The organism is Streptomyces sp. sk2.1, from assembly GCF_008120935.1.
Classification (GTDB): domain Bacteria; phylum Actinomycetota; class Actinomycetes; order Streptomycetales; family Streptomycetaceae; genus Streptomyces.
The window spans coordinates 31800-89470 of record NZ_RDBO01000011.1; the positions used below are offsets into that span (position 1 = coordinate 31800).

A 57671-nucleotide genomic window follows, 5' to 3' on the forward strand; every position below is an offset into this window, starting at 1 on the left:
GAAGCCGTACCTGGCCGCGACCCCCGGCTCACCACGGACACGGTGCGCCTGCCGCTGCCGCCCGCGCTGTCGGCGAGCCTGGGCTGCGACGCGGTGGGGGTCCCGGCCAGGTACGGCTTCCGGCTGATGTCCCATCTGCCGCGCACCGGCTGCGTCTTCGCGGACGCCGATCGCTGGTGGTGGATCGTGCCCTCGGGCTCGGATCTCGATCTGGACTGGCCGCAGCAGGTCGCCTACGCGAAAGGGGCCTACGTTCCCGCCGCGCGCCCCCGGTTGATCCACCAGCCCGACAACCGCACGCCGTACACCCCGCCCATTCCGCTCTTCCTGATGGTGTGTCAAGTGACCGGCGTGGCCCCGTCGTGGGCGCCGTCCGGCGGCGAGCGCGCCATCTCCGCTCCCTGACTTCCCCCATCCACGGCACAGGGGCGGCCGATGCCCCTTCGGCCGCCCCTCCCGCCCGCCGGGCCGCGCACTCCACACGCCCCGTTCACTCACGGAACGTGACGGACTCGACCGCGGACGGCCTCCGCCCCGGCCTGCCGCGGGCCGCTGTGGTACCGGCGCCCGCACGGGCAACGGAGCGATGCCCTCCGCCCGCGATACGACGGTCGCCGTTTTTCGCGCACCGGTCGCGCCGAAAAGCCCCCTTGCCCGAGTGTGGATTTTCGCGCATCCGTTGACCTGCCGGTTTTCCCGTCGGATACCCCGGGCACACCGCGCTGTCAGTGGTCCGTTCTACTGTGGCACCACTGATCGAGGAGCTCGCGGCGATGCGAGTCGAAAGTGACGGAGGGGGCGGAGCTGTGCGTCGCTGGGAATACGTCGAGGGCAGTGCGTCGAAGTTCTGGGAGACCGAGGCCGTGGGCAACGCGGTGACGGTGCGCTACGGCCGGTGCGGCAGCGACGGACGTACGCAGACCAAGGAGTACGCGTCGGCGGAGGCCGCCGCGGCCCAGGTCCTCAAGACGATCGCGGAGAAGGAGAAGAAGGGCTACCGCGAGGTCGGGGCGTCCGCCTCCCGCCCCTCCGCCCCGGGCTCCTCCGATTCCGCTTCCGTTCCCGGTGAGCCTTCCGCGGCCGTCCCCGTTCCCGGTGAGGTTTCCGCGGCCGCCCCGGACGGCACTCCCGCCCCCGGGGAGGGCACGGTGGTGCTCCCCGACGAGGACACCTTCGTACTGCCCGCCAACTGGAGGCGGGTGCTCCACCCGCGGCGCGGCGGGGTGCGCCGGGTGCCGGGCAAGCCGGCCAAGGGCGCCTTCGACACGATCGAGGCCGCGATCTCGGACCACATGGCCTGGATCCAGGAGTTCCTGGACGCACCGGCCTCGGATGCCGGGGTGGCCGACCAGCTGCGGGCGCATCTCGCCGGCAGCCCCGCACCGGTCGGTGCGGCCGCTCTTGCCTCGATCGTCGAGACGTCCGTGCCGAACTCCGTGTGGGCGGACTTCTGGGTCGCGCGGTACGGCCTGCCGTTCGCCGCGCGGACGGCGGTCGAGGCGTTCTCGGTCAGGGGCACCTGGCAGCGGAGCGGCGGCAGGCGCCGCGCGCCCCGGCTGGTCACCTTCCAGGAGCCGCACTACTACTGGGCGCAGGAGCACCGGGCTCCGATCGACCGGGTCCGTGCGCTTCTCGCCGCGGCCGACGAGGACACCTACCGGGCGGCCGTCGAGGCACTGGCCCGGTGCCGGACCGACGTCATGCACCGGACCCTCGTCTCCTACCTCGTGCCGAGCGAGACGGAGTGGGTGGACGAGCTCTGCGCGGACCCCGAGGTGACCGGCAGCAACCACCGCATCCTGCGGGCGTTGGTGTTCAACTCGCTGGGCTCCGCCGAGCAGATGGCCCGGTTCTCCCCCTCCTCGGACTTCATCGACAACGTCGCGTTCATCGCGACGGCCGCCGAGGGCATCGGCCCGGCCATCGCCCCCCATCTCGTCGAGGTTCTCGACCGGTCCGACCGCTACTACTCGGAGAGCGTGAAGCTCGCCGCCGAGTCCCTGGTCGAGCTGCCCACCGACGAGGCGTTCCTCGCCCTGTTGTCCCATGCGGACTCCAAGCAGGTCCGTCCCTCCCTCCTCACGGCCATGAGCCGCTACCCGGTGCGGGCGGTGCGGCTGATGGCCGCGCAGGTCGCCGCCGGTCCGAAGGGCTCCTCCGGCCTGGTGCCGCAGCTGCTCCAGGGACACATCGGCGCCCACCGCGACGTGGTGGCACTGGCACTCGACGGCCTCGCCCCGGAGGTCGTGGAGATCGTCGAGCCGCTGCTCAACCCGGCGGACCTGATCGCCGACGCGCCGGCGGACTCCCTGCCCGCCGCGCTGACGTCGCCGCCCTGGTCCCGGCCCCGCACCAGGCTGAAGGACAAGGTCGTACCGGGGCTGACCGCCGAGGCCGAACCCTCGGTCCGGTGGCTGCCCGAGGAGCGGGCCGCGTGGGCGGCCACCTCCTCCTGGTACACCGCCAGGCCCGGCAACGGCTCCTGGGAGAAGGACACCGCCGCCCTGGAGCACGACCTGGCCCGGGGCAGCCTGCAACCCGCCTGGTTCTTCGTCCACGCCGACGAGGAGCAGGCCGCCCCGCTGCTCGCCACCTGGGACCCGACCGACCTGTGGGGCGGTGAGGACACGCTCAAGCCGGTCGTCGCCCGGTTCGGTCTCGCCGCGCTGCCGCTGCTGCTGCGCGCCGTGCCCCGGCAGCCCGGCTCGCTCGCCCCGCTGCTCCTCCCCTTCGTCGACGTGCAGGTCGCCCGGCACATGGCGAACTGGGCGGTCCGCCTCAAGGCCACCGCGGCCACCGCCCGCGCCTGGTTCGCCCGGCACGGCGGGGCGGCCGCCCCGCTCCTGATGCCGGACGCCGTCGGCAAGACGGGCACCGCACGGCGCGCCGCGGAGCAGGCGCTGCTGCACATCGCCTCGACGCACGGCGACGACGTGGTGCGCGAAGCCGCCCTGGCGTACGGCGAGGAGGCCGCGGCGGCGGTGGAGGACCTGCTGTCGGTCGACCCGCTGGAGCGTGCGCTGCCCGCCAAGATTCCGGTGCTGCCCGGCTGGGCGGAGCCCGCGCTCCTGCCGCAGATCAAGGTCCGTTCCGGTGGTGCGCTGCCGGCGGCGTCGGTGCGGCACGCCGTGATGATGCTGGCGCTGTCGAAGCCCGGCGAGGTGTACCCCGGCGTCGAGGTGCTGGCCAGGACTGCCGAGGCCGCCTCGCTCGCCGAGTTCGTCTGGGCCCTGTTCGAGCAGTGGCGGATGGCGAACCTGCCCGCGAAGGAGTCGTGGGCGCTGCAGGCACTGGGGCTGCTGGGCGACGACGAGACGGTCCGCCGGCTCACCCCGGTGATCCGGGCCTGGCCCGGGGAGTCGGCACATCACCGGGCCGTGGAGGGCCTCGACGTGCTGGCCGCCATCGGCAGCGACGTGGCCCTGCTGCATCTGCACGGCATCGCGCAGCGGGTGAAGTTCAAGGCGCTCAAGGAGCGGGCCGGGGAGAAGATCGCCGAGGTCGCCGAGGGACTGGGGCTGACCGGGGAGCAGCTCTCCGACCGTCTCGTGCCCGACCTCGGGCTGGACGCGGACGGTTCGACGGTCATCGACTACGGGCCCCGTTCGTTCACGGTCGGTTTCGACGAGCAGTTGCGGCCGTACGTGCTGGACGGTGACGGCAAGCGCCGCAAGGACCTGCCGAAGCCGGGTGCCCGTGACGACGCGGAGCTCGCCCCGGCGGAGCGCAAGCGGTTCATGACGCTCAAGAAGGACGTCCGGACGATCGCCTCGGACCAGGTGCGCCGACTGGAGGCCGCGATGGTCGCCGAACGCTCCTGGACGGCCGAGGAGTTCCGGAAGCTGTTCGTCGAGCATCCGCTGCTGTGGCACCTGGTGCGCCGACTGGTGTGGCTGAGCGAGGCGGAGGACGGGGCGCGCACCGCGTTCCGGGTGGCGGAGGACCGCACGTTCGCCGACGCGGAGGACGACGTCTTCGTCCTGGCCGACGACGCGACGGTGCGGCTCGCGCATCCCCTGCACCTGGGCGACGAACTGGCCGCCTGGTCCGAGATGTTCGCCGACTACGAGATCCTTCAGCCCTTCCCGCAGCTCGGGCGGAGCGTGTTCGCCCTGTCCGGGGAGGAGACCGACGCCCATCGGCTCCCCCGGTTCGAGGGGCTCAAGGTGCCGGTCGGGAAGGTGCTCGGGCTGCAGCGGCGCGGCTGGGAGCGCGGGGTGCCGCAGGACGCCGGGGTGGAGCGCTGGATCTCCAAGCGCCTGGGCGACGACTGCTACCTCGTGATCGCACTGGACCCGGGCATCGCGGTCGGCGTGGTCGACATGTTCCCCGACCAGACCCTGGAGACGGTCTGGCTCGACACCCGGCCCGACGATCACTGGAGGCGGGACGGATACCGGCTCCGGTTCACCGGACTGGACGCGGTGACCGTGTCCGAGCTCCTCGGTGACCTGGCCGAACTCACGGAGGGCGTCGCATCATGACCGTACGGGACGAGACGCGTGGGGGCACGCCGGACGACGGCGCGGTCGCGGTGCAGCGGCCCCCGGCCGAGGTGCGGTACGCCGAGGAGCTGGCCGCGCTGCGCGCCGAGGACAACGATCCCCGGCCGCCCGGCTGGGAGTTGAGCCTGCGAGCCGCCCGCCGGTTCATCGTCGGCGACGCCGGTACGGGCATCGGCCGGAAGTTCGTCGGCAACCCCTCGCTGGTGGACCGGGCCCTGGTGACGCTGGCGACGAGCCGCGGGCTGATGCTGGTCGGGGAGCCGGGCACGGCCAAGTCGCTGCTGTCCGAACTGATCGCGGCGGCGGTCAGCGGGGACTCGACGCTGACGGTGCAGGGCGGCGCGGCCACCACCGAGGACCAGATCAAGTACGGGTGGAACTACGCGCTGCTGGTCGCCGAGGGGCCCTCCACCCGATCGCTCGTCCCGGCCCCGATGCTGCGCGGCATGGCGGAGGGCCGTCTGGTGCGGTTCGAGGAGATCACCCGCTGTCCGCTGGAGGTGCAGGACTCGCTGCTGTCGCTGCTCTCCGAGCGGGTGGTGGCCGTCCCCGAGCTGACCGGGCCCGAGGGCATGGTCTTCGCCCGGCAGGGCTTCAACGTCATCGCCACGGCCAACACCCGGGACCGGGGCGTCAACGAGATGAGCGCGGCGCTCAAGCGGCGGTTCAACTTCGAGACGGTGTTCCCGATTCCCGACCTGGACACCGAACTGGCCCTGGTCGAGGCCGAGGTGACGACCCTGCTGCGGCGTTCGGGGGTGGAGCCGCCGCCGGACCGGGACGTGCTGGAGGTGCTGGTCGGCACCTTCCGGGAGCTGCGCGCGGGCACCGGCGGCAAGGACGGGGCCGGCGGTCCGGACCGTCCCACGGCGGTGATGAGCACGGCGGAGGCCGTCTCGGTCGCCCATGCCGTGGGGGTGCGCGGCTGGTTCCTGCGCGGTGAGCCGGGCAGTGCCGCCGATGTGGTGGCCTGCCTGGCGGGCACGGCGGCGAAGGACAGTCCGGAGGACCTGGCCCGGCTGCGCCGCTATCTGGAGCAGCAGGTGTCGCGCCGTCAGGGCCCGCAGTGGAAGGCCCTGTACGACGCGCGCCATCTGCTGGCCGACTGATGTCCGTGGTGTTCCTGGGAGTGCGCCACCACTCCCCCGCCTGTGCGCGGCTCGTCGAGCGGACCGTCGAGGAGCTCCGGCCCGCCCTGGTGCTGGTCGAGGGTCCGGCCGAGATGAACGGCCGGCTGGACGAGCTGCTGCTCGGCCACGAGCTGCCGGTCGCGGTGTTCAGCCATTACCGCGACGAGCAGCGTGCCGCGACGTCCTGGGCCCCGCTGTGCGACTACTCGCCCGAGTGGGTCGCGCTGCGGGCGGGGCGGGCGGCCGGGGCCGAGGTCCGTTTCATCGACCTCCCGGCCTGGCATCCCGCGTTCGCCGAGCGCACCAACCGCTACGCCGACGCGGAGGTCCGCTACGCGGAGGCGACGGAGCGGCTGTGCCGGCATTTCGCGGTGGACTCCTCCGACGCACTCTGGGACCGCCTGTTCGAGGTCGAGCCGTACGACGGCCTCGCCGACCGGCTCGACGCTTACTTCGCGCTGGTCCGGGGCGACGCGGCGGCCGACGCGGGCGACCGCGCCCGCGAGACGTACATGGCGGCGTGGGTCCGGGCCGCGGTCGAGGCGGCCGGGGACCGGCCGGTACTGGTGGTCACCGGCGGCTTCCACCAGCCCGCGCTCCGCGCGCTCACCGGATCCGGCGGGGAGGGGGCCGCGGGGGACGACTGGGAACGGGGCGAGGACGGGTGGCCGCGGGTGCCCGCCCCGCCGGAGGGGGCCATGGCAGGGAGCTTCCTCGTGCCGTACTCCTTCCGGCAGTTGGACGCGTTCGCGGGGTACCAGTCGGGAATGCCGTCGCCGGGCTACTACCAGCGGGTGTGGGACTCGGGCCCCCGGGCCGCCGCGGACGACCTGCTGCGGGTGGTCGTCGAGCGGCTGCGGGCGCGGAAGTTCCCGGTGTCCACCGCAGACCTGATCGCCGCACGGAGCCTGGCGCAGGGGCTCACCACGTTGCGCGGCCACCCGTCCCCGGCGCGGATCGACGTGCTGGACGGGCTCGCGGGGGCCCTGATCACGGACGACCTCGACCAGCCGCTGCCGTGGACGGCGCGCGGCACCCTGTCGACGGGTGTCCACCCCGCGGTCGTCGAGATGCTCGCGGCCTGCGGCGGTGACCGCACCGGCCGCCTCCATCCCGGCACCCCCGCACCGCCGTTGGTGCACGACGTGGCGGCGCGGCTCGCCGCGCTGGCGCTCGACGGCGACGCGGGCACCTCGTACCGGCTGGACCTCACGGACGCCACCGATCTGGAGCGCAGCCGGGCGCTGCACCGGCTGCGCGTGCTGGGGATACCCGGTCACGGCCGGACGTCCGGTCCCGAGCACGGGATCGATCCCGTCTTCACCGAGCGCTGGGAGGCGGGGGCCGCCCCGGGCCGCGAGGCGGCGCTGGTGGAGGCGGGGGCGTATGGCGCGACCCTGGCGGAGGCGGCGGCCGTCGCGCTCGCCGAACGGACGCGGGCCGCCACGACCGGGGCCGACGAACTGGCGAAGACGCTGTTCGACGCCGTGCTGTGCGGAATGGACGGTTTCTCGGAGCAGTTGCTCGGTGAACTGTCCGCCCGGGTCGGCGGATTGCGAACGGTGGAGCCGCTCGGCGGGATACTCGCCACGGCGCTGGGGCTGTGGCGGCACGACCGGGTGTTCGGGACGGCGCACGGTCCGCTGCTCGCCGCCGTGATCGAGGGGGCGACGGTGCGGTTGCTGTGGCTCCTGGAGGGTGCGCGCGGCGCCGCGGGAGTGGACCGGCCCCGGCTGCGGGCCGTGGTCGCGGTGCGGGACACGGTGGTGCACGCGCCGGACCTGCTGCCCGTCACGCGTGCGACGGTGGCCGGAATCGCCCGGCGGATCAGCGAGGATCAGCAGGCGCCGGTCGATCTGCGCGGTGCCTCCTTCGGGCTGTACCGGGCCCTGGCCGAGGAGCCGGACACCGCCGGGGACCCGGCCGACGCGGTCCGTGCGGTGGCGCGGTCCGGCGCGGACGCGCTCGGCGACTGGCTGGCCGGGCTGTTCGCGCTCGCCCGCGACGAGGTGACCGGTGTGGTGGGCGAGGACGGGGCCGGGGGCGGGTCGTTGATCGATGTGCTGGACGGCCTGGTCCTCGCGCTGCCCGACGAGGAGTTCCTGGCCGGGCTGCCCGCGCTGCGGCAGGCCTTCGCGTTCTTCCCGCCCCGCGAACGGGAGCGGATCGCCGGCCGGCTGCTGGAGCGGCGCGGGGTGCGCGGTTCGTCGCGTTCCCTGCTGCGGACCACCGCGGACCCCCTGCTGATCGCCGGGGCCCGGACGCTGGAGGAGTCCGTGTCCCGCCTGCTGGCCCGTTACGACCTGGGAGCCACCCCATGACCACGCACGGACACGCGCCCGAGGAGGGGGGCGGCACGGCCCCCGACGCGGGCCTGGAACGCTGGCGGCTGGTGCTCGGCTCCCCCGCCGAACGGCACACCGGGCCGCTGGGCCCGGGCAACGCCGGCCGGGACGCGGCCCTCGACTGGCTCTACGGCCGCGACCCCGACCTCGCCGGACGGGGGGTGCGCCGTTCCGGTTCCCGGGAAGGCGGTGACGGGCCGTCCGCGGTGACCGCGGTCGACTGGCTCGACGACATCCACCGGCTCTTCCCGAAGGAGACCATCGAACGCCTGGAGCGGGACGCGGTCGAGCGGTACGGCATCCAGGAGATCGTCACCGACCCCGCGGTGCTGGAGCGGGTCGAGCCGAGCGCGACGCTGCTGCGGGCCGTGCTGCGCACCAAGCACCTGATGAACCCCCAGGTGCTGCTACTGGCCCGGCGCATCGTCGAGACGGTGGTGAAACAGCTCCTGGCCAAGCTGCGGCCCGAGGTCCGCCGGGCGTTCCACGGCACCCGTTCGCGCAGGCCCAGCCGGGTGGCCCTGGCCAGGGACTTCGACTTCCGGCAGACCGTGCGGGCCAACCTCGCCCACTACCAGCCGGCCGAGCGCCGTCTGCTCATCGAGCGCGCCCATTTCCACTCCCGTACCCAGCGCCATGTGACGCAGTGGCAGTTGGTCCTGCTGGTCGACCAGTCGGGCTCGATGGCCGGTTCGGTCATCCACTCCGCGGTGACGGCCGCCTGTCTGTGGGGCCTGCCCGGTCTCAAGACGCACCTGGTCGCCTTCGACACCCAGGTGGTGGACCTGACCGCCGATGTGACCGACCCGGTGGAACTGCTGATGCGGGTCCAGCTGGGCGGCGGGACCGACATCGCGCGGGCCGTGGAGTACGGCGCGGGACTGGTGGAGAATCCGCGGCGCACCATCGTCGCGCTGGTCACCGACTTCTACGAGGGCGGCGACGCCTACCGGCTGGTGCGGGCGGTGCGGGGACTGGTGGAGCAGGGCACGACCGTGCTGGGGCTGGCCGCGCTCGACGAGGACGCCAACCCGGACTACGACCGCCAAACGGCCGGGCGGCTCGCCGAGGCCGGGGCACACATCGGGGCGATGACACCGGGCCGCCTCGCCGAGTTCGTCGCCGAGAGGCTGGGCCGATGACCGACACGTCCACCGGTTGTGCCGACGCGCGGGCCGATCTGCTCGCCCTCACCCCGGACACGCTCGCGGCACTGGCCAACCGCGGCCTGGTGAAACGGGCCACGAAGGAGCTGGACGCCGGGACGGTGCCCGGGCTCACGACCGATCCGGACGCCACCGTGCGGGCCCGGTTCGACGACGGCACCACCGCGTCCCTGCCGCCCGCCGCCGGTCTGGACAACGGCGACTGCAGCTGCGCCGCGCCCGGTGTCTGCCGCCATCTCGTCGCCCTGGTGCTGGCCTACCAGCGCCGGGCCGGGTCGCCCGCGGACGGCGGGCCCGCCCCGGCCACCGACTGGTCCCCCGGCGACACCGGCGACGAAGCACTCGCCGAGGCGGTCGGTGCCCGCCCGGCCGCCTCGGCCCGCCGTACCTTCGAGCACGGCTACGGTGCCGTCGTGCACCGCCCGACCCCCGGCCATCCCGAGCCCCGGGTCGAACTCCCCACCTGCACGGTGCGTTTCCCGGTGCCGGGTGAGATCGGGTACGCGCTGACGGACGCGGCCGCCGAACTGCGCGGCGAGATGGTGGCGCTCGCGGTGTGGGCGTTCCGGGCCGCCGACGCGACGGGGACCGCGGAGCGTTCCGTGTCCGTCCAGGTCGGGGGCGGCGGCTCCGCCGCGGCGTCCGCGCCCCTGTCCGCGCTCGACACGGCCGTCGGGCTGGTGGACGAGCTGCTGGCGGAGGGCGTGGCCCATGTCGGACCGGTCCACGGCGGCGCCCTGGTGCGTGCCGGTGCCGGGCTGACCGCCGAATCGATGCACTGGCCCGCGGGGGCGCTCGCCGAGCTGACGGACCAGCTCACCGCGTACGCCGACCGCGGCGCCCACTACCGTCCGGAGTCGGTCGCCGCCCTGATCACCGAGGTGCACGCCCGGCGGCGGGCCGCCGCGCACCCCGGCGTGCTCGGCACCCGCGAGGCCGGGGACACCCCGTTGCGCCGGGTCCGGCTCACCTCGCTCGGCTGCCGTGTCCACGGCACCGGCCGGTCCCTGACCGCCGAGGTGTACTTCGCCCATCCCGGCGCGGGCAACGTCCTCGTGCTGCGCAAGGACTGGACGGCGCCCGAGGGCAAGGAGCTCACCGCCCACGGACTGTCCGCCCGGCGCGTCCTCGCCACTTCGCTCGGTTCGCTGGCCGCCGGGAGCCTGGTCAGCGAGAGCGTCCGACGCACCCCGAGCCGTGCGCTGACCGTCGCGCGGGGCCGGCTCGGCGCGACGACCATCACCCCCGTCGGCACCGCCTGGACCGAGCTGCCCGAGCCGTTGCTCGTGCGGGACCTGGCCGCGCTGACGGCGGGCTGGGAGGGCCGGCCGCCCCGGCTGATCCGGCCGCGGGTGGAGGCGGAGAGCGTCCATGTCGTCGCGCTGTCGGCGGTGGAGAGCGTCGGCTACGACCCGGCCGAGCAGCGTCTCGAGGCCGTCGTGCGCGATGCCTCGGGGTCCCGGGCGCTGGTGGCGTCGGAGTACCGGCCCCAGTGCCCCGGTGCGCTGGACGCCCTGGCCGATGCGCTGGAGAGCGGCGCCACGCACGTGAGCGGTTCGGTGCACCGCTCGGGCGGCGGGGTGCGGATCGATCCGCTCGGGGTGCTCACCCCGGCCGGGGTGGTCGTGCCCGACCTCGCCCCGGGTGACGGCTCCGCGGCCCTGGCGGCGGTGGCGCGGCGGTCCGCCGATCCGCTGGCGGCGGTGCTGGACGAGGCGACGTCCGCCATGTCGGCGGTGGCGCACAGCGGGCTGCGCCATCTGAACGCCCCCGCCCGGTCCCGTATCGACGACTCCGTGACCGCGCTGTCCCGCACCGGCCTGACCCGTGCCGCGACGCTGCTCCGCGCCTTCCTCGACGCTCTGGACGACGGGTCCGCGCCGGGCGAGGAGGGGCTGGCCGCCCGGTGCGGGGCGTGGCTGGAGGCCCAGCTCCACCTCATGGTCAGCGGCGAGCTCCGCTCCGGCCGGGCCTGAGGTCCCGCCGCGTCCGGGCGCGGGCGGCGGCTGCCCCGGCGCCGCATCGCACCCCACGCCGGTGCCGGGGTGCCCGCCCGCCGGACCGCGGTCGGACGGGCCCGGGGGCTGCCGGGGCGGTCCTCAGGGGCGGTTCAGGTAGGCGAGTGCGGGGTGGGCCTCGACGTATCCGTCGACGAGGCGTTCGGCGACGGTCACCGAGTCGACCAGCGGGTGCAGGGCGAAGGCCTTCACGGCGGTCGCGCGCGAACCGCTCTCCGACGCTTCCAGGACCGCGCGTTCGACCGCCTTGACCGCGGTGACCAGGCCGACGGCATGGTACGGAAGCGGGTCGACGGCGACGGGGCGGGCGCCGTTGGCGTCGACCAGGCACGGCACCTCGATGACGGCTTCGGCGTCGAGCGCCTGGAGCGTGGTCCGGTTGGGGACGTTGAGGATGAGCGTGGTCCGTTCGTCGCGGGCGACCGCCCGCATGAGGGCGAGCGCCACCTGTTCGTAGCCGCCGGACTCCAGGTCGCTCCCGTCCCGTTCGCCGACCCCGGCGACCTCCCGGTTCTCCGACATGTACGTGGCCTCGCGTTCGGCGCGCGTGCGGTCCCAGGTGGCCAGGGCGGGGGCCGTCGGGTCCTTCATCCGGGCGTAGAAGCCCTCCTGCTGCTCGCGGAGGAAGGCGCCGCGGGTCTGCTCGGCCTCCTGGTAGGCGCGTACCGCTTCCCGGTTGAAGTAGTAGTAGTGCAGGTACTCGTTGGGGACGGCGCCCAGCGAGCGCAGCCAGTCGGCGCCGAACAGCCGGCCCTCCTCGAAGGAGCCGAGGAGAGCCGGGTCCGCGAGCAGCCGCGGGAGTTCGTCCCGGCCGTCGACGCGCAGTCCGCGGACCCAGCCCAGGTGGTTCAGGCCGACGTAGTCGATCCGGGCCCGGTCCGGGTCGGCGCCGAGCACCCGGGCGATGCGGCGGCCGAGGCCCACCGGGGAGTCGCAGATGCCGATGACCCGGTCCCCGAGGTGGCGGGACATGGCCTCGGTGACCAGACCGGCCGGGTTGGTGAAGTTGATGACCCAGGCGTCGGGGGCGAGCCGTGCGATGCGCCGGGCCAGGTCGACGGCGACGGGCACGGTGCGCAGCCCGTAGGCGATGCCGCCCGCCCCGACCGTCTCCTGACCGAGCACCCCCAGGTCGAGGGCGACGCGTTCGTCGGCCGCCCGGCCTTCGAGGCCGCCCACCCGGATCGCCGAGAAGACGAAGTCGGCGCCGCGCAGTGCCTCGTCGAGATCGGTGGTGGCGTCGACGACGGGCGCGTCGGGGACGTTCTCGGCCTGTTCGGCGAGCACCCGGGCCACCGCGGCGAGCCGGTCGGTATCGGTGTCGTAAAGGGTGACCGCCGATACGCGGCCCTCGGCGTGGTCGGCGAGCAACGCCCCGTACACGAGTGGAACCCGGAATCCGCCGCCGCCCAGAATTGTCAGCTTCACGCTTCCGCATGGTACGGGGGCCGGATCGGACCGGGCACGAACGACTCCGGGTCGCGGAGCCCGCCCGGGGGCGTGGCTCCCGCTTCCGGTCCGACCGCCACGTCCTCCGCCCTTCCCGGCTCGGAGGATCCGTACGAGCGGCATCCGCACAAACCGCGTCGGTACGAGCGGCGTTCGTACCGACGCGGTCCGGCCCGGTGGCCGCGGACCGTGGGTCCGTCGCCACCGGGCCGGATGATGCCGGTGCCGTTCGCGCCTCGTCGGGGCGGACCGGTCAGTCGCCGCTCCACCAGCGGGAGACGACCCGCCACAGCCTGGCCGGTGCGGACCGGTCGCGCTGCTGCGGGATATGGCCCATGGCGGGCTGCGCCCCGGGGGTGCTCCCCGTCCCGTCGACGACCGCCGTCATGGCCGAAGCGCCCGTCCCCGCCCCGGCCCCGGCCACGACGGGCGCTTCGGCCATGACGGCGGTTCCCTGTCGTCCTGCGGCGCACGCGCGGCGAAGTCCGCCGGGAGTTCCACCAGATGCCGGCCCATGATGTTCCCGACCCACTTCAGCTCGCCCTCGTCGACGGCGAGTTCGAGGTCGGGCAGCCGCATCAGCAGGGCGTCGACACCGACGTCGGCGATGGCGCGGCCGATGTCCTGCCCCGGGCATTCGTGCGGGCCGCCGCTGAACGCCAGGTGGGCGCGGTTGCCCGCCATGTCGGCGTTCAGGTCGGGCCGTACGATCGGGTCGGTGTTGGCCGGGGCGATGCCGACGATCAGGGCGTCGCCCGCCTTGATCTGCTTGCCGCCCAGTTCGGTGTCGCCGACCGCCCAGCGGCCGAAGACCGCGGTGAACGGCGGTTCGTCCCACAGCGTCTGCTCGACCGCCTCGGGCACCGTCATGTGACCGCCGCTGAGCCGGGCCCGGAAGCGCGGGTCGGTGAGCACCATCCGCAGGACGTTGGCGATCAGGTTGGCGGTCGCCTCGTAGGAGGCGATGAGGATCAGGCGCAGGTGTTCGCTGACCTCCTGGTCGTTCATCCGCGCGGGGTGCTCGATGAGCCAGGTGGCGAAGTCGTCCGCGGGTTCGCGGCGGCGCCGCTGGACGAGCCGGGTCAGCGCCTCCAGGACGTAGGCGTTGCTCGCGACGGCGGTCGCCGTGCCCCGGGTCATGTCGCGGGCGGCCTGGACCATCCGGTCGTTGTACTCCTCGGGCATGCCGATGATCGCGCACATCACCATCATCGGCAGCCGTTCGGCGAACTGACCGACCAGGTCGACGCGGCCTTCCTGGCAGAAGTCGTTGACCAGTCGGTTGCTGTAGCGGTTGACGTGGCGGCGGACGCCGCGGGTGTCGATGCGGCCCATGCTGTCGGTGACCGCGCCGCGCTGGCGCTCGTGGGTGGCGCCGTCGGCGAAGACGCAGATCGGCTGCCAGGTGAAGATCGGGGCGAGCGGGTGGTCCGGGGCGACACTGCCGTCCTGCAGGGCCCGCCACCGCCGGGAGTCGCGGGAGAACTGCGAGGGGGTACGGGTCATGTGCAGGTTCTCGCTGTGGCCGAGGACCAGCCAGGCGGGCACGTCCCCGTGCAGCAGCACGGGGGCCACGGTGCCGTGTTCGGCGCGCAGTTTCTCGTAGAGCCCGTGGGGGTCCCGCTCGGCCTCCGGGCCGTAGAACCGGCGCAGTCCGCCGGGCCCGATGCCGAGGCCGTGGGCCGGGCACTCGGGGGGCGGAAACGACCCCTGGGCCGCTCCGGACTCGTAGGGAAATGGGGTTGTCACGATCGCTCCAGGGATCAGGATTCCAAGGACCAGACGGGTGGGGATGCGTGAGGGGGGTGGGGAGCGCGGTCAGGCGAGCGGGAGTGCCAGACTGTGCAGGTAGCGCATCAGGGTCATCAGCACATCGCGGCTGGAACCGCGCAGCCGGGCGTCGCAGTCGATCATCGGGACCTCCTCGGGGAGGTCCAGGGCGCTGCGCAGTGCCTCGACGGGGTGCTTCGGGGCGTCGGGGAAGGTGTTGATGGCGACGACGAACGGTACGCCGCGCTCCTCCAGTCGCCCGATGACGTCGAAGCTGACTTCGAGCCGGCGGGTGTCGATGAGGACCACCGCGCCGAGGGCTCCCTCGAACAGTCCGTTCCACAGGAACCAGAAACGTTCCTGGCCGGGTGTTCCGAACAGATAGAGGATCAGCTCCTCGCTGATGGAGATCCGGCCGAAGTCCATGGCGACGGTGGTGGCGGTCTTGCTCTCCACCCCGTAGTTGTCGTCCACGCCGACCCCGGCCTGGGTCATGGTCTCTTCGGTGGTCAGCGGTCGGATCTCGCTGACCGATCCGACCATGGTCGTCTTGCCGACCCCGAACCCGCCGACGACCACGACCTTCACCGCGGCGGTCGCCGTGGTGGGAAGGACGTCCTCGCGCCGGGGGCCGGTGATCGTGTCAGAGTTTCTGAAGTCCATGCATCACCGCTTCGAGGAGGGACCTGTCCGGGAGTGTGGCGCGCACGATGGGTGCGCGCGATTCGATGAGTTCGGCGGCGAGGAGCTCGGTGAGGAGCGACGTGACGACGCTGAAGGGCAGTCCGAGGTACGCGGAGAGCTCCGCGACGGATAACGGTGCCTGACACAGTCGCAGGATCACCGCCTGCTCGGGCTGGACCGTCGGCGTCGGCTGTGCCTTCGCGACGATCATCGTGACCAGGTCGAGAGCCGCTCGCTCGCTGCCGTCGGGATCGCCGGTGATCACGTACAGCCGTTCCGGATCGCTCAGGGCGGGATCGGCTTTTCGGCGCTCTCGTCGGGGAGAACTCATCCGGACAGCCCGTCGTGGCGCGGCGGGCTCGTCAGATGGGCACCGATCCTGACGACCATGTCGCGCATCCGCGATCCGACGAGGCCGGCGTCGACCGTCTCGCCCGCCAGGACCGCGAGGTACGCGCCCGTCCCGGCGGCCATCAGGTAGAAGAAGCCGCCGGTGACCTCGATGACGACCAGGCGCATGAGCCCGTCGCTGTAAGGGATTTCGGAGGCGACGGCGGCGGCCAGGCTCTGCAGTCCGGCACAGGCCGCCGCGAGGCGGTCGGCGACATCGGGGTCGCCGCCGTGCTGGGCGATGCGCAGACCGTCGGCGGAGAGCACCACGATCTGGTGGATGTCCGGTACGTCGTCGGCCAGCTGCTTGAGCATCCAGTCCATGTTTCCCCGCTGCTGGATCACTTCAGGTCTCCCCTGTCCCACGCGTCATCGGAGTCTTCGTCGGTCTTCGGGTCCTGCGGCACGCCGTTGACGGCGTTGGTGAATGCCTCCAGCCAGAGTCCGGGCGGCTGCTCCTTGCCGTTGTCACCGCCCGGTCCGTGGCCGTTGGCATGGCCGTTGCGCCGGGCGGCGGTGGGGTCGACGGGCTGGGCGGGGAGGTTGTGCGAACCGAGGGGCGCGCGGCCGCGGCTGCGGCGTTGCGGGAGTCCTCCGGTGGTCCACTCGGTCACCACGGGGACGTCGTCCTCCATGGCGGCCGCGGGGACGACCGGCCTGGTGACGGGGGCCACCGGTCCGGTGGCGGGGCGCTGGGCCACGGGGGTGCGGGGCTTGCGGCGGGCCGGCACGACGTGCTTCATGGCCTCCTGGTCGATGTCGCTGGTGGGCCTCGACGTGGCGCCGATGCCGTGGGCGATGCCGGGAGCGGGTCCGGTGGTGATCATGGCGCGGGGCACGATGAGCACGGCACGGACGCCGCCGTACGCGGACTGCCGCAGGGAGACCTGGAGGTCGTACATCCGGGCGAGGCGTCCGACGACGGCCATGCCGAGTCGCGGGGACTCGCCGAGGTCGTTCATGTTGGAGCCGGCCTGGGCCCTGGCGAGCATGTTCTCGGCCCGCGAGCGGGCCTCCTCGCTGAGCGAGACGCCGCCGTCCTCGATCTCGATGGCGATGCCGGTCTGCACCTCGACGGCGGTGACGTGCACCCGGGTCTGCGGGGGCGAGTAGCGGGTGGCGTTGTCGAGGAGCTCGGCGCAGGCGTGGATGAGCGGTTCGACGGCCGTGCCGATGATGGCGACCTTGGCGATCGAGTGCAGATCGACGCGGGGGTACTCCAGGATCCGCGACATGGCGCCGCGCAGCACGCTGAACAGCGGTACGGGCTTGGGCCACTGGCGGCTGGGCCGGGCCCCGCCGAGTACCGCGATGGAGTCGGCGAGGCGGCCGATCAGCGCGGTGCCGTGGTCGATGCGGAGCAGGTCGTCGAAGACGTCGGGGTTGCGCCCGTGGTGCTCCTCCATCTCGCGCAGTTCGCTCGCCTGGCGGTGGACGATCGCCTGGACGCGCCGGGCGACGTTGACGAAGGCGCGCTGCGCGGAGTCACGCATGGCTTCTTCGTTGTCGATGATGTTGAGCACCGTGTAGACGAGAGTGCGCTGGGCGTCGGGCAGGTCGCGGTACGCCTCGTCCGCGTCCACGACGTCGCGGAGCACTTCCTCGGGCGAATTCCCCACGCGCAGACGGTGGATGGCGGCCGGCAGGAGCACCTTGCTGATCCGCACGGTCTCGTCGTCGTGGGTGGCGATGCGCCGTTCCAGGTCGGCGAAGCGACGTTCGTACACCGCGCGCTGGGTGCGCAGGTCACGGGCCCTGCGGGCGAGTTGGACGGTGAGCACGGCGACCACGACGGTGGCGATCACGCCGCACCAGACGACTGGTATCCGCGCGGGCTCGGAGACCAGCGCCGCCGCGGCGGCGGTCGCGCCGCCGATCAGGAGCACGGGCAGCAACACGGCGCGAACGACCGGGGTTTCCCGGTCGGTCGGCGGTGATTCAACACGGACCATCTAAAACCTCTGGCGGTTGATTCGGGAGGTACAGGCGCTTGCAGGACAGTCGGGAACAAGCGCTCGAATTCATATCAACTCGACTTCACTGCGCGTGAGCTTAGCCAGATCGAATCAGGGCTTCGGCACATTCACCCAACCCCCTGCGCGAGCGCTCCGGCGGTAATACACTCACGAGTTTTTGCACACACCGCCGTCACGCGTGCGCGGGGAGTGACGACGGTCGGCGTCGGGCACCCCGCGAGGCGATTCGTACCGAAGAGCGGGACGGAGTTGAAGGGATCGGGAAGGTGAACAAAGGGCTGTCCAGGCGGATTTGGTCACCTCAAGGGCAACAACTCTCACCCTCGCCTCTCACGCCATCCCCACTTCGTCCCGTACCAGGGGACAGTCGTACACGCAATCGACAGGGGTCGAAAGGGATGTATTCGCGGCCCGGGAAAGGGTGACCCTCCGGGGCGCCGGGATGACGGCCGTTGCGGGCGGCGCCGGAGCGGGCGGCCGTCGCGCACCCTCGCGCTCCGTGGAACGGCCCCCGGACCGGGGCCGGCCGGGCCGTGGACCGGGCCCCGCGGCGGGCCGTCGTCCCGGATCATGTCCGGGTACGTCGCGTCACGAGACGCACCGGAACCGACGAGGAACGGACGCACCATGGGGCCGACGCGGAGCTACACCATCGAATCGCTCGACACCGGACTCCGGTTGATGCGGCTGTTCCTCACCCACGACACGCTGACCGTCTCCCGGGCGGCCGAACTGCTCTCCGTGGGCAGGTCCACCGCGCACCGGGTGCTCAGCACCCTGGAGGGGCGGGGCTTCGCGGTCCGGGACTCCTCCGGCCGCGGTTACGCACCTGGCCCCGAGCTGGTCCGGCTCGGACTCCCGGCCGGCTTCGGCACGGCGATCCACGAACGGCTCGGCGCCGTGCTGGAGGACGCAGTGCTGCGTACCGGCGAGACGGTGCAGAGCGCGGCGTTGATCGGCGACCGGATCGTCATCACCGACGGTCGCGAGTGCCGGCATCCGGTGCGGGTGATGTCGGGGATCGGCCGCACCTGCCCCGCCCACACCACGGCGGGCGGCAGGATGCTGCTCTCCCGGATGGCGCCGGAACAGGTCCGCGCCCTCTATCCGCGGGAGGAGCTGCCGGCGACCTCGTCGAACGCCCCCGCCTCGCGTTCCGCGCTGCTCGCCGAGCTCGACGAGGTCCGCGGGCGGGGGTACGCGGTCAGCCGCGGGGAATCGGTCCGGGGCGTGTACGCCGTGGCCGTCCTCCTGACCGGGGCGAACTGGCGCGACCGGCTCGCCCTGATCGCCTCGGCCCCCGCCGACCGGGGCGACGACGCGGCGCTCGCCCGCCGCGCCGAGGAACTCCGCCGCTGCGCCGCGCTGCTGGACGGGCCCGGCACCGGGCATGAGGCGGCACCGCCCCGATGACGCGCCGGTCCCCCGCACCGCGCGGGCGCGTGGAACCGGGGGCGGTCGGGAATTCCGTGCGCGGTGCGGAACCACACCGCGCGGGCGCGTGGAACCGGGCGCACGCCGGAGCGGTGGGGCGGCCGGTCCCGCACCGCGCGGGTGCGGGCCGTGCCGCGGCTGCCGCCCGGGGTCCGGGATCAGCGGCGGGTGCCGCCGATCCGCCCCTCCAGCTGGACGAGCAGCTCGCCTAGCTGGGCGCTGAGTTGGACGTGGGTGCGCTCGTCGAGGCCCGACAGGACCGTGCGCTCGTACGCCAGTTGCCGCGGCAGCAGCGTGTCCACCAGCTCACGCCCCTCCTCCGTGAGGCGGACGTGGTTGACGCGGCGGTCGCGATCGTCGCCCCGGCGGTCGACGAGGCCGCGCTCCTGGAGGACCCGCAGGCGCTTGGTGACGGCGGCGCCGGAGGAGAACGTCTCCCTGGCCAGCTCGCCGGGGGTCAGTTCGCGGTCGGTGCGGCGCACGGCCCCGAGCAGGTCGAACTCGGCACGGGTCAGTCCGGCGGCGCGCAGTGGGGCGTCCTCCGCCTGCTGGAGCAGGGCGGCGCAGCGGTTGATGCGGCCGATGAGTTCCATCGGTCCGGTGTCCAGCTCCGGGTTGACGGCCTGCCACTGCCGTACCACCGAGGCGACGATGTCGTCGGTCACACCGCTCCGTTCTCCGGGGCGGGGGCGAGCAGCCCCTGCCGTGTCGCTGTAGCGGCGAGCGTACGGTGTCCGGCCCGTTCGGCCGCGATGACCTGCTCCTGGGGCAGGGCGCGCTGCCACCATTCGCCCGCGGCGGTGTCGTCGGCGTCGCGCAGTTCGACGAGCGACCCGGTCAGCCCGCGGCGGGCGGCGTCCAGGGCCACCGGATCGGTCAGCGGCGCGGCCAGCGCGCTCACGGCCCGGGCCCGGGCGAGTTCGGTGGCGGCCAGGGCCTTCTCCAGGCGTCCGCCGGCCCGGCGGTTGGTCACCAGGACGGCGGCGAGCAGGCCCGTACCGGCGCCGATGACGGTGTCCAGGACCCGGTCGCCGATGAGTTCGCCGACCGGGTGGGTACCGCCGAATTCCAGCACCAGCAGCGCCATCGGGGTGACGGCGACGGAGCCGAGCCAGTAGTTGCGGGTGATCAGGGCCTCGGCCGCGAAACCGAAGAACAGGCAGAAGCCGATGAGGGCCAGGGGTCCGGTGCGGCTGACGGGGAGGACGGCGGCGAAGACGAGGACGCCGATCAGGTTGCCCAGGGTGCGTTGCAGGGCCCGGTTCCAGGACAGCGTCACATTGGCCTGGTAGAGGGAGGCGGCGGTCACGATGGCCCAGTAGGGGCGGCCGACGCCGGCCGCCTGGGAGGCATATCCGGCCAGGGCGCAGCCGATGAGCGCGCGGACGCCGATGGGCAGCAGCGGGGAGCCGGGGGCGAGGCCGCGCAGCAGCGCGCGGCGGGCGTCGCGCCGGCTCGTGCCGCGCCGGGCGGCCCGCTCGGAGTCGATGCCGAACAGTTCGTCCGAGGTGCCCGGGGCGGGCGGCGGGGTGGGGACGGGGCCGCGGGCCCGGGCCTGCCGCGCCCAGGCGCGGAGCAGGTCGGGGTCCGGTGCGGGGACGGGCACGGCCGGGGAGGCGTTGAGGCAGGCGTCGGGGGCGGTTGCGGCGGTCGCCGTCTCGGCGTGGACGACGAGGCGTTCGAGCGCCCGGCGCGTGGGGGTGGGGCGTCCGGCGGCGAGCAGGCACTGCCAGGCCGCGTGCACGGCGGCGGCCGTCGCGTGCCGGGTGCGGGGGCCGGGGTCGGCCAGGTGGGCGGCGGCAGCGTCGAGGGCGCGGGCCGTCGCCCGGCGCTCCGGGCCCTCCCTGCGGATGAGCACGGGGCCGACCGCGACCAGCCAGGCGATCGCCCCGGCGGCCAGGGTCAGCGCGAGGTGGCCGGGCACCTGGCCGAGTCGTTGCGGGGCGAAGAGCGCGGCCGAGGTGACGAACGTGAAGATCACCGGTCCGGGCGGGCCGATGCGGGTGGCGTCGCAGAGCGTCTTCTGCCCGGCCGCGAGGACGGCCCCCACCGCGATCAGCACGGTGGCCGAGGAGGTGAGGGAGGCCGCGACCAGCGATATCGCCATGCCGATGACCATGGAGACGACGACTCCGGCGACGGCACGGGCCCGACGCACGTAGGGCAGGTTGTGCCCGTACAGGGCGCAGAGCGAACCGGCCATCGTGTACATCACCAGGTCGAGCCGGTCGGCGGCGAGCAGCACCAGGTCCGGTACGGCGGTGGCGACGACCACGCTCAGCGCCGGTTTGAACCACATGTCCGAGGGCCGGACGAGACGCAGCGGGGCCGCCAGCGGGAGTCTGCGGACGGAGGGCTGCCGGGACCAGGTGGTTGCATCACTCACTCAAATACTTTAGCAGGTATTACACCCGTAAAACATTTCTCCGGGTCGCCGGCCGCCGGGCCCCGGGCCACACTGATCGCAGCACCCACGCACCCGCTCCCCCACCCCGGTCCGGCATCCGTTCGCGGCGCGCGCCGATGCGGGCCCTTCTGGAGTCCAGCCGATGTACGAGAGCGATGCCGGACTGCTCGCCCCCGGGCGGGCCGGCTCCCCCGCCGAGACGGCCACCGGCGACAGCGCCTTCCTGCGGGCGATGCTCGACGCCGAGGCCGCGCTCACCCGCGCCCAGTCCGACTGCGGGCTGGCCCCGGCCGGCGCGGGGCAGGCGGTGACCGCGGCGGCGGCCGACATGAGCCGGTTCGACGTGCGGGACCTCGCGCTGCGCGCACGCGCGGGCGGCGATCCGGTCGTCCCCCTGGCCCTGGACCTGGTGGCAAGGGTGACGGAGGACTTCCGGCCGTACGTGCACCGGGGCGCGACCAGCCAGGACATCCTCGACACGGCCGCCATGCTGGTCGCCGCGCGCACCCTGGCACCGGTGCTCGACGACCTGGCGCGCACCGCGGACGCGGTGGCCCGGATCGCCACCGCGCACCGCAACACCCCGATGGCCGGCCGCGCGCTCACCCAGCACGCCGCGCCGATCACCTTCGGGCTGAAGGCGGCCGGGTGGCGTGCGCTGATCCTCGACGCGCGGGACCGGCTCTCGGCCGTACGGGAGTCGCTGCCCGCCCAGCTGGGCGGCGCGGCGGGGACGCTGGCCTCGTTCGGGGCCTACGCGCCCGGCGCCGACACCGACGGGATCGATCCGGGGCTGCCGCTGCTCCAGATGTTCGCGAACGAACTCGGCCTGGCCGAACCCCTGCTGCCCTGGCACACCCTGCGCACCCCGATCGCCGACCTGGCGGGTGCGCTGGCCTTCACGGCGGGCGCGCTCGGCAAGACGGCGGCCGATGTGCTCACCCTGTCCCGTACCGAGATCGGCGAGGTCGCCGAGGCGCAGGACGGCGGCCCGTCCGTCCTGGCGCACAGGGCCGACCCGGTGCGCGCCACGCTGATCGCGGCGGCGGCCCGCCGCGCCCCCGGTCTGGCGGCGACGCTGTACGGCTCGCTCACGGCCGAGGACGAGCGGCCGGCCGGGGCCTGGCACGCCGAGTGGGAGCCGCTGCGCGAACTGCTGCGGCTGGTCGGCGGCGCCGCGCGGGACGCCGCCGAACTGACCGGGGGGCTGCGCGTCGTCCCCTACGCCATGCGGGAGAACCTCCAGCTCACCGACGGGCTGATCGTCTCGGAGCGGCTGGCCGCCGCGTTCGCGGAACGGGTCGGCCGCAGGCGCGCCGCCGAGGTGCTGGCGGGCGCCGCGGTCCGGGCCCGCGCGGAGACCACGGACCTGTCCGACGTCCTGGCCGACGTCCTCGACGAGGAGCCCGAGCTGGCGGGGATCGACCTGGCGGAACTGACCGAGCCCGCCCGGTACACCGGCTGCGCGGGCGCGCTCACCGACCGCGCGCTGGACCGCGGCTGACCACCCTCCAGAACGCCCTCGCGCCCGGGTCAGACCAGTTCGCCCCCGCGGGCGACGACCCGTCCGGCGCGCACCACCAGGGACGGGACCGGGCGGTCCACGACGGCCTCGGGCAGCGAACCGGCGGCGACGAGGACGAAGTCGGCCGGGTCGCCGGCCTCCAGCCGGGAGGCGGGCAGTCCGAGCAGCGCGGCACCGCCCTGGGCCACCGCCTCGTAGCAGGCGGCGAGTTCGGCGTCGGTGCGGGCGTCGGTGCGGTAGGCGAGCAGATGGGCGCGGGCCAGCATGTCGCCGTCGCCGAACGGCGACCAGGCGTCGCGCACCCCGTCGGAGCCGACGGCGATCCGCACCCCGTGCGGGGCGAGCCGTGCGGGGTCCAGGACCGGGTCGTCGCCCAGGGCGCAGGTGACCAGGGCGACGCCCGCCTCGGCCAGCCGCGCGGCCATGGCGTCGCGTTCGCCGCCCTCCAGCTCGGCGACGGCGAACGCGTGGCCGATCGTGACGCGCCCCCGCATCCCGGCGGCGACGGTGCGCCGGGCGATCTCGGCGGTCTGGCGCAGCCCGGCGGGCCCGCCGTCGTGCAGGTGGATGTCGAGGGGGACGCCCTTGCGGCCGGCCAGCGCGAACACGAAGTCCAGCTGGCCCTCCATGTCGCCGTCGATGCCGACGGGGTCGAGGCCGCCCACGACGTCGGCCCCCTCGGACAGGGCCTGTTCCATGAGCTCGGCGGTGCCGGGCTCGCTCAACAGACCGAGCTGGGGGAAGGCGACGATCTGGACGTCGATGAGGTGCTTGCGGGCGTCGGCCGCGGCGCGCACCCCGTGCACCCCGAGCAGGCCGTGCGCGGGGGCGACGTCCACATGGGCCCGCATGGCGCGGGTGCCCCGGGCGATGGCCCGGTCCATCAGCGCCCCGGCCCGCTCCTCCACCGGGGAGGTGAATCCCGCCCTGGCCCGTACGTCGCCGTCGATCAGGTCGCGGAGCGTCCCGGCGGGCTCCCGGCTGAGCCAGGGCCCGCCCCAGGTGGTCTTGTCGGGGTGGATGTGCGCGTCCACGGGCGAGGGCAGGACGAGGGCGCCCGCGGCGTCCACGGTCCTGCAGCCGGCGGGCACTTCCGCCGGGTCGTACCCGGCGATCCGGCCGTCGGAGACCAGCAGGTCGCGGACGCTTCCGTCGGCGGTGCGGACGGCGGTGAACAGGACGTGGGGAAGGGCGGGGGCGGATGTCGCCATGGGTCCGGGGTCTCCTTCGGGTGCCGGGTGGTGCGCGAGGGACGTGACGCGGTGCGCGAGGAGCGGGAGGCGCCGCGGGAAGGCGCGCGGGAGCACGCGGGGCGCGGCTGCCGCGGCCCTCACGGATTTCGGGAAGCTTCGCGGAGCCTCGCCCGACATTTGGTATACCAGATGGTCCGGATGTCGGCCCGTACCGGCATCCACCCCTCATTGAAACTTCACACACCACGTACGATGACGGAATGAACGAACCTGGCGGGCAGCGGCCCCGGGGAAGGCGGGGCATCGGCGCCCCTGTCGCCCTCGGTTGGCTCTTCATGCTGTTCGCCATGGTCACGTGCTGTTCGGTCCCGGCTCCGTCCTCGCACGGCTCCGGCGCCCACAGCACCTCCGTCGCGGTCCGGGTCCTCACCCCGGTGCACGCCGAGCCCGCGCCGTCCGTGGTGGCCGACGCCTCCGCGGACCGGGGAGTGGGCAGCTCCTGCCACGGCACGGTCGAGCACGCGACACCCGTCGTGCTGCCCGGCCAGAGCGCGCCCGCGGCCCTTCCCGGTGCCACCGTCGCCGCCTCCGTCGCCCCGCTCACCGGAGCCGCCACGATCCGCGGCCCCTCCAACGACGCCGTGCGCGCGGTCGACCATCTCCGTCTGCAGGTTCAACGGGTCTAGAGGCAGGCCCCCGTTTTCCGGAGAACCGGAAAGCGGGCTCCCGCATGCCCCGATCCCACCCGTCTTGCCGAACCGAAGGACCCCCATGGCTTCCGCCAAGAACCAGAACGCCTCCGCCGCGCGCCGCGCCAAGCTGGAGGAGGCCCGCCGCAAGGAACGGGCCCGCGAGCGGCGCAGCCGCATCATCACCATCACCGCGTCCGTCGCCGTGGTGGCCGCGCTCGTCGCGGGCGGCGGATATCTGATGTCCGCGGCCGACGACCAGGAGAAGGCCGAGGCCGAGGTCAAGGCCTCGCCCGTGAAGGGTGAGCGGACCTGGGACAAGCTCTCCCAGAACCACGTCGAGAAGCAGGTCTCCTACCCGATGAACCCGCCGGTCGGCGGCGACCACAACCCGGTCTGGATGAACTGCAACGCCGACGTCTACACCAAGGCGATACCGAAGGAGAACGCCGTGCACTCCCTGGAGCACGGCGCGGTCTGGGTGACGTACACGGACAAGGCGAAGCCCGCCGACGTCGAGAAGCTCAGTACGCGGGTCAAGGCGACGCCCTACTCGCTGATGAGCCCGGTCGAGGACCAGGCCGCACCGATCATGCTCAGCGCCTGGGGCAAGCAGGTCACGGTGACGAGCGCCACCGACGCGCGCGTCGAGCAGTTCTTCACCAAGTACGTGCAGGGCCCGCAGACGCCGGAGCCCGGCGCGGCCTGCACCGGCGGGGTCGCCGGATGACGCCCGCCCTCCGCTCCTCGCGCCCGATGGTGCTGGCGGGCGGCACGGTGCTGCTGCTCGCGCTGGGCCTGATCGCGCTGATGCTCGTACGGCCGTCCGCGTCCGCCGACTCCGGCCCCGCCGCGGCCGCTCCCCCGGACTCCTCGGTCGACGTCGGCTTCGCCCGCGACATGTCGGTCCACCATCAGCAGGCGGTCGAGATGTCGTTCATCGTCCGGGACCGCACCTCCGACGAGGCGGTGCGCCTGCTCGCGTACGACATCATCAACACGCAGGCCAATCAGCGCGGCATGATGCTCGGCTGGCTGGAGGGCTGGGGCCGGGCGAAGTCGTCCGGTGCCGAGCCGATGGCCTGGATGGGGCACGCCTTCACCCCCAGGGGAGACGGTTCGCTGATGCCCGGCATGGCGACCGACAGCGAGCTGGACGAGCTGCGGGCGGCGAAGGGGAAGAAGGCCGAGGTGCTGTTCCTCGAGCTGATGACCGTGCACCACCGGGCGGGTGCGGAAATGGCCCAGGCCGCGGCCACCTCGGCGGACACCGAACTGATCAGGAACCTGGCGGCGGGCATGGTCCGGGGCCAGCAGTCGGAGATCGAGCTCATGGCGGACATGCTCGGCAAGCGCGGCGCGAAGCCCTGATCCGGTACCGGTGCACGGACCGGGTACCGGTGCACGGACCCTGATCCGGCTTCCGTCGGCGGCCCGTCCTGCGGGGGTTCCTCCCCCGCAGGACGGGCCGTTCCCGTACGCGCCACGGCCCGTGGGAGGCACCCGGTCCCCGCACGACGGCCGGGCGCCGGGCACCGGGGCCCGCACAGGGGATCGCATAGGCTCGTTCCCGACATGAAGAGCAACCTCGCACCGCTGGGACCCAAGGCCGACAAGGACACCGTGCGCCGCAGCAACCTCAGTCTGGTGCTGCGCGCCGTCCGCGAGGAGGGCGCGGGCGGGGCGACCAGGGCCGGGGTCGCCGCGCGGGTGGGGCTGACCCGGGCGGCGGTGTCCTCGCTCGTGGAACAGCTGCTCGGCATCGGCTTCCTCACCGAGTCCGGCAAGACCTTCAGCGGGCAGGCGGGACGGCCCGGCACCACGCTCGAAGTGGCGCGCTCCGGGCCCGCCGGCCTCGGCGTGGAGATCAACATCGACTACGTGTCGGTGTGCGTCGTCGACTTGGCGGGCACCGACCGGGTACGGCTCACCGAACACCTCGACAACCGCGGCGCACCGCCCGCGCAGGTCCTGGCCCGGGCCGCGGGCATCGCGGCGCGCACCATGGAGTCGGCGCGCGAGCAGCGGCTCCGCCCGGTCGCGACGGCGTTGGCGCTGCCCGGCCTGGTGTCCGGCGGCACGGTGCGCCAGGCCCCCAATCTGGGCTGGAACCGGGTGCCGGCCGAGGAGCTGTTCGCCGCCGCGTTCGCCGCCGCCCGCCCGGGGCACGAGGCGCTCGCGGTGCGTGCGGAGAACGAGGCCAATCTGGCGGCGCTCGCCGAGCTGTGGTTCGGCGGGCTCGACCCGATCCGCAACTTCCTCCACCTGACGGGCGAGATCGGTGTCGGTGGCGCGCTGGTCGTCGACGGCGAACTGCTGCGCGGGGCGCACGGTTTCGCCGGAGAGATCGGGCATGTGGTGGTGGAGGCGGAGGGGCCGCGGTGCCGGTGCGGCTCGCGCGGCTGTCTGGAGCAGTACGCCGGTCAGGCCGCGCTCCTGCGGGCGGCCGGCATCGAGGAGTCCGGCGGCGGCGCGGTGGCCGAACTGGAACGGCGCGCCCGGGCCGGGGACGAGCGGACGGTGGCCGCCCTCTCGCGGGCGGGCCGGATGCTGGGGCGGGTGCTGTCCGGGGCGGTGAACCTGCTCGACCCGGACGCGGTGGTGCTCGGCGGGATCTACCGGAACCTGATGCCGTGGCTGTCGCCGGCCGTCGACGCGGAGCTGACCGGCCGGGTGGTGTCGGGGCTCTGGTCCCCGGGGAACGGCCGGCTGCGCGCCTCGTCCGCCGCCGGCGACGCGGCCCGGGGCGCCGCGGCGCTGGTGATGACCGAGGTGCTGGCCGACCCGGTGGCGTACGCGGGCCACGCGGCGGTCCGGCCCGCACGGCCCGGGGAACCGGCCCGCCGGCGTACGGGGACCGGCCCGTCGGTGCACGGGGGCTGACCCGCCGCGGCGTACGGGGACCGGCCCCGCCGATGCGCCCGGACCGCGGGGTCAGCGCACGCCGAGCAGGTGGTCCATCGCCAGCTGGTCCAGGACCTCGAACGCCATGCCCCGTTCCGCCGCCGCCGTGACGTCGAACTCCTCGTACGCCGACCGGTCGGCCAGCAGTCCGGTCACGCCGTCCTCGGCTGTGGGGCGGGCCAGTTCGTCGAGCCGGGACGCGCGCAGCGCCTCCCGCACGGCGGGGTCGGCGCGGAAGGCCTCGGCGCGCTCCTTGAGGATCAGGTAGTTGCGCATGCAGCCGGCGGCCGAGGCCCGCACGCCGTCGTGGTCCTCGGTGCGCGGCGGCTTGAAGTCGAAGTGCCGCGGGCCCGTGTAACCGGCCGTCTCCAGCAGGTCCACGAGCCAGAACGCCTGGCGCAGGTCACCGGCGCCGAAGCGCAGGTCCTGGTCGTACTTGATGCCCGACTGGCCGTTCAGGTCGATGTGGAAGAGCTTGCCCGCCCACAGCGCCTGCGCGATGCCGTGCGGGAAGTTCAGCCCGGCCATCTGCTCGTGCCCGGTCTCCGGGTTGACGCCGACCAGTTCCGGGCGTTCCAGACGCTCGATGAAGGCGAGGGCGTGGCCGATGGTCGGCAGCAGGATGTCCCCGCGCGGCTCGTTCGGCTTGGGCTCGATGGCGAACCTCAGGTCGTAGCCCTGCTCGGTCACGTAGTCGCCCAGCAGGTCGAAGGCCTCCTTCATCCGGTCGAGGGCGACCCGGACGTCCTTGGCGGCCCCGGACTCGGAGCCCTCGCGTCCGCCCCAGGCCACATAGGTGGTGGCGCCCAGCTCGACGGCGAGGTCGATGTTGCGCAGGGTCTTGCGCAGCGCGTAGCGGCGTACGTCACGGTCGTTGGCGGTGAACGCGCCGTCCTTGAACACCGGGTGCGTGAAGAGGTTGGTCGTCGCCATGGGGACGACGAGCCCGGCCGCGTCCAGTGCCTGCCGGAACCGCTTCACGATCCCCTCGCGCTCGGTGTCCGTCGCGCCGAACGGGATCAGGTCGTCGTCGTGGAAGGTCACGCCGTACGCGCCCAGCTCGGCGAGCCACCGCACGGTGTCGACCGGGTCGGCCGCCGCGCGGGTCGCGTCGCCGAACGGGTCGCGTCCCTGCCAGCCGACCGTCCAGAGCCCGAAGGTGAACCTGTCCTCGGGGGTGGGCGTGAAGCGTTCCGTCATCGTCTGCCGCCTTCGGTACGGGCCGGGCCCGGGACCGGCGCACGCGACTCCGCGCGGTTGCGTGCAGCCATGCGACTCCACACGGCTCCCTGCGGCCGGACCCTATTTGTTCAGTGTCATGACTAATCATGCACGGCCACCCCGTGACACATAACCCCTCACCGTCGGTCACGAAGTTCTTCACCCTGTCGAACCGACCCCGGACCGGCGTCGCCGAGGACCGGCACCACCGCTGTGCGGGACGGGCCCGATCGCGTAATTTGTTTCGCGCACGATCAAATGTGCCGGACCCACGACAGAGGAATGAGGGCGCCATGCCGCCGCGCACCGTCGTCATCGGTGTGGACAGTTCCACCCAGTCCACCAAGGCGGCCTTCGTCGACGCCGGGAGCGGCCGACTGCTGGCCGTCGGCCGCGCACCGCACCGCGTCGACGGGGAGGCGGGGGCCCGGGAGAGCGATCCGGAGGCGTGGTGGCGGGCGCTGCGCGACGCCGTCGCCGCCGGGCTGGCCGAGTCGGGGGTCGCGGGATCCGAGGTGGCCGGCATCGCGGTCGCCGGGCAGCAGCACGGACTGGTCGTCCTCGACCGGTCGGGCCGCCCGTTGCGCCCCGCGACGCTGTGGAACGACACCCGCTCCGCCCCGCAGGCCGCCGCGCTCACCGCGGCGCTGGGCGGTCCGGACGCCTGGACCGCCCGGACCGGATCGGTGCCGGTGGCCTCCGTCACCGCGTCGAAGTGGCAGTGGCTGCGGGAGAACGAGCCGGAGCACGCCGCCGCTGCCGCCGCCGTGCGCCTTCCCCACGACTTCCTGACCGAGCGCCTCGCGGGCGTCGCCGTCACCGATCCCGGCGACGCCTCGGGCTCCGGCTGGTACTCCACCGCGACCGGCGCCTACGATCCCGAAATCCTCGAACTCCTGGGCCTGGAGACCGCGTTGCTGCCGGAACCGGCCGACTCCGGGGCGACGCGCGCCGGTTCGCTGACCGCGCGGGCGGCCGAGGCGCTGGGCCTGCCCGCCGGGATCGCCGTGGCCGCGGGGACCGGGGACAACATGAGCGCCGCGGTCGGGCTCGGGCTGGGCGGCGCCGGGCTGCTCGACCATCCGGTCCTCAGCCTCGGCACCTCGGGCACGGTCTTCGCCGCCTCCCGGACCCGGCCCGCGTCACCGGCCCTCTCCGGCTTCGCCGGGACGGACGGCACGTACCTCCCGCTGGCCTGCACCCTCAACTGCACGCTCGCCGTGGACAAGGTGGCCGCGCTGCTCGGCGTGGACCGCGACGACGCGGCACCCGGCGGCGACGCGGTGCTCCTGCCCTACCTCGACGGCGAGCGCACCCCCGATCTGCCCGCCGCCGCCGGTCTGCTCACCGGACTCCGGCACGACACCACGCCCCGGCAACTGCTCGGCGCCGCCTACGAGGGCGCCGTCTTCACCGTGCTGCGCGCCCTGGACGAACTGCTGCGGGCCTGCGGCCTCGACCCGGCCGCCCCCGAGGTGGCCGCCCGGCCGCTGCGCCTGATCGGCGGCGGGGCCCGGGGGCGCGCCTGGGTGGAGACGGTGCGGCGGCTGTCCGGGCGGCCGGTGATCGTGCCGGGCGGCGGCGAACTGGTGGCGACCGGTGCCGCGGCGCTGGCAGCGGCGGCGGCCGGTGGTGCGGATCCGGTCACGATCGCCACCGGCTGGGGCACCGGCGAGGACACCGAACTGCCCGCCGTCCCGCGGGACTCGGCCACCTGGGACCGGATCGGTTCGGTACTGGAGCGGGCCGCGGGCCCCCTGCTGGGCGGCCGCTGACCCCACGCTTCCCGGATTCCCCGCACGTCCCGCGTATCCCGTCGCCGGGTGCCCGCGCGCCCTCGCGCGCGCCGCGTCGTACGCCCAGCGGGCGGGGCTGACCTGCCGTCACTCCGGCCCGGCCGGTACCCGTCGGTGCTCCCCCGTCGCCCCCGGGACCGGTTTGGGGAAGCGAAGCGGTCTTCACTAGTATCCGGCGATGATCATAAGAAAAAGGCTGACGGCCGGGGTGGGCATCCTGCTCGCGACCCTGACCGCCGGGCTCGGTTCGGCGATTCCCGCCGCTGCCGACGAAGCCCCCGCCAAAGCCTCCCCCAAGGTCGAGCTGGTGCTCGACGTCAGCGGTTCCATGAGGACCCGTGACATCGACGGCCAGTCCCGGATGGCCGCGGCGAAGCAGGCGTTCAACGAGGTCCTGGACGCGGTTCCCGAGCAGGTGCAGCTCGGCATCCGGACGCTCGGCGCCGACTACCCGGGCGACGACCGGAAGGTGGGCTGCAAGGACACCAGGCAGCTCTACCCGGTCGGCCCGCTGGACCGCACCGAGGCCAAGACGGCCGTCGCCACCCTCGCCCCCACCGGCTGGACCCCGATCGGTCCGGCCCTGCTGGGGGCCGCCGACGACCTGGAGGGCGGCGACTCCACCCGCCGGATCGTCCTGATCAGCGACGGCGAGGACACCTGCGGCCCGCTCGACCCGTGCGAGGTGGCCCGGGACATCGCGGCCCGCGGCATCCACCTCGTCATCGACACCCTGGGCCTGGTGCCGAACGCGAAGATCCGCGAGCAGCTGACCTGCATCGCCGAGGCCACCGGCGGCACCTACACCGCCGTCCAGCACACCGACGAACTCTCGGGACGCGTCAAGCAGTTGGTGGACCGGGCCGCCGAGCCCGTCGTCACACCGGTGGCGACCGAGGGCACCGACCGGTGCTCCACCGCGCCGCAGCTCAAGCCCGGCCTGTACACCGACCGCCAGAAGTTCGGCCAGCACCGCTGGTACCGGGTGGACGTGCTGCCCGGCCAGGAACTGCGCACCTCGGTCAGCGTGTTCGCCGACCGGGCCGTGAACAACGACTACGGCGTACTGCTGCGGGCGTTGACCGTGCACGGCCGGGAGATCGTGCGGGGTTCGGAGTCGGGCACCGGCCGCACCGACGCGATCTCCTCCGGCCTGCGCTATCCGAAGCCCGGTTCGGCCGAGACGGACAGCGACGACAAGCCGGCCGCCGAGACCGTGTGCCTCCAGGTCAGCAACTCCTTCTCGGCACCGGCCTCGGTGAAGACCTCGCCGGGCATGCCGGTCGAGCTGACCGTGGACCTGGTGGACGACCCGGACGAAGCGGCCGACGTGGCCGCCTTCGGTCTCGGCCGCGGCTGGTGGCTGCTGGGCGTACTGGTCCTCACCGGACTGGTCGTGGGCCTGGTGTTCGGCTGGATCTCGCGTTGGCGCGTCGCCGTCTGGAGGACCAACTGATGAAGCGGACGACACGTGCGTTCACGGCCGCGCTGCTGACCGGGCTCGCCCTGCTGACCCCGGCGGGTGCCGCGGTGGCCGACGACCCGTCGGCGAGCCCGAGCCCGAGCGCCTCCGACGAATCGGCCGGCCCCACCGAGGCGGGCACCACCTTCCGTACGGCGACGGCGATCCAGCAGGGCCGGACCGCCACCGCCGAGGCGTCCACGGGTGACTACCTGTACTGGGTCTTCCCCGCCGACGCGGGCCAGCGGGCCACCGTCAAGGCGAAGATCACCCTGCCCGAGAGCGCCACCCGGCACGGCGCCTCGACGTGGCAGGTCGACGTGTACGACGGGCTGCGGCGCCGTCAGGCGTGCATGTACGGCCGCCAGACCGGGAAGGCGGCGGCCGACGCGTCGACGGTCGAACTGGCCTGCGTCCTGCGGACCGTCCGCGCCTGGGCCGAGCCGTGGGCCGACGACCCGCTGCCGGGAAGCTACTACGTACGGCTCACGGTCGTCGGGCTGCCCCCGTCCGACCTGGGTCTGCCGGTACGGACCGAGGTCGAGGTCACCTCGGTCGACAAGGGCGGTGCCGGCGACGTGGACGGCACGCTCGCCGAGCCGCTGGTGCCCGGCGTGTCCTCCGTCGCGCAGGCGTCCGACGACTCGGCCGCCGGTGACGACGGTACGTCGGACGAGGCGTCCTCCGGCAACGGGCCCGAGGACGGCTGGTCCTCCGGCTGGTGGACCGACCGCTGGCTGTGGACGGTGGGCGGCGGCGTCCTCGGGGCGCTCGCGGCGGTCTTCGGGTACTCCCTCACCCGTGGCACCGGGCGCCCGTCCAGGGTTCCGCCGGGCGCCTGACCCGCGCCCCCGCACGGCGTCCCGACCCGGTGGGCGGGCCCGGCCCCGCAGGGCCCGCCCACCGGGAACGGAACGCCGCCCCACCGCTCCCTCCCGCCCTCTCTCCATTCCTCTCCTTTCTCTCTCCGCGTTCCCGGCGCCCGTCCGCCCACGGGGCGCTCCGACCCGGCTACTCTCGTCAACTCACCTGCCGCACAGGGCCGATGGCCTGTCCCACCGGTGCGGGAGCTCTGAAGCCAGGTCGCTGCGCACCCCTCGGGTGCGCCACAAGGGAGCGGAGACCTTCATGTCCACGGAGACCGGCCCGGCCATCGACGCCGAGCCGCGGAGCCACACGATCGTGCCGGGCCCCAAGGGGCTGCCGTTCCTCGGGAGCATGCCGCAGTTCGCGAAGGACCCCCTCGCCTTCTTCGAGCGGCTGCGCGACCACGGGGACATGGTCGGCTGGCGGTTCGGCGCCAACCCGTGCGTGTACATAGCCGATCCGGACTGCATCGGCGAGCTGCTCACCGAGACGGAGCGCACCTTCGACCAGCCCGCTCTCGGCATCGCCTTCCGTACCGTGATGGGCAACGGCGTGGTGGTCGCCCGCGGTACCGACTGGCGGCGCAAGCGGTCCCTGGTGCAGCCCTCCGTGCGCCCCAAGCAGGTGCGGTCGTACGCGGCGACGATGGCGGGCAGCACGGTGGAACTGGCCGACACCTGGTCGGACGGCCGACGCGTCGACGTCAAGCGGGAGATGGCCGCCCTGACGCAGCGGATCGCCGTCCGCACGATCTTCGGCGTGGACACCCCGGCCGACACCGAGGCGATGGGCCGGGCGATGGACGTGGCCCAGCAGGAGATCGGCAAGGAGTTCGCCGGGATCGGCGCACTGCTGCCGGACTGGGTGCCGACGCCGGGCCGGGCCCGGATCAGGAGGGCCGCGGCGGTCATCGACGCCGAGGTGGCCCGGGTCGTCGCCCGCCACCGCGACGGCGGGGACGAGCGCCCCGACCTGCTGAGCCGGCTGCTGACCGCGATCGACGAGACGGGCGCGCACCTCACCGACCGGGAGATCCGGGACGAGACGGTCACCCTGTACATCGGCGGGCACGAGACGACCAGTTCCACGCTGGTGTGGGCCTGGTACCTGCTGTCCCGCAACCCGCGGGCGCGCGCCGCGCTCGCCGAGGAGCTGGACCGGGTCCTCGGCGACCGGGAGCCGGGGTTCGACGACTACGCCCGGCTGACGTACACCCAGTCCGTGGTCAAGGAGACGCTGCGGCTCTACCCGACGATCTGGCTGGTCACCGGTGTCGCCAAGGAGGGGGCGCGGATCGGCGGCGTCCCGATGCCGCAGGGCACCCGGGTGTGGAGCAGCCAGTGGGTGACGCACCGCGACGCGCGGTGGTTCCCCGAGCCGGAGGAGTTCCGCCCCGAGCGCTGGGACCCCGAGGAGGGCGACGACATCGCGGAGTACGCGTGGTTCCCCTTCGGCGGCGGCCCCCGGGTCTGCCTGGGCACCCGGTTCGCGATGGTCGAGGCGGTGCTGATCCTGGCCGTGCTGGCCCGCCGCTTCGAACTGGACGTGGACCCGGGCGCCATCGGCCCCGTACCGAGTCTGACCCTGCAGCCGGACCGGGAGGTGCTGGCGACACTCCGGGCACGGTGACGGAACCCGGGCGGCCCGCGGGGCTTGCGACCGGGCCGCCCGGGTTCCGTCCACACACCGTCCGGGCGCCGTCCGGGCACCGGATATACCGAACCGATATGTCCGATCTGTCGCGGGGATCATGGCATTCGGTCCACACTGTCCATGTCGGCCGCACCGGCCCACATGGCCGTTCGGCCGTATCCGCAGGCTGTCGATCCAACGGGAGAAACACCATGCGCCTCCGCTCCGCCCTCACCTCCGCCCTCTCCGTCGCGGCAGCCCTGGCGCTGACCGGCACCGCGATGTCGGTGACGGCCGGCACCGCGTCCGCCGGAACGGTGAGCCGTCTCGCGACATGTCAGGAGAAGGCCCTCACCGTGCGCGCCTCACCCGGCGGACAGCAGAACGTCGCCCGTGTCGACGTCACCAACCACGGCAACCGGGCATGTGTGGTGGACCGGATCCCTACGATCACCTTCAGGGGGCTGGACGGCTCCGCCCAGCCCGTGCCGCCCGCGGAGAGCGGTCCCTACACGCTCTCCGCGGGCGAGCGGGCCCACGCCGCCGTCCGCACCGCGGACCCGGCGACCTCCGAGGGCCGCGTCGTCGGCAGTCTCTCCGTGGCGGCCGACCCCTCCCACCTGGGCGTCACCTTCAGCGGGGCCACCGTGGGCATGCCCGGGGGCGTCCATGTGTGGGAGCCGATCACCACCCTGTGGCAGGAGTCGAGCGCCGCGGCGGACCGCGCCCTGGCGGACGCGGTGGGCTGACGGACGGCCACGGACGCGCCGGTACGGCCCGCGGCTACAGGCCGTGGGCCGTACCGCCCACGGTCCGCCGCGGGTCCGGGGCCTCCGTCGTGCACAACGGGCCGCCCTCGAACCCCACGTTGACCAGCGCCGTGGCACGGCCCGCGGAGTCCACCAGCTTCAGGGCGTGCCACCGCGGCAGCCAGAACACGCGGCCGCGGTGCTCGGCGAGCAGTTCCGTCAGGGCCGTCGGGGCGTGTGTCCACACCTTCGGCAGTTCCCCGGTGTGGTCGAAGGCGGGGCGCAGTCCGATCCAGCCGTCATCGGCGACGTCGCCCGAGGTGAGCAGGAGTTCCACGGCCTGGCCGGGCTCCTGGTGGCACTTCTTGGCATGGATCCAGTGGACGTGGTGGCCGGGGCCGTGACCGGAGCAGCCGCCGTCGGGGATGAGATGGGGGAGCATGGGTTCTCGCCTTCCCGAGATCATGGACCTCAGGTGCTCTGCCCCGGCGGTCCGCTGTTCCCCGCACGCCGCGCACGGGGCAGGTCCTCACCCGGAGCACCCGCAGCGGAGCGGGGTGCCGTCCAGTCAGCCGGGGCTTCGCACTGGAACTCATGACCCATGAGGACTGTATCCCACGGACGGCGCCGCCCGACGGGTGGTCAGGTCCCGTACCGGCCGGGGCTCCGGCCTCGCCTCACCACCCGCCCCCGCCCGTCAGCCGTGCAGCAGGACCGGGAAGGCCGCCATGTCGTTCTGCGTCATCACCGGCAGCTTGCCGATCTCCTCGTCCGGAACGGCCGCCCGCAGCGCGGGGAAACGTGCGAACAGCGCGGGAAGGGCGATGCCGGCCTCGACGCGGGAGAGCGCCGCGCCGGGGCAGATGTGCGGCCCGTGGCCGAAGGTCATGTGCCGGATCGGCGTCGGCCGGGTGACGTCGAACGCGTCGGCGTCCGCCCCGTGCTGCTCGGTGTCGCGGCCGATGGCGCGGTAGGAGATCACCACACCCTCGCCCTTCGGGATCACGGCGTCGTCCACCTGGATGTCCTCGGTGGCGAACCGCATCAGCAGATGGGTGGTGGGGGTGTCCCAGCGCAGGGTCTCCTCGATCACCGTCTCCCAGGGGATCTCGCCGTCGAGCACCTTGCGCAGCTGGTCGGGGTGGGTGAGCAGGGCCCGCACGGCGTTCAGGATCAGCCCGATGGTGGTCTCGTGACCGGCCGCCACCATCGCCTTGAGGTTGCCCACCACCTCCTCCTCGGTGAGCGGTTCGCCGCCCTCCTCGGCGAGGATGAGCGCGCTGGTGAGGTCGTCGGTCGGCCGCGCGGTCTTCTCGCGCACGAGGTCGGTGTAGAAGACGTCCAGCTCGGCCAGCAGCGCCAGGCGCTCCTCCTGCGGCGTGAGCATGGAGAAGAACGCCTTGTACCGCTTCATCAGCATGGGGTGTTCGGCCTCGTCCACGCCCATCAGCATGCCGACGACCCGCATGGGCAGCGGCTGCGCGAACACGGTCTTGAGGTCGACCACCCCGTCCTCGCTGCGCTCGCCGTGCTCGGCGAGGGCGTCGAGCAGTTCCTCGGTGAACTTCTCTATCTCCGGGCGTATCTCCTCCAGTCGGCGCGGGGTGAGCGCCTGGGACGTCTTGGTGCGCAGCCGCCGGTGTTCCGCGCCGTCCACGGTGAACATGGAGCGCCCGGCGTCGATCATGCCGATCAGCGGCCAGTCGTGCGTGACCTCCCCGCGCTGCCAGAGCTCCCAGACATCGATGTCCTTCACCAGCCGCGGATCGACGAGCAGTTGGCGGGCCAGGGAGTGCCGGGTGACGGTCAGGGCCGGTACGCCGAGCAGTTCGATCCTGGCGAGCGGACCGGCGTCGCACAGGCGTGCCGTCTCGCCGTCGAGGTCCCGGACCAGCGGGTCGACGACCAGGACCGGACCGTTCGAAGCGTCTTCCCGGGCGGCGTGCGGACAGTTCAAGAGAAGTCTCCTGTCGATCGTACGGGGGAGAACCGGACGGGCAGTGCGGTCATCCCCCGCAGGAAGGCGGACTGTCGCCGGACCAGTTCCCGTGCGGGAACGGACAGTTCCAGGTCGGGCAGCCGGTCGAGCAGCACCTCGATCCCGGTACGGGCGATGATCTCGGCTATCTCCTGCGCGGGGAAGGGGCAGCGGTACTCGCCGTGGCTGAACGCCATGTGCGCGCCGTTGCCACCTCGGCCGGACGGCCCTCCCGCGGTCGCGAGGTGCTGCCGGATGTGCGGGTCGGTGTTGGCGGCGCCCAGCCCGAGGAGCAGCATGTCCCCGGCCCGGATGCTCCGCTCCCCCAGCCTGGTGTCGCGCGCCGCCCAGCGGCCGGCGAGGATCTGCGTCGGGCACTCCTCCCAGAGCACCTCGTTCATGGCTTCGGCGACGCTGTGCCGTCCGCCGGAGAGCGCCACGGCGAACTCGTCGTCGGTGAGCATCAGGCGCAGCGAGTTGCCGATCCAGTCGGCGGTGGTGAGGTGTCCGGCGGCCGTGATGGCCATCAGGTCGAGCACGTACTCCTGGTCGGTGAACTCGCCGGGGTACGCGAGCATCCGGGAGGCCACGTCCCTGCCGGGCACGGCACGGCGGGCCGCGAGCAGGCGCCCCATGTGCTCCCCGAACCGCAGATGGGCCTCCTGCGCGCCCGGCCCGCCGTCGGCCAGGTCCCTGAGCACCTCGGCGATCCGTGCCCCGTCCTCGTCGGGGAAGCCGACCAGCCGGGCGAGGACGAGCACCGGAAGCGGTACGGCGAAATCGGTGATCAGGTCCGCCGTGCCGCGCTCGCAGAAGTCGTCGACGAGACGGTCCGCCAGTTCCTCGCAGTCCTGGCGGAGTTCGAAGTGCTCGACCTCCTCCAGCGCGTGTCCCACCATCGCGGCGTGGCGCCGGTGCTCGGCCCCGGCGGTGAAGTAGATGGACGGCATCGGCCGGCCGACCATGGGTAACAGCGGCCAGTCGTCCGGGACGTTCCCCCACTGGTTCCACAGCCCGACGTCCCGGGGGAACAACTCGCCGTCGCTGGTGACCTGGTGGAGTTCGCGGTAGCCGACGACGAGCCAGGCCGGAAACCCGCCGGGCAGTTCCACGGGCACGACGGGCCCGTGCTCGTTCCGCATGGCGCGGTAGACGACGTGGGGTTCCGTGTGGAATTCGGGTCCGCTGAGCGGGACGGCGGACCCGCCGGGGCGCACCGGGCAGCCACCGCCGGTGGTCGCGCCGGTCTCGGCCTGGTGTTCGGGCACGGCGGATGCGGGCGGCGTCATCGTACGGGTTCTCCTGTGACGAGGGCTTCGCTCGGCGCGGCGATCGGTTGATCAACGCGGCTTCACTATAGGTAAGTTCGGTAAGCCTTTAGGGGGAAATCGAGAGCATTGCCATCACATGTTCGATCGACAACGACCGCTTTTGACGCTTTCCCACTGTGCTCCGCAGCGCCGCACGCGCCCGCTCCTCGCGCGTCCCCACTCCCCGCAAATCCCCGCTTTCCGTACGCGTCCGTTCCCGGTACGCGCCCGTTCCCCATAAGCGTCGTCCGCCCGGCGGCCGCCACGACTCGCGGGCGGCCGCCACCGTTCACGGGCTGCCGCTACGGTTTGCGGGCGACCGCGCCGTAGATGGGCACGGGCCGGGTCTCCACCGGGAGTTCGCCGAGGTTGAGCTCCGGGTGCCAGTCGACGACCTGGACGACCCCCGGTTCCATCACGTCCAGCCCGTCGAAGAACCGGCTGACGCCCCGGTGCGACCTCGGTACGAGTGTCACGCCGCCCGCCGCGTACGAGGCCACCCCCTTCTCCACGCTCTCGGGGTCGAAGTCACCCGTGAGCTGGGACAGGACGAGGCAACTCCCGGCGGGGAGCCGCTCCATGAGCCGTTGCACCAGCGCGTACGCCCCGGCGCCCGCCCCGTTCCCCCCGTCGCCGCCGTCCTCGACGAAGTGCAGCAGGGCGATCAGGGACAGCGCGACGGGCCGGTCGAAGTCGAGTACGTCGGCGGCGAGTTCCAGGATCCGGTCCGGCTCCCGCGCGTCGGCGTCGAGGTAAGCCGTCACCCCTTCGCCCGTACCGCTCAGCAGGGCTTCGGCGTGGGCCAGGACGATCGGGTCGTTGTCCACGTACACGACCCGGGCGGCGGGCGCCGCGCCCTGGACGATCTGGTGCAGGTTGGGCTCGGTCGGGATGCCGGAGCCGATGTCCAGGAACTGCCGGATCCCCTCCTCCCCCGCGAGCCGGCGCATCGCACGGTGCATGAACCAGCGGTTGTGGCGTGCGATCCGCTTCGTGTCCGGCGACAGTGCGGCGATCTGCCTGCCGAGCTCCTCGTCGACGGGATAGTTGTCCTTCCCGCCGAGGAACCAGTCGTACACCCGCGCGGAATGCGGCTTGGTGGTGTCGATGCGGTGCGCACCGGTCGGTCGTGCACCGGACTCGTGCCCTGTCATGCGGCGTTCCCCCTGTCGCTGTGGTCGGTCCCGGTCCTGTCGCTGCTCCTGCTGCTGGTGGTGCTGGTGCTGGTGGTGCCGTCGGCGGTCGGTTCCCCTGTCGGCCGCCTCGAAGAGCCGTCACCCGGACGACCGTGCGGCACCGCCGGGGCAGGTGGCCCCCGGCGGTGCCGCCCGGGTCACTCCTTGACGCCGATCCCGCCGAAGGCGTCGACGTCCGCGGGGACGGTCGCGCTGTCGGCGTCGGGCCGCCACTCGCTGAGCCGGACGAATCCGGGGTCGAGGATCCGCAGCCCGTCGAAGAGCCTGACGATCTCGTCGGGTTCGCGGACGTAGTACGGCACGGCGCCGCTCTCCATGTACGCCTTCTCGGCGGCGATCATGCCCTCGCTGGTCCGCGTGCCGTCGTACACCACGAGGTGGCTGCCGGACGGCAGTCCCGCCATCAGTCGGCCGACCACCTCGCGGGCCTGCTCGAAGTCGCCCGCGTGGCCGAGGATGCCGAGCAGCATCAGGGCGACGGGCCGGTCGAGGTCGAGCGTCTTCCCGGCCTCGGCGAGGATGGTGTCCGGGTCGTAGAAGTCCGCGTCGATGTAGTCGGTGACGCCCTCGGGCGAACTGGTCAGCAGCGCACGGGCGTGGGTCAGCACGAGCGGGTCGTTGTCCACGTACACGATGCGCGCCTCGGGGGCGATGTCCTGGGCCACCTGGTGGGTGTTGTCCGCGGTGGGCAGCCCCGTACCGATGTCCAGAAACTGCCGGATGCCCCGCTCCTCCACCAGGTGGCTCACCGAACGCCGCAGGAACTGCCGCCCCGCCACAGCCACATCGACGAGCCCCGGGAAGAACGCCTTGATCTGGTCGCCAATCTCGCGGTCGACCTCGTAGTTGTCCTTGCCGCCCACGAAGTAGTTCCAGAAGCGGGCCGAATGAGGCCGGGTGGTGTCGATCCGCTCCGACACCGGGGTGGCGGAAGAGGTGACGGACGGCTGCTGCTCACTCATGGGGGACCTCCGGACGCGAAAGCGATCAAGCTATGCCCTCAACCTACCTGGGTGTCGCGGGAGTCATGCGTCGCAGGTCCCACCGGATGCGCACCGGGCCGCCGCCGACCGGCGGGGTTCTCCCGCTTTTCACCGACCGGTCGGAACACGTCCTCCTCCGCCCCGCATCCGCGTGACGACAGCAGGCGTGTTTACATCGCAAACGAGCTGTGCATGTCCTTCCCGAGGCCATCCGTGTACCTTGGATTCATGAAGAGCGATGGTGTGCCGCCCACCGCGGATTCCCTCGTCACCGCCGCCGAGATCGGGCGTCTGGCGGGAGTCACCCGCGCCGCCGTCTCCAACTGGCGCCGACGGCACGACGACTTCCCCGCACCCGCGAAGGACAGCACCAGCAGTCCGCTCTTCTCGCTCTCCGAGGTGCGCGCCTGGCTCGCCGCACAGCACAAGGGCCAGGAGATCTCCGACGAGGTGCGCCTGTGGCAGCAGCTGCGCGGGACGCACGGCGAGGACATGGTGCACGGCCTCACCGCCGTCGCCGAGATCCTCCTGCGGTCGGCCGGAGAACGGGGAAGCGGGGAGCCGGGAAGCCATGAACCGGAGGACGGGGCGGACTCCGCTCTCGGTCCCCTGGTGGAGGAGCTGGCCGAGGAGCGTTCCCCGGCCGAGCTGCTGGCCGGGCTGACGGCGCGGTACGCCGAGTCCTCGGGCCGCGCGGGTTCCGACGGCGTCACCTCACCACGGCTCATCCGGGCCGTCCGGCACGTCGTCGGCGAGGAGCACGGTGCCGTCTTCGACCCCGCCTGCGGCATCGGTTCCCTGCTGCTGGCCTTCTCCCCGCAGGCCCGGTCCCTGACCGGCCAGGAGATCGACCCGGCCAACGCCCTCTTCGCGCGGCTCCGCGCGGAGGTGACCGGCGTCCGCGACATCACCATCAGCACCGGCGACTCCCTGCGCGCGGATCGGCAGCACGGTCTCAAGGCGGATCTGGTGGTGTGCGAACCGCCGGTCGGGGTCGTCGACTGGGGCCGGGAGGACCTGCTCCTGGACCCGCGCTGGGAGTTCGGCGTGCCGTCGCGCGCGGAGAGCGAGCTCGCCTGGCTCCAGCACTGCTACCACCACACGGCCCCGGGCGGCAGGGTCGTCGTGGTGATGCCGCCGTCCGTCGCCTACCGCAGGGCGGGGCGCCGCATCCGGGCCGAGATCGTGCGGCGCGGCCTGCTCACCGAGGTCGTGGCGCTGCCGCCGGGCATGGCCTCCGCGCACGCCCTCCCCGTTCACCTGTGGCTGCTCGAACGCCCCGACGGGCCGGACGGGGTCACCGATTCCGTACGCATGACGGACCTGACGGCCAACGCCCCCGACGGGCCGCTGGAACCGGTGGAGGGCCGGACCGCGGACGTGGCCCGCATCGATCTGCTCGACGACGTCGTCGATCTGACGCCCGCGGCCCATGTGTCCGTCGGGCGTGCCGACCTCACCGCCGAGTACGAGGCGGCCCGGGCGGCGATCGACGAGCAACTGGGAGCGCTGCTCAGCGCGTTGCCGCAACTCTTCGAGGGCGGGGCGGGCAGTCTCCGGGACAGGGCCGTGGTCAGCGTCTCGGAGCTGGCGCGCGCCGGGCTGGTGGAGACGACGGAGGACTCGGCGGTGTCGACCAGCGAGCAACTGGACACCGACTACCTGAACGGGTTCCTCCGCAGTGCCGTCAACAACCGCCGTTCGACCAGCGCCAGCGGCACGTTCCGCGCCGACCCACGCGGCGCCCGGATCCCCCGGATGGCCATCGACGAGCAACAACGGTACGGCGCCGCCTTCCGGGCGCTGTCGGAGTTCGAGGAACGCATCAGACGCCTGACGGAACTCGGCGAACACGCGGCCTCGCTGGCGAGGTCCGGTCTCACCGGCGGCGCCCTGCGGCCCTCGCCCCCCGGGACGCCCGAACCGCCCGCGGACAAGGACAAGAACAAGGAAAAGGACCGGACCGACCGGGACGGGTGAGCCTGACGGGGCAGCCCTCAGGACTGCTCAGCGGGCAGGAAGGGGCTGGGGTTCCCGCTCCAGGACACGTGGAGCGCTTCACGGGCGCGGGTGCACGCCACGAACAGCACGCACCGCTCCCGCAGCATGTCCGATTCGTGCTGGAGCCGGTCCACGTCCTCCGGGGTGATCTCGCGCATGAAAGGAACCGCGCCCTCCGCCACGCCGACGACCGCGACGCAGCGGAACTCCAGCCCCTTCATGGCGTGCATCGTCGCCAGTCGTACGCCCTCGCTCGCCGTTCCCGGATCGTTCCTGACCTTCACGACGGGAATGCCCGCCGATTCCAGCCGGGACCCGGCCTTGTCCAGAAGGATGTTGAACCGGGTGCACACGGCGATCTCGGACGGCCGGACGCCCTGCGCGATCCACTTCTCGACCTGCCGCACCAGCGCGGAGACTTCCTCCTGCTCGGAGACGTGACCGCTGACATGCGGCTTCCTGCCGTGCAGGAGGGACCGGTAGCCGGCCAGGCTGTCGCCGCCGTCACCGCTCAGGTCGTCCACGGCGACGTCCTCGATGACACCGGCCGACCACAGCAGGATCTCCTCGGTGCTGCGGTAGTTGAGCCGGAGCCGGCTGGACCGGCCGGCCACCGTGATGCCGATGGAGGAGAGCGAGACCCGCGAGTCGTAGATCCGCTGGTGGGGGTCCCCGGTGATGAACAGGTCGTCCGCACCGGGCTCGACGGCCGCCCGCAGCACCCGCCACTGCGCCGGGTGCAGGTCCTGCGCCTCGTCCACCACGACGTGGCCGTAACCGTGCTCGGCCCGGTCCGCCCCGGCCAGCAGCCGGGCCGCTTCGGCGCACACCTGAAGATGCGTGCTGTTGCCCTTCGCCGCGAGCAGGGCGTGGAAGGTCTCGACGGCACGCCACACCTGGGCGCGCTTGAGCGGCCCGAGGGCCGTGCCCCTACCGCGCCGGGTGGCCGCGAGGTACTCGTCGGCCGTACGGAGGTCCTGCGCGAGGATCACGTGCCGGTACTCCTGCGCGAGGAACTGCTCGGTCCAGGGCAGGTCGAGCTGTCTGACGGCCTTCTGCCAGATCCTCCGTTCCTCCTGGTCGCCCACGGGTGCCGGGGGCCGGCCGCCCAGTTCCCGCACGATGCGGTGGGCGTAGGCGTCGACGGTGGTCACGTCGACCCTGGCCAGCTGCTCCTCGTCGTCGAGGAGCAGCGAGAGGTTCTGCCGCAGCGCCGCCGCGAGCGCGTTGGTGTAGGTGGTGAGCAGGACGCGGGTCCCGGACGAACGCGAGAGCAGGTGCTTGACCCGGTGCAGGGCGACCACCGTCTTGCCGGTGCCCGGCCCGCCGGAGACCTGCACGGGGCCGTTGTACGAAGCCCGGTGGGCCAGCCGCCGCTGCGAGGGGTGGAGGAAGACCCGCCAGGCGGCGAAGGGCTTCTCCAGGATGGCGGTGAGTTCGTCGGGTTCGGTGATCAGGGTGATGCGGTTGCTGGTGTTGGCGATGGCCGCCGCCAGGTCCTCGGCCGGTTCCGGGGCGGCGTGCGCCGGCCGGCGGATGGCGACCACGTCGCGGTAGACCTCCTCGGGGGTGAAGCCCTCGGCGAGGAAGGTCAGCACCTCGAACTGGTCCTCGGGCATCAGTGTCCCGAAGGCGTCGAGCTGGGTGCGGTCGATGACGGTGCGGACGGCCTTCAGGATCTGCTCGTCGATGCCGAGCTCCCGCAGCACCGTGTCGGAATGACCGGCGAACAGCAGCGCGGGCGCCACGTTCGCCGCCTTCTCGAGAGCCGGTGTGAGCTGCTCGATGGCGACGACGTTGCGCACCTCCAGGGCACGGGTCGCGGTGTTGACGGTGTAGAGGCGCTTCGCGGCCCAGGTGTAGGCGTCGTCGTGCGGCACGACGTTGAGCAGCAGGAAGGTGTCGCTGCCGTCGTCGGGGGCGAGGACGACGCCCCGCCAGAAGTCGTTGATGCGGATGGTGCGCATCCGCGGATCGCGCGCCTTGTCCACCGATTCCAGGTGGAGCCCCTTGTCCGCGTGCAGTTCGGCGACGGTGAGCCGCTGGAACTTGGCCATCGCCTTGCGCACCCCTGCCTTGACCTGTTTCTCCAGGGCGTCGAAGCTCTCCCAGAAGGTGTTGGCGAAGGCGAGCTGGGGCACGGGCGCTCCTTGAGTACCGGCAGATCGGGTCCGTCGATCATACGAAAACCGACATGCGCGTCCTTCGCCGCCCGCTGCCCGCCACCCGTCACCCGTCACCCGTCACCCGCACGAACGTCGAAAATCTGAACCAGTGCGCATGCCGTGTTCGTTGGAGCGTAGGTTGTGCGGTGAAAAGCTCCCACCTCGGCTGAAAGACGGACGGTATCCATGACCGACCCCACGGCGGTGTCCGGCCCGGCGCGGCAGAAGATCGACACGTCGGTGCCGCACTCGGCCCGGATCTGGAACTACTGGCTGGGCGGCAAGGACAACTATCCGGTCGACGAGCAGGCCGGGGACGCGTACAGCGCCGTCTTCCCCGGCATCACCACCGTGGCCCGCAGCAGCCGCGCCTTCCTGGGCCGCACAATCACCCACCTGGTCACCGAGGCCGGGATCCGGCAGTTCCTGGACATCGGAACCGGTCTGCCGACCGTGGACAACACCCACGAGGTCGCCCAGCGGATCGCCCCGGAAGCCAAGATCGTCTATGCCGACCACGATCCGCTGGTCCTCGCGCACGCCCGCGCCCTGCTCACCTCGACCCCCGAGGGCACGACCGCCTACATCGACGCCGATCTCACCGACCCCGACCGCATTCTGTCGGTCGCCGCCAAGACGCTGGACCTGACCCGGCCCACCGCCCTGATCCTCAGCAACATCCTCGGCCACATCGCCGACCACGACCGTGCGCGCGCCATCGTCGCCCGCCTGATGGACGGGTTGCCGTCCGGCAGCCACCTCTCCGTCAACGACGGTTCCCGAGGGGTCGACGCCGACTACGAGCAGGCCCAGGACGCCTACAACGAGACCGGCGCCATTCCTTACTTCCTGCGCCCCGTCGACCAGATCGCGGCGTTCTTCGACGGCCTCGAACTCCTGGACCCCGGCGTCGTGTCGGTGCCCTTCTGGCGGCCGGACCCCGCCTCCCCCGCCCCGCAGCCCATCGGTGAACACGGCGGCCTCGCCCGCAAGCCGTGACGTTCCGACCGGCGTACGGGGCATGTCGGTGAACGTCCCGTACCGCGCACGGCCCCACGCGTAGGAACCGGCGACCGGGCGGGCGGCGGCGGCCGCCCCGGACCGCTCGGACGCTCCGGGCAACCGATCCCTCCCGCCCCCGACGCACCGATGCCGACCGAACACCCCCTCGGGGCCGTCGGCGATCCGGACCATGCCGAAGTCGGGGCTCGTCCAGGAGTGGTGACGCAGGACCAGTTCAGCGGTGGCCCCGCATGCGCCCCGCCCCTTCCTTTCCGAAAACCCCTCCAAAGCCTCGCCGAGGGCCCCGCGCGGTGCGCCTCGCGCATGGCGCCGGAACCGCCCCCTCCGGGAGTCGCCCCGCGAAGTCGCGCCCCCATGCCCGCAAAAGGGGCAATCAACTCCCCGAAGCGTACACGGAAAGCAGAAAGAAGCGCTTTCGGCCATCGCGTTTACATCGTCAACGCACCCTGGGTATGGTGTCGTCACAAAGGGGACGGAACCGCGCACCGCGTCCGCCGCCTCCAGGTTGCGTCGCGCGAAAGTTGGGTGGCAGTGGAACTCAAGGCCTCGATCGCAACGCTGTACCGCAATCTCCAGCGGGCCGCGCGGCAGGGCGTCGTACCGCGCTCGGCATTCGAGGCGGAGACCTCCGCGCTGGGCCTGGACGACACCGCACGCGCACGGCTCGCCTCGGCGCTGCTCGAACTGGGACTGCGCCTGGAGGCGCCCACCACCACTGCCACACCCATTGACGACTCCGGAGAAGTGAAGAAGGTTGCAGGGTCGCACACGGAAAACCCACAACCGGAAGGCCGGACACAGCCGCGGGTGGGTGCGGCGCTGAGGTTGCTCGACCGGTACGTCGTGGAGCGGGCCGTCCCGGAGCGCGCCGTGGCCGGCGTGGCCCGGCTCGCGGGTCTCACGGCATCGGAGACGGCGGACATGCGGGAGCGGGCGGCCGCACGGTTCACCCTGCTCCCCGCGGAGCCGGAGACTGCCCGGGCGCAGACCCCCGACAGGGCGGAGCCCATACCGGAAGCCTCGGCTCCGCCGGCCCCCTCGGTCGTCGTCGAGGAGTCCGCGCCGTTCGCCGGAGGTCTCGCGGCGGCCGTCGCCGCGGCACAGGCCGTCATCGAGGAGGACCGCCACACCAAGCGGCCCGAGAAGCGGATCCTCACGGCCCTGGAGGAGGTCGGGCTCAGTGTGCTCCTGCGCGGCGGCCCCCGGCGCATCTCGGTCGAGCCGACCGACGAGGAGCTGGGGAGCCTCCCGGCGACGGACGTCCGCCGCCGCGCACGCGACTGCCTCGCCGTCCACAATCAGGGCCTCGCCTGGGCCCAGGCGAGGGCGCACATGGGCCAGGGCCTCGACGAGGACGACCTCTTCCAGCACGGGATGATCGGCGTCCTGCGCGCGGCCCGGAAGTTCGACCCCGGGCACGGCAACAAGTTCTCCACCTACGCGACCTGGTGGGTGCGGCAGTCGATCACCCGGGCGCTGGCGGACGAGGGCAGCGCCATCCGCATCCCGGTCCACATGCACGAACTCGTGCGCAAGGTGGGCCGTGTGGAACGCGAGCTGCTGTCGGCCGGAAAGTCCCGCAGCGCGGCCGCCGTCGCGGTGGCCTGCGACCTCCCCGTCGGCAAGGTGGAGGAGATCCGCCGGATCAGCAAGGTCACGGACTCCACCGACCGGATCATCGGGGACGGCACGCACCTGGGCGAACTGCTGGAGGTCCGTACGGCTCTGCCGTCCGTCGAGGTCGCGGTGCTGGCCGCGCTGGCGGACGAGGGCGTGCACGATCTCGTGGCCCTCCTGCCGGAGCGTTACGCCCGCGTCGTGGCCCTTCGCATCGGTCTCGACGGCACGGCTCCCGCGACCCTCGACGCCATCGGGGGCGAGCTCGGCGTCACCCGTGAACGGGTACGGCAGTTGGAGTCCCAGGTCTTCTCCGTACTGCGGATCGCCCTTCGTGATCCGGCCGGAAATCCTTGCGCGGCACTGTCGGAGATGCTGACCGAAGCCGTGGAGGACGGGGCGACGAACAACCCGGTGGGCGCGATCAGCAGGGATCTCGCCAAGCCGGACTGGCGCGCCGGGATCAAGGCGCTCACCTCGTTCCGGGCGCGGGAGGGTCGTGCCATGCCCGAAAGAAGCCACGTCGAGGACGGGTTCCCATTGGGGGAATGGGTGGCCCAGCAACGTGTCGAGGGCCGGGTGGGAGGCCGCGGCCTCCCGGCGCAACGGCGGATGCTCCTGGAGACCCTGGGCATGGTGTGGACCCCGCCGAGGTCCGCGGAAGTCCAGGAGCGGGTCCGGCGCGCCTACGCCGAGAGCCGGGCCCTCCGCGCGGTGGGGCGGCACCGCCCCGCCCGTACTGCCACCCGTCCTGCGACGGCTCCGGTTCCTGCCCCCGCGCCGGCCGTGCCCACGTCGGCCGCACCCGCGCCCGTCGCACCCGCGCAGGCCGTGCCCACGTCGGCCGTGCCCGCGTCGGCCGCACCCGCGCAGGCCGTGCCCGCGCAGGCCGTGCCCAAAATTGCCGCGGCGGAAGCGGAGCAGGTGGCGGAGCCACCGACGGTCACGGTGGCGAAGCCGGAGCCGGAGCCGCTGGCAGTGGCGGAGACGGTGGCCGTGGCAGTGGCGGAACCGGAGCCGGTGGCGGAGACCGTGCTGCTGGCGGAATCACCGACCGGAGCGGACACCGCCGTGCACACCATCGTGGACACCGTCACGGATGTCGTACCGGAGGCAGCACCCCCGGCGGTCCCGGGGCAGCGGAGCGAGCCGGTCGACGCGGCCGTTCCGGTCGAGGTGCCCGAAGCCGAGCGGTACACGGGGCGTTGGGACGACGCCATGGACCTTGCCCTCACCCTCAACCGGAGCGTCCGGTGGACGGCCCACTACGTGCACCTCGCCCTGGGCCAGGTCCTGCTGGGCGAGATCCTGGGGGCCGGGTCGGCACGGGCCGTGGCCGAGGTCGCCGCGGGCAGCAGGCTCCCGGACCGGCCGGTCGGCCAGGCCCTCGAAGCACTCGTGCGGGTGGTGGACGGCCTCAAGGACAGGAAGTCGCGCCCGGAGGAGTTCTTCGAGTCCCCGTCCCCCGCCCTGCTCGGCCGGTCGCCCCGCGTGTACCTGGCCGCCCATCCGCTCACGAAGCCGGAGTCCAGGCTGGCGCTCGCGGACGCGCTCAAGGAGTTCTCCCCCGTCCGTGCCCTCTCTTCGGCAACGGCCGACGCGGACACGACCGGCGCCCTCCCGGCACCGGACACGCCCCCCGTTCCCGCAGCGGCGGACCCGGTCGGCGCTCCTGCGACAGCGGGCCCGGCCGACACCCCTGAAGCGGTCGTCGAGCCCCCCGCGGTGCTCGCGGACGCGCCGAACGCCGCTGTCGGGACCGTCGACGAGGCCGCGCTCCACCGGGCGTCGGCCGCCGCCGAGGAGGCGGCCCGACGGCTGCGGGAGCTGGAGGCCGACGTGGCCGACCGGGTCGCCCGGGCCCGGGCGGCCGAACGCAACCATGCCCGTGCCGAGGCGCGGGCGGAGGTGGACGAGGCCACCCGACGGATCCGCGCGCTGGAGGCGAGTCTGGTCGATCGGATCGCGCACGCCAGGGCGGAGGAGCGGAACAGGGCACGGGCCGAAGCCGAACAGCGGATCGCCGGCATCCGCGACGAGGCCGAACGGCTCGTCAGGGAGGCCGGGCACACCGCCGAGGAACGCGTGCGGCAGGTCAGGACCGCGATGGAACACGCGGCCTCCGAGCGGGAGGAGCAGATACTGCGTCGTGTCGAGGAGGAGGTCGCCCGCCGCGCCCTCGGCGTCGAAGAGGCCGCCCGCAAGGAGGTTCTCGCGCTGGAGGCCCGGCTGCGGCAGGCGGAGGCCGCCTTCGCCGAACGGGCCCACGCCGCACAGGCGCTGGAGCAGGACGCGGCCGAGCGGGTCCGGGCGGCCGAGCACTGGGCGGAGCAGCGGGTCGCCGAGGCGGAACAGGCCGTGCGCTCGCACACCGCCGAGGTGGAGCGGGCGGCGCGCTCGCGCATAGCCGAGTTGGAGGCACGGCTCGCATCGATGCACGACACGCCCGCGCCCCCGTATCCGTACCCGTCCCCACCCTCAACCCCGACCCCGGCCCCGGCTCCGGCTCCGGCCCCGGCCGACCCCCAGCAGCACGACTCCCGCCGCTGGTGGAGGCGTGGGTGACGGTCCCGGAGCAGGCCGGCCCGCCCCCCGTCGCGACAACCATCTGGAGGAACCGAGCAGTGTCCCCGCGTGACGAACTCGTCGACTATCTCCGTCGTCAGCTGGTGGGGCCCGCCCGGGGCCCGGAGGAGGTGCTCGACGCACCGCCCGACCGGCAGTACCTCATGGGCACCCTCTACGCGCAGGACGCCGATCTGCAACGGCGGTTGACGGAGACGGCCGAGGTGCTGGACGGCCCCGGCACGGAGAACGACGCCGAGGACACCGCCCCCGCGACCGATCCGATCCCCGAGTCGAATTCCTGGCTCCCGTCGTCGCTCGGGTTCAGCTTCTACACCGACGCCCCGACCGTGGAGGTCAGTTGCGGCGCGGCCCGCTACGAGACGGAGCAGGGCGAACGCGGGCGCCGGTGGCGGCGCGTCGCGCTTCCCGACGAGACCGTCACCCCGGCCCCGGACGCCGAGCGGATGGCCGTTCTCGACGGCCGGGCGGAGATCCGGTTGCGGCGCCGCCGGTTCGGTGCCGGGCACCTGGTCACCGTGGCGCTGGTGAACACGGCGCGTACGGGGCCCGTCGCGGCCGGGCCGGGACAGGGGCGGCCGACGCAGTGGGACCGGATGCTGTTCCAGGTCCGTCTGGAGGCCCGTCCGGTGGGCGGTGACGTCCTGCAGTACCCGAGTGTGCGTCTCGCCAGCCGTGATCCGGAGGAGCAGGAGCTCCGGCTCCAGTACCGCCATGTCCGCACCCATGCGGTCGGCCACGGCTGTTCGGTCACCGAGGTGTGCGAGGAGGGCCGGGTCACCGGTCTGCGGGCCGCGGTGATGCCGGAGGCGGAGGTGCCCGCCACCAGGGCCGCCGGTCCTGTCGGGCTTCCCGTCCTGCGCGTGCTCCACCTCGCCGACCCCGACGTGCCGGTCGATCGGGTGCGCGAGGAGTTGCTGGCCTTCGTGGACGGGTACCGCCAGTGGTATCTGGAGCAGCGGAACACGGAGGTCCCCGCCTGGGGGCGCGAGGCCGCCGATCGGGTCCTGGACCGCGTCGAGGCGGTGGTCGGACGCATCGCCTCGGGCGTACGGACCCTGTGCGACCCCGACCGCCCCGAGCTGCTGGCCGCGTTCCGCACGGCCAACCGGGCCATGGCGCTGCAGATGCGGCATTCGGCGTCCGACCAGGCCGGTGGGCGCCGGGCGCGCCGGGAGGCGACCGCCCACGATCCTGATCCGTCGCCCGACGCGGTGTGGCGTCCGTTCCAGCTGGCCTTCTTCCTGCTCTCCCTGGACGGGGTGGCCGATCCGTCGCACCCGGACCGGGACACGGCCGATCTGATCTGGTTCCCGACCGGCGGTGGCAAGACGGAGGCGTACCTCCTGCTCGCGGCGTTCGTGATGGTCCTGCGCCGCGGCGATCCGCGCGGCGGGGGCACCGCCGTGCTGAGCCGCTACACGCTGAGCCTGCTGACCACCCAGCAGTTCCAGCGTGCCGCCACGACGGTCTGCGCCCTGGAGAAGCTCCGTCGCGAGGACCCCGCGGCACTCGGCGACGAGCCGTTCTCCATCGGTCTGTGGGTGGGGGAGGCGACCTCGCCGAACACGTACGGGGCGGCGGTCGACGCCTTCGACGACGTACGCGCCGCGGCCCGGCCCGAGGACGTGTTCATCCTGGACCGGTGCCCGTGGTGCGGGACCCGGGTGGTGCCCGAGCGGAAGTCCCCGGACATCGGCGACTACGGGATACGGGCGAAGGCCGACTCGTTCGCGTTCCACTGCCCCCGTGACTCGTGTGCCTTCCACGACGAGCTGCCGGTGGCCGTCGTGGACGAGCACCTGTACGACCGGCCGCCGACGTTCGTCCTCGGCACGGTCGACAAGTTCGCGCGCCTGGCCTGGGAGCCGAGGTCGGGGCGGCTGTTCGGGGCCGGATCCGACCGGCTGCCGCCCGACCTGGTCATCCAGGACGAGCTGCACCTGCTGACCGGCCCGTTGGGCACGACCGTGGGACTGTACGAGTCGGCGGTGCTGGGGCTGTGCACCCGGGACGGGGTCGGCCCGAAGGTGGTGGCCTCCACGGCGACGATCCGCCGCTCCGGCGAGCAGGTGCGCGGGCTGTACGGGCGTGACGTGCAGCTCTTCCCGCCTGCCGGGCTCGACGCGCGCCATTCCTACTTCGCCGAGCCGGACACCTCGCGTCCGGGACGCCGCTACGTGGGCGTGATGGCGCAGGGCCACACCGCGGGCCGCGCCTCCGTCGCGACGGCCGCCGCCATGGTCCAGGGCGCGTGGGAGCTTCCCGAGGAGAGCCGCGACGCCTACTGGACGCTCGTCGCGTACCACCACAGCCTCCGTGAGCTGGGCCGCACCGTCACGGCCGCGGCGGACGACATCCCCGCCCAGCTGGCCGGACTGGACGGCGGGCGGGGCACGAGGAAGCTGATCGACCATCAGGTGCAGGAGCTGACGAGCAATCTGCCCCGCGCCGAGCAGCCCGTCCTCCTCGACCGGCTGGAGAAGCCGTACACCGATCCCGATTCCGTTTCGTTCCTCCCCTGCACGAACATGCTGTCGGTCGGTGTCGACGTGAAGCGGCTCTCCCTGATGCTGATGCTGGGGCAGCCCAAGACCACCGCCGAGTACATCCAGGCGACCAGCCGGGTGGGCCGTCACTCGGTGCCGGGCCTGGTCGTGACGTTCTTCAACGCGACCCGTCCCCGGGACCGTTCGCACTACGAGACGTTCGACGTCTATCACCGGGCGCTGTACCGGAACGTCGAGCCGACCAGCGTCACCCCGTGGTCCGCGCCGTCACGGCGCCGTGCGCTGCACGCCGCGCTCGTGATCCTCGTGCGTCATGGCCTCGGCCTGTCCGCCGAGAACCGGGCGGGCGACCTCCTCGACCACCTGCCGGCCGCGGCCGCGCTCGCCGAGGAGCTGGCCCTGCGGGCGGCGGCCGGTGACCCGAGGGCGGCGTCGGCCGTCCGCGAGGAGCTGGACGACCTGTTGTCCGCGTGGCAGCAGCTGGCGCTCGATGCCCGCAAGGAGGGCAAGGAGCTGTACTACCGCGGTCAGGGCAAGGGGCAGATGAACCTGTTGAAGAACTTCGAGGAGCACGGGGGTCTCTGGGAGACCCCGCACTCGATGCGGAACGTCGACCGGGAGTGCCAGGTGACGGTGAAGGGGGCGGAGCTGTGAGCAGGCGTCTTCGGGTGCGGCAGGCCCAGACGGTGCTTCCGTTCGGGGTCGGGGCCGTCTTCGACATCCAGGGCGAGTCGTTCGTGGCGACGGGCATCGGCGACTGGCCCAGGCGGCGGCAGGAGGTCGAGTCGCCGCGGCTGGCCTCCCGGCTCGGGGTGAGCGCGTTCTACGCGGCACCGCCCGCGGCGGACGACCGGTTCGACCGGCCGGACGCGGCGGGCGCCCCGTACATCAGGTTCCCGTCGTGGCTGTTCTGCGGGGCGTGCCGCCGCATGATCCGCTGGCGCATCGCCGACGAGAAGGCGGGTGTCCCGCCGCGCTGCCCGGGCTGTTCCCCCGTGCGCAGGCTCGCGCCGATGCGGTTCGTGCAGATCTGCGCGGGCGGCCATCTCGGTGATGTCGACTGGTGGTTCTGGGCGCACTCCCGGCTGGATCCCGCCGCCCGGCAGTCCTGCGACACCCGTGACCGGCTGCGGTTCAACGTGTCCGAACGCGCCACGGGCCTGGAGGCCCTGTCCGTCCTGTGCACCGCGAAGGGCTGCGGGGCCGGCCGCGACCTGCTCGATGTCCTCGGCACCCATGGGATGCGGTGCTCCGGGCGGAATCCCTGGCAGCGGCGCGGCGAGGCGGCGGACTGCACCAAGCCCGTCCAGGTGGTGCAGCGCACCGCGGGCAATCTGTACTACCCGGTGGTCAGTTCCGCCCTCGACATCCCGGAGAGCGACGCCCCCGCCGCCCTCACCGACGAGGCCCTGGCCGAACGGGTGCGCTCCAGTGACATGTGGGTGCCGCTGTGCCGGGCTCACGGCGGGCCCGCCGAGGACGCCTTCCGCGGTCTGCTCAAGGACGAGACCGGTGCCGACGACGCGCTGCTGGACGCGTTGCTGGCCGAGGAGACGGGCAGCGCTCCCCCGCCGCCGGCCCGGGCTGACGGTGCCTCCGACGAACCGGCCTCCCCGGATCTGAGCCGGGAGGAGTGGGCGGCCTTCATGTCGCCCGCTCCCCCGGCGACCCGTGACTTCGCCGTCCGCGAGAGCGAACTCGGCCTCGGTCAGGAGGACGCCGAGCCCTGGGTCTCGCTGCGGGAGCGCTTCGGCCGTGTCGTTCTCGCCGACCGGCTCCGCGAGGTCCGGGCCCTCCAGGGGTTCCGCCGGGTCTCCCCCACGTCGGCCTTCGTGCCCGCGGACACCGCCCGCCGCCTGCGCTGGCTCCCCGCCGTCGAGGTGTTCGGGGAAGGGCTCTTCCTCACGCTGGACAAGGACGAGCTCACGAAGTGGGAGGACGACGACCGGGTGCGCCGACGGGTGGCCGGTCTGCGCACCGACCTCGGACGCTCGTTCCAGCAGGACCGGCTGGGCACGGTGACGGGTGCCGAACTCTCCCCGCGTTTCGTGCTGCTGCACACACTGGGGCATCTCCTCATCCGCCAGCTGTCGTTCGAGTCGGGCTACTCGACGGCGAGTCTGCGCGAGCGCGTGTACGCACGGCCCGAGCACGACCAGTACGGCGTCCTGGTGTACACGGCGGCGGGGGACGCGGAAGGCACCCTCGGCGGTCTCGTCCAGCAGGGCGAACCGCCCAGACTCGCGGAGACCCTGCTGCGGATGGCGGAGGCGGCGGCCTGGTGCTCGGCCGACCCGCTGTGCGCGGAACACAGCGGGCAGGGCTTCGACAACCTCAACCGTGCGGCGTGCCACGCCTGTGCGCTGCTGCCGGAGACCAGTTGCGAGACGGGCAACACACTGCTCGACCGCGCCCTGGTCGTGGGCGGGGACCAGGTGCCCGGCTACTTCGAGCCCGTGGTGGCCCAGGCCCGGTCGGCCGCCGCCGCGGCCGTGGAACGGCGGCCCCGGTGACCCTCACGTACCTCGATCTCGCTCCCGGTCAGCGGGAATCGCTCGACGCGCTGCCGTTCGACGGCAACCACGTGGTCGACGGTCCGCCCGGCAGCGGCAAGAGCCTGCTGGCCGCCCAGCGGAGTGTGCTGCTCGCCCTGACCGGCGGACCGACCGTGCTGCTGACCCGGTCCAACCTGCTGCGGCAGTCCCTCGCCCCGCTGGTCGCCGCGCTCGGCCCGCGGCAGGACGGCGTGGTGGTCGCCACCGCGCATTCCTGGCTGTCCCAGTGGTACCGCGGGAACGCGGGCACCGATCCGACCCGGACGGACACGGGCTGGTTCGAGTGGAGCGAGTTCTTCCAGCAGGCTGCCGTGGCCCGGACGCCGCCCGGTTTCTCCGTCGTGGTCGACGAGGGACAGGACCTCCCGCCGGACTTCTACCGCTTCTGTCGGGTGCTGCGGGCGCGGACGACCGTCTACGCCGACGAGTGCCAGCGCCTGACCGAGACGCAGTCGACGCTGGCGGAGATCACGAAGGCGCTCGGGGCCGGTGCCCCGCACCGGCTGGACGGCAACCACCGCAACACCCGGCAGATAGCCGAACTGGCCGCCCGCTTCCGTCTCGGGCCGGACGTGCCCGGACTCCCGCGGCGCGAGGGACCGCTGCCGCGCCTGCACCGGCTGTCCGGTCCCGGCACGCTCGTCGATCTGCTCGTCGGTACGGTCGAACGCCATCCGGGGCGGAGCGTCGGGGTGATCCTGAACTCCGTCCGGGACCAGCAGGACCTCCTCACCCGGCTGTCGCGGCGGTCCCCGGGGCTCAAGCCGCAGATGTACACGTCGCAGGCGACCGGCGGCCGGTACCGGAACCTCGATCTCGGGCGCCCGGGCATCGTGATCGTGAACCGGGCGAGCGCCAAGGGCCTCGGCTTCGACCACGTGGTGGTTCCCGACACGCATGTGGACGCGGCCACCGACCCGACATCCGCCGCCCTGCGCATGGCCTATTACGTCCTGGCCACGCGCGCCCGCACCGAACTGCACCTCGGATACGAGGGAACGGACGAGCCACCGGCCCTGTCCCCGATCCCCCGTCAGCTCCTCTCCCGCGGATGACGCACCGGCCCGTCTTTCGCTCGTCGCCGCGCCCCACCCCGTGGTGGTGGGCCCGGCAGTCGTGCTGATTGACTGTCACGGCCGGCCGGGCGGCCGGCGGGGTTCCCCGGGGCGGGCCGGGTGGACGAGGGACGAGGGGTGTACGGATGGAGCGCGGTCGGACCGGGTGGGTTCGGGTGCCGGTGGGGGACGACGCGGCGCGGTGGACGACGCGGAAGAAGTGTCTGCGGGTCCTCGTCGTCGTGCACAACGTGACCTCCGCGACGCGGCTGCTCGACGTACTGCCCCTGTTCGACGACGACCTGCGCGTCCAACTGCTGGCGACCTGCACGGGCTCCTCCGCGTTCGCCGCCGGAACGGCCGAGCTGCTGGCCGACGTCGGGGTGCCGGTGCTGCCGTGGGAACAGGCGGTCGAGACGGACGTCGACCTGGTGATCTCGGCCAGCTTCGGTGGTCAACTGGACGTTTTCTCCGGGAAGTTGATCATCCTTTCGCACGGTGTTGGATACACTAAAAGGCTGGCGACACCGGACACCGGACACCGGACACCGGACACCGGACACCGGACACCGGACACCGGACACCGGGTCGAGGGCGGGGGCGATGCGGTGCCCGCGCCCGTTTTCGGGCTCGCGCCGGAGTGGTTGCTGTCCCGGGGCAGGCCCGTCGCGGACGCGCTCGTTCTCTCCCACCCCGAACAGCGCGACCGTCTGCGCCTCGCCTGCCCGACGGCGGCGCCGACCGCCGTCCTCGCCGGGGATCCCTGCTTCGACCGCGTGCTCGCCGCACGCCCCCGTCGCGAACGCTTCCGCCGTGCGCTGGGGGTACGGCCCGGGCAACGGCTCGTCCTGCTCAACTCGACCTGGAACTCCGACTCCCTCTTCGGTGACGGCGCGGAGGACGGGGGCGGAGGCGGCGACGTGGTCGCCGCGCTGCTGGACCGGATCGCGGACGAGTTCCCCGTGGACGAGTTCCGGTTCGCGGCCGTGCTGCATCCCAACATCTGGCACGGACACGGCCCCGGTCAGATCCGTGCCTGGCTGGATCGCGCGCGCCGCGCCGGGCTGACACCGGTCGATCCGCTGACGGGGTGGCGGCAGGCCCTGCTGGCCGCCGACGCCGTGATCGGCGACCACGGTTCCGTCACCTACTACGCGGCCGCCCTCGGCACTCCCGTGCTCCTGGCCTCCGCGCCGTTGGACGCACTGGACCCGGACGCGCCGATCTCCTCGTTCATGCGGGAGGCCCCGAAACTCGACCCCGGCGCGCCGCTCGCCCCGCAGCTCGCGGAACTCGTCCGCCGGCACCGGCCGTTGCCCGGTCCCGCCGAGTTCACCACCTCCGTGCCGGGCGAGTCCGCGGTACGGCTGCGGAGGCTCT

Annotated in this window: 40 protein-coding genes, 1 pseudogene and 1 riboswitch (1 of these 42 only partly in view); of the genes and pseudogenes, 24 read left to right on the forward strand and 17 right to left on the reverse strand. The window is 73.2% G+C overall.

The features are described from left to right. Positions 1-42: 42 nt before the first annotated feature. The 6 genes from EAO76_RS01545 (at position 43) to EAO76_RS01570 (ending at position 11122) form a co-directional block, all read left to right on the forward strand. Positions 43-405, forward strand: a complete 363-nt coding sequence (locus EAO76_RS01545; RefSeq protein WP_262375226.1) for a hypothetical protein — start codon at positions 43-45, stop codon at positions 403-405. A gap of 401 nt (positions 406-806) precedes the next feature. Then, positions 807-4484 (forward strand): DUF4132 domain-containing protein, encoded by a 3678-nt coding sequence (locus EAO76_RS01550; RefSeq protein ID WP_262375221.1) that lies wholly within the window; start codon positions 807-809, stop codon positions 4482-4484. Further along, positions 4481-5614 carry an AAA family ATPase gene (locus EAO76_RS01555; RefSeq protein ID WP_148832516.1) on the forward strand — a complete coding sequence of 378 codons (1134 nt, stop codon included), beginning with the start codon at positions 4481-4483 and terminating at the stop codon, positions 5612-5614. The genes EAO76_RS01550 and EAO76_RS01555 overlap by 4 nt, the downstream gene beginning before the upstream one ends. Next, positions 5614-7956, forward strand: coding sequence for a DUF5682 family protein (locus tag EAO76_RS01560; RefSeq protein WP_148832518.1), 2343 nt, complete (start codon positions 5614-5616; stop codon positions 7954-7956). Before EAO76_RS01555 ends, EAO76_RS01560 begins: the two co-directional genes overlap by 1 nt. Then, positions 7953-9122 carry a VWA domain-containing protein gene (locus tag EAO76_RS01565; RefSeq protein WP_148832520.1) on the forward strand — a complete coding sequence of 390 codons (1170 nt, stop codon included), beginning with the start codon at positions 7953-7955 and terminating at the stop codon, positions 9120-9122. The genes EAO76_RS01560 and EAO76_RS01565 overlap by 4 nt, the downstream gene beginning before the upstream one ends. Next, positions 9119-11122: a hypothetical protein gene (locus EAO76_RS01570; protein WP_148832522.1), complete on the forward strand. Its 2004-nt coding sequence runs from the start codon at positions 9119-9121 to the stop codon at positions 11120-11122. Before EAO76_RS01565 ends, EAO76_RS01570 begins: the two co-directional genes overlap by 4 nt. Positions 11123-11245: 123 nt before the next feature. Here the strand turns inward: EAO76_RS01570 and EAO76_RS01575 are convergent, their stop codons facing one another. The 7 genes from EAO76_RS01575 to EAO76_RS01600 form a co-directional block, all read right to left on the reverse strand. Further along, positions 11246-12592 carry a 6-phospho-beta-glucosidase gene (locus EAO76_RS01575; protein ID WP_148832524.1) on the reverse strand — a complete coding sequence of 449 codons (1347 nt, stop codon included), beginning with the start codon at positions 12590-12592 and terminating at the stop codon, positions 11246-11248. 274 nt (positions 12593-12866) lie between these two features. After that, entirely contained in the window at positions 12867-13001 is a 135-nt protein-coding gene (locus EAO76_RS45765) for a hypothetical protein (RefSeq protein ID WP_262375222.1), read from the reverse strand. Continuing rightward, positions 12998-14362 (reverse strand): cytochrome P450, encoded by a 1365-nt coding sequence (locus tag EAO76_RS01580; RefSeq protein ID WP_262375223.1) that lies wholly within the window; start codon positions 14360-14362, stop codon positions 12998-13000. The genes EAO76_RS45765 and EAO76_RS01580 overlap by 4 nt, the downstream gene beginning before the upstream one ends. Before the next feature lie 69 nt (positions 14363-14431). Beyond that, positions 14432-15046: an ATP/GTP-binding protein gene (locus EAO76_RS01585; protein WP_148832526.1), complete on the reverse strand. Its 615-nt coding sequence runs from the start codon at positions 15044-15046 to the stop codon at positions 14432-14434. After that, positions 15027-15398 (reverse strand): DUF742 domain-containing protein, encoded by a 372-nt coding sequence (locus tag EAO76_RS01590; protein ID WP_148832528.1) that lies wholly within the window; start codon positions 15396-15398, stop codon positions 15027-15029. Before EAO76_RS01590 ends, EAO76_RS01585 begins: the two co-directional genes overlap by 20 nt. Further along, the gene (locus tag EAO76_RS01595; RefSeq protein ID WP_148832530.1) at positions 15395-15802 is read right to left on the reverse strand and encodes a roadblock/LC7 domain-containing protein; all 408 of its coding nucleotides are present in this window, start codon (positions 15800-15802) and stop codon (positions 15395-15397) included. The genes EAO76_RS01590 and EAO76_RS01595 overlap by 4 nt, the downstream gene beginning before the upstream one ends. Further along, positions 15799-17409: a sensor histidine kinase KdpD gene (locus tag EAO76_RS01600; protein WP_148832532.1), complete on the reverse strand. Its 1611-nt coding sequence runs from the start codon at positions 17407-17409 to the stop codon at positions 15799-15801. Before EAO76_RS01600 ends, EAO76_RS01595 begins: the two co-directional genes overlap by 4 nt. Positions 17410-18060: 651 nt before the next feature. Between EAO76_RS01600 and EAO76_RS01605 the strand changes: the two genes are divergently transcribed. After that, positions 18061-18846, forward strand: coding sequence for an IclR family transcriptional regulator (locus EAO76_RS01605; RefSeq protein ID WP_148832534.1), 786 nt, complete (start codon positions 18061-18063; stop codon positions 18844-18846). Positions 18847-19025: 179 nt separating this feature from the next. Here the strand turns inward: EAO76_RS01605 and EAO76_RS01610 are convergent, their stop codons facing one another. Both EAO76_RS01610 and EAO76_RS01615 read right to left on the reverse strand, forming a co-directional pair. Next, on the reverse strand, positions 19026-19532 hold the full coding sequence (locus EAO76_RS01610) for a MarR family winged helix-turn-helix transcriptional regulator (protein ID WP_148832536.1): 507 nt from the start codon (positions 19530-19532) through the stop codon (positions 19026-19028). Then, complete coding sequence (locus EAO76_RS01615; RefSeq protein ID WP_148832595.1) at positions 19529-21166, reverse strand: FUSC family protein; 1638 nt, start codon at positions 21164-21166, stop codon at positions 19529-19531. Before EAO76_RS01615 ends, EAO76_RS01610 begins: the two co-directional genes overlap by 4 nt. Positions 21167-21416: 250 nt before the next feature. On the opposite strand from EAO76_RS01615, the gene pcaB reads away from it, so the two are divergent. Beyond that, positions 21417-22778, forward strand: coding sequence for a 3-carboxy-cis,cis-muconate cycloisomerase (gene pcaB, locus EAO76_RS01620; RefSeq protein ID WP_148832538.1), 1362 nt, complete (start codon positions 21417-21419; stop codon positions 22776-22778). Positions 22779-22807: 29 nt separating this feature from the next. On the opposite strand, the gene EAO76_RS01625 is transcribed toward pcaB, so the two are convergent. After that, entirely contained in the window at positions 22808-24010 is a 1203-nt protein-coding gene (locus EAO76_RS01625; protein ID WP_262375224.1) for an amidohydrolase, read from the reverse strand. 242 nt (positions 24011-24252) lie between these two features. Here EAO76_RS01625 and EAO76_RS01630 point away from each other — a divergent pair, with 242 nt between their 5' ends. The 4 genes and pseudogenes from EAO76_RS01630 to EAO76_RS01645 all read left to right on the forward strand — a co-directional run. Continuing rightward, positions 24253-24678 carry a hypothetical protein gene (locus tag EAO76_RS01630; RefSeq protein WP_148832541.1) on the forward strand — a complete coding sequence of 142 codons (426 nt, stop codon included), beginning with the start codon at positions 24253-24255 and terminating at the stop codon, positions 24676-24678. An 85-nt stretch (positions 24679-24763) separates the two neighbouring features. Beyond that, entirely contained in the window at positions 24764-25411 is a 648-nt protein-coding gene (locus tag EAO76_RS01635) for a DUF3105 domain-containing protein (protein ID WP_148832543.1), read from the forward strand. Continuing rightward, on the forward strand, positions 25408-26052 hold the full coding sequence (locus EAO76_RS01640; RefSeq protein WP_148832545.1) for a DUF305 domain-containing protein: 645 nt from the start codon (positions 25408-25410) through the stop codon (positions 26050-26052). Before EAO76_RS01635 ends, EAO76_RS01640 begins: the two co-directional genes overlap by 4 nt. Positions 26053-26256: 204 nt before the next feature. Beyond that, positions 26257-27480, forward strand: a pseudogene (locus EAO76_RS01645) (ROK family protein); the annotation flags it as partial. A gap of 135 nt (positions 27481-27615) precedes the next feature. Here the strand turns inward: EAO76_RS01645 and xylA are convergent. Continuing rightward, positions 27616-28785: a xylose isomerase gene (xylA, locus tag EAO76_RS01650; RefSeq protein WP_148832549.1), complete on the reverse strand. Its 1170-nt coding sequence runs from the start codon at positions 28783-28785 to the stop codon at positions 27616-27618. A 314-nt stretch (positions 28786-29099) separates the two neighbouring features. On the opposite strand from xylA, the gene xylB reads away from it, so the two are divergent. From xylB to EAO76_RS01675, 5 genes are all read left to right on the forward strand, one after another. Then, positions 29100-30581 carry a xylulokinase gene (gene xylB / locus EAO76_RS01655; RefSeq protein ID WP_148832551.1) on the forward strand — a complete coding sequence of 494 codons (1482 nt, stop codon included), beginning with the start codon at positions 29100-29102 and terminating at the stop codon, positions 30579-30581. A 199-nt stretch (positions 30582-30780) separates the two neighbouring features. After that, a complete protein-coding gene (locus EAO76_RS01660) occupies positions 30781-32058 on the forward strand; it encodes a VWA domain-containing protein (RefSeq protein ID WP_148832553.1) in 1278 nt (425 codons plus the stop codon). Then, positions 32058-32906 (forward strand): hypothetical protein, encoded by an 849-nt coding sequence (locus EAO76_RS01665; RefSeq protein ID WP_148832555.1) that lies wholly within the window; start codon positions 32058-32060, stop codon positions 32904-32906. The genes EAO76_RS01660 and EAO76_RS01665 overlap by 1 nt, the downstream gene beginning before the upstream one ends. Before the next feature lie 286 nt (positions 32907-33192). Next, on the forward strand, positions 33193-34560 hold the full coding sequence (locus EAO76_RS01670) for a cytochrome P450 (RefSeq protein ID WP_148832557.1): 1368 nt from the start codon (positions 33193-33195) through the stop codon (positions 34558-34560). Positions 34561-34775: 215 nt separating this feature from the next. Beyond that, complete coding sequence (locus EAO76_RS01675; protein ID WP_148832559.1) at positions 34776-35312, forward strand: DUF4232 domain-containing protein; 537 nt, start codon at positions 34776-34778, stop codon at positions 35310-35312. A gap of 34 nt (positions 35313-35346) precedes the next feature. On the opposite strand, the gene EAO76_RS01680 is transcribed toward EAO76_RS01675, so the two are convergent. The 5 genes from EAO76_RS01680 to EAO76_RS01700 form a co-directional block, all read right to left on the reverse strand. Continuing rightward, positions 35347-35754 carry a hypothetical protein gene (locus tag EAO76_RS01680; RefSeq protein ID WP_148832561.1) on the reverse strand — a complete coding sequence of 136 codons (408 nt, stop codon included), beginning with the start codon at positions 35752-35754 and terminating at the stop codon, positions 35347-35349. A 48-nt stretch (positions 35755-35802) separates the two neighbouring features. Then, positions 35803-35912: riboswitch (SAM riboswitch) on the reverse strand. A gap of 97 nt (positions 35913-36009) precedes the next feature. Further along, positions 36010-37269 (reverse strand): cytochrome P450, encoded by a 1260-nt coding sequence (locus tag EAO76_RS01685; protein WP_148832564.1) that lies wholly within the window; start codon positions 37267-37269, stop codon positions 36010-36012. Next, complete coding sequence (locus EAO76_RS01690) at positions 37266-38579, reverse strand: cytochrome P450 (RefSeq protein ID WP_148832566.1); 1314 nt, start codon at positions 38577-38579, stop codon at positions 37266-37268. Before EAO76_RS01690 ends, EAO76_RS01685 begins: the two co-directional genes overlap by 4 nt. Before the next feature lie 323 nt (positions 38580-38902). Next, positions 38903-39754, reverse strand: a complete 852-nt coding sequence (locus EAO76_RS01695; protein ID WP_148832570.1) for an SAM-dependent methyltransferase — start codon at positions 39752-39754, stop codon at positions 38903-38905. A gap of 179 nt (positions 39755-39933) precedes the next feature. After that, entirely contained in the window at positions 39934-40758 is an 825-nt protein-coding gene (locus EAO76_RS01700; RefSeq protein WP_148832571.1) for an SAM-dependent methyltransferase, read from the reverse strand. A 249-nt stretch (positions 40759-41007) separates the two neighbouring features. On the opposite strand from EAO76_RS01700, the gene EAO76_RS01705 reads away from it, so the two are divergent. Continuing rightward, positions 41008-42759: an N-6 DNA methylase gene (locus EAO76_RS01705; protein WP_148832573.1), complete on the forward strand. Its 1752-nt coding sequence runs from the start codon at positions 41008-41010 to the stop codon at positions 42757-42759. A 17-nt stretch (positions 42760-42776) separates the two neighbouring features. Here EAO76_RS01705 and EAO76_RS01710 read toward each other — a convergent pair whose 3' ends face one another. Next, entirely contained in the window at positions 42777-44921 is a 2145-nt protein-coding gene (locus EAO76_RS01710; protein ID WP_148832575.1) for a UvrD-helicase domain-containing protein, read from the reverse strand. Between the two features lie 210 nt (positions 44922-45131). On the opposite strand from EAO76_RS01710, the gene EAO76_RS01715 reads away from it, so the two are divergent. From EAO76_RS01715 to EAO76_RS01740, 6 genes are all read left to right on the forward strand, one after another. Then, complete coding sequence (locus tag EAO76_RS01715; protein WP_148832577.1) at positions 45132-45944, forward strand: SAM-dependent methyltransferase; 813 nt, start codon at positions 45132-45134, stop codon at positions 45942-45944. 555 nt (positions 45945-46499) lie between these two features. Beyond that, a complete protein-coding gene (locus EAO76_RS01720) occupies positions 46500-50150 on the forward strand; it encodes a sigma-70 family RNA polymerase sigma factor (RefSeq protein ID WP_187438423.1) in 3651 nt (1216 codons plus the stop codon). 59 nt (positions 50151-50209) lie between these two features. Then, the gene (locus tag EAO76_RS01725; protein ID WP_148832580.1) at positions 50210-53335 is read left to right on the forward strand and encodes a helicase-related protein; all 3126 of its coding nucleotides are present in this window, start codon (positions 50210-50212) and stop codon (positions 53333-53335) included. After that, entirely contained in the window at positions 53332-55194 is a 1863-nt protein-coding gene (gene drmB, locus EAO76_RS01730) for a DUF1998 domain-containing protein (protein ID WP_148832582.1), read from the forward strand. The genes EAO76_RS01725 and drmB overlap by 4 nt, the downstream gene beginning before the upstream one ends. Then, positions 55191-56291, forward strand: coding sequence for a DNA helicase (locus EAO76_RS01735; protein WP_148832584.1), 1101 nt, complete (start codon positions 55191-55193; stop codon positions 56289-56291). Before drmB ends, EAO76_RS01735 begins: the two co-directional genes overlap by 4 nt. Before the next feature lie 176 nt (positions 56292-56467). Further along, on the forward strand, positions 56468-57671 hold the 5' portion of the coding sequence (locus EAO76_RS01740) for a hypothetical protein (protein ID WP_316248313.1). 629 nt of this gene lie beyond the right edge of the window; the window shows 1204 of its 1833 coding nt (coding positions 1-1204); it begins with the start codon at positions 56468-56470; its stop codon lies beyond the right edge, outside the window.

Coding starts and splice junctions, on each gene's coding strand:
- EAO76_RS01555 (WP_148832516.1), top strand. CDS start 4,481: ATGACCGTACGGGACGAGACGCGTGGGGGCACGCCGGACGACGGCGCG.
- EAO76_RS01560 (WP_148832518.1), top strand. CDS start 5,614: ATGTCCGTGGTGTTCCTGGGAGTGCGCCACCACTCCCCCGCCTGTGCG.
- EAO76_RS01565 (WP_148832520.1), top strand. CDS start 7,953: ATGACCACGCACGGACACGCGCCCGAGGAGGGGGGCGGCACGGCCCCC.
- EAO76_RS01570 (WP_148832522.1), top strand. CDS start 9,119: ATGACCGACACGTCCACCGGTTGTGCCGACGCGCGGGCCGATCTGCTC.
- EAO76_RS45765 (WP_262375222.1), bottom strand. CDS start 13,001: ATGACGGCGGTCGTCGACGGGACGGGGAGCACCCCCGGGGCGCAGCCC.
- EAO76_RS01585 (WP_148832526.1), bottom strand. CDS start 15,046: ATGGACTTCAGAAACTCTGACACGATCACCGGCCCCCGGCGCGAGGAC.
- EAO76_RS01590 (WP_148832528.1), bottom strand. CDS start 15,398: ATGAGTTCTCCCCGACGAGAGCGCCGAAAAGCCGATCCCGCCCTGAGC.
- EAO76_RS01600 (WP_148832532.1), bottom strand. CDS start 17,409: ATGGTCCGTGTTGAATCACCGCCGACCGACCGGGAAACCCCGGTCGTT.
- EAO76_RS01605 (WP_148832534.1), top strand. CDS start 18,061: ATGGGGCCGACGCGGAGCTACACCATCGAATCGCTCGACACCGGACTC.
- EAO76_RS01615 (WP_148832595.1), bottom strand. CDS start 21,166: ATGTGGTTCAAACCGGCGCTGAGCGTGGTCGTCGCCACCGCCGTACCG.
- pcaB (WP_148832538.1), top strand. CDS start 21,417: ATGTACGAGAGCGATGCCGGACTGCTCGCCCCCGGGCGGGCCGGCTCC.
- EAO76_RS01625 (WP_262375224.1), bottom strand. CDS start 24,010: ATGGCGACATCCGCCCCCGCCCTTCCCCACGTCCTGTTCACCGCCGTC.
- EAO76_RS01630 (WP_148832541.1), top strand. CDS start 24,253: ATGAACGAACCTGGCGGGCAGCGGCCCCGGGGAAGGCGGGGCATCGGC.
- EAO76_RS01635 (WP_148832543.1), top strand. CDS start 24,764: ATGGCTTCCGCCAAGAACCAGAACGCCTCCGCCGCGCGCCGCGCCAAG.
- EAO76_RS01640 (WP_148832545.1), top strand. CDS start 25,408: ATGACGCCCGCCCTCCGCTCCTCGCGCCCGATGGTGCTGGCGGGCGGC.
- xylA (WP_148832549.1), bottom strand. CDS start 28,785: ATGACGGAACGCTTCACGCCCACCCCCGAGGACAGGTTCACCTTCGGG.
- xylB (WP_148832551.1), top strand. CDS start 29,100: ATGCCGCCGCGCACCGTCGTCATCGGTGTGGACAGTTCCACCCAGTCC.
- EAO76_RS01660 (WP_148832553.1), top strand. CDS start 30,781: ATGATCATAAGAAAAAGGCTGACGGCCGGGGTGGGCATCCTGCTCGCG.
- EAO76_RS01665 (WP_148832555.1), top strand. CDS start 32,058: ATGAAGCGGACGACACGTGCGTTCACGGCCGCGCTGCTGACCGGGCTC.
- EAO76_RS01670 (WP_148832557.1), top strand. CDS start 33,193: ATGTCCACGGAGACCGGCCCGGCCATCGACGCCGAGCCGCGGAGCCAC.
- EAO76_RS01675 (WP_148832559.1), top strand. CDS start 34,776: ATGCGCCTCCGCTCCGCCCTCACCTCCGCCCTCTCCGTCGCGGCAGCC.
- EAO76_RS01680 (WP_148832561.1), bottom strand. CDS start 35,754: ATGCTCCCCCATCTCATCCCCGACGGCGGCTGCTCCGGTCACGGCCCC.
- EAO76_RS01690 (WP_148832566.1), bottom strand. CDS start 38,579: ATGACGCCGCCCGCATCCGCCGTGCCCGAACACCAGGCCGAGACCGGC.
- EAO76_RS01695 (WP_148832570.1), bottom strand. CDS start 39,754: ATGACAGGGCACGAGTCCGGTGCACGACCGACCGGTGCGCACCGCATC.
- EAO76_RS01700 (WP_148832571.1), bottom strand. CDS start 40,758: ATGAGTGAGCAGCAGCCGTCCGTCACCTCTTCCGCCACCCCGGTGTCG.
- EAO76_RS01705 (WP_148832573.1), top strand. CDS start 41,008: ATGAAGAGCGATGGTGTGCCGCCCACCGCGGATTCCCTCGTCACCGCC.
- EAO76_RS01715 (WP_148832577.1), top strand. CDS start 45,132: ATGACCGACCCCACGGCGGTGTCCGGCCCGGCGCGGCAGAAGATCGAC.